The sequence below is a fragment of the Microbacterium sp. NPDC056569 genome (assembly GCF_042793475.1).
Taxonomy (GTDB): Bacteria; Actinomycetota; Actinomycetes; order Actinomycetales; family Microbacteriaceae; genus Microbacterium.
This window is the reverse complement of the sequence record NZ_JBHTUV010000002.1, coordinates 56,662-111,210: the sequence shown is the minus strand read 5'-3', so window position 1 is coordinate 111,210 and position 54,549 is coordinate 56,662. Positions and strand designations below refer to the sequence as shown.

General features: G+C 71.0%; 57 protein-coding genes and 1 tRNA gene (1 of these 58 only partly in view). 25 read left to right on the top strand and 33 right to left on the bottom strand.

From position 1 onward, the window contains the following. Window positions 1-510 carry the final stretch of a phosphoserine transaminase gene (gene serC, locus ACFQ7C_RS02910; protein ID WP_378897670.1) on the top strand. The gene continues 606 nt to the left of window position 1, outside the view, so the window shows 510 of its 1,116 coding nt (coding positions 607-1,116); the start codon falls outside the window, past its left edge; its stop codon occupies window positions 508-510. On the opposite strand, the gene ACFQ7C_RS02905 is transcribed toward serC, so the two are convergent. Further along, complete coding sequence (locus ACFQ7C_RS02905; RefSeq protein ID WP_378897667.1) at window positions 486-1,160, bottom strand: TetR/AcrR family transcriptional regulator; 675 nt, start codon at window positions 1,158-1,160, stop codon at window positions 486-488. The genes serC and ACFQ7C_RS02905 overlap by 25 nt on opposite strands. Before the next feature lie 201 nt (window positions 1,161-1,361). Between ACFQ7C_RS02905 and ACFQ7C_RS02900 the strand changes: the two genes are divergently transcribed. The 6 genes from ACFQ7C_RS02900 to ACFQ7C_RS02875 all read left to right on the top strand — a co-directional run bounded on the left by ACFQ7C_RS02900 (window position 1,362) and on the right by ACFQ7C_RS02875 (window position 9,268). Further along, window positions 1,362-3,011: an ABC transporter substrate-binding protein gene (locus tag ACFQ7C_RS02900; RefSeq protein ID WP_378897664.1), complete on the top strand. Its 1,650-nt coding sequence runs from the start codon at window positions 1,362-1,364 to the stop codon at window positions 3,009-3,011. Between the two features lie 159 nt (window positions 3,012-3,170). Further along, window positions 3,171-3,995 (top strand): ABC transporter ATP-binding protein, encoded by an 825-nt coding sequence (locus tag ACFQ7C_RS02895; protein ID WP_378897661.1) that lies wholly within the window; start codon window positions 3,171-3,173, stop codon window positions 3,993-3,995. Continuing rightward, window positions 3,992-4,801 carry an ABC transporter ATP-binding protein gene (locus ACFQ7C_RS02890; RefSeq protein WP_378897658.1) on the top strand — a complete coding sequence of 270 codons (810 nt, stop codon included), beginning with the start codon at window positions 3,992-3,994 and terminating at the stop codon, window positions 4,799-4,801. Before ACFQ7C_RS02895 ends, ACFQ7C_RS02890 begins: the two co-directional genes overlap by 4 nt. After that, window positions 4,798-5,877 carry an ABC transporter permease gene (locus ACFQ7C_RS02885; RefSeq protein WP_378897655.1) on the top strand — a complete coding sequence of 360 codons (1,080 nt, stop codon included), beginning with the start codon at window positions 4,798-4,800 and terminating at the stop codon, window positions 5,875-5,877. The genes ACFQ7C_RS02890 and ACFQ7C_RS02885 overlap by 4 nt, the downstream gene beginning before the upstream one ends. A 2-nt stretch (window positions 5,878-5,879) precedes the next feature. Then, window positions 5,880-6,932: an ABC transporter permease gene (locus ACFQ7C_RS02880; RefSeq protein WP_378897652.1), complete on the top strand. Its 1,053-nt coding sequence runs from the start codon at window positions 5,880-5,882 to the stop codon at window positions 6,930-6,932. Continuing rightward, on the top strand, window positions 6,929-9,268 hold the full coding sequence (locus ACFQ7C_RS02875) for a glycoside hydrolase family 3 N-terminal domain-containing protein (protein ID WP_378897649.1): 2,340 nt from the start codon (window positions 6,929-6,931) through the stop codon (window positions 9,266-9,268). Before ACFQ7C_RS02880 ends, ACFQ7C_RS02875 begins: the two co-directional genes overlap by 4 nt. Before the next feature lie 72 nt (window positions 9,269-9,340). On the opposite strand, the gene ACFQ7C_RS02870 is transcribed toward ACFQ7C_RS02875, so the two are convergent. Then, entirely contained in the window at window positions 9,341-10,231 is an 891-nt protein-coding gene (locus ACFQ7C_RS02870) for a DUF3027 domain-containing protein (RefSeq protein WP_378897646.1), read from the bottom strand. After that, window positions 10,215-10,598 carry a cold shock domain-containing protein gene (locus tag ACFQ7C_RS02865; RefSeq protein WP_308869876.1) on the bottom strand — a complete coding sequence of 128 codons (384 nt, stop codon included), beginning with the start codon at window positions 10,596-10,598 and terminating at the stop codon, window positions 10,215-10,217. Before ACFQ7C_RS02865 ends, ACFQ7C_RS02870 begins: the two co-directional genes overlap by 17 nt. Before the next feature lie 196 nt (window positions 10,599-10,794). Here ACFQ7C_RS02865 and ACFQ7C_RS02860 point away from each other — a divergent pair, with 196 nt between their 5' ends. The 3 genes from ACFQ7C_RS02860 to ACFQ7C_RS02850 are packed head-to-tail and all read left to right on the top strand — an operon-like array spanning window position 10,795 to window position 14,477. Beyond that, window positions 10,795-11,058 (top strand): multidrug ABC transporter ATPase, encoded by a 264-nt coding sequence (locus ACFQ7C_RS02860; protein ID WP_378897643.1) that lies wholly within the window; start codon window positions 10,795-10,797, stop codon window positions 11,056-11,058. 5 nt (window positions 11,059-11,063) lie between these two features. Beyond that, window positions 11,064-12,791, top strand: a complete 1,728-nt coding sequence (locus ACFQ7C_RS02855; protein WP_378897640.1) for a helicase-associated domain-containing protein — start codon at window positions 11,064-11,066, stop codon at window positions 12,789-12,791. Window positions 12,792-12,836: 45 nt separating this feature from the next. Further along, on the top strand, window positions 12,837-14,477 hold the full coding sequence (locus ACFQ7C_RS02850) for a DNA repair helicase XPB (RefSeq protein WP_378897637.1): 1,641 nt from the start codon (window positions 12,837-12,839) through the stop codon (window positions 14,475-14,477). Window positions 14,478-14,531: 54 nt separating this feature from the next. Here ACFQ7C_RS02850 and ACFQ7C_RS02845 read toward each other — a convergent pair whose 3' ends face one another. Further along, window positions 14,532-16,307 (bottom strand): bifunctional metallophosphatase/5'-nucleotidase, encoded by a 1,776-nt coding sequence (locus tag ACFQ7C_RS02845; protein WP_378897634.1) that lies wholly within the window; start codon window positions 16,305-16,307, stop codon window positions 14,532-14,534. A gap of 207 nt (window positions 16,308-16,514) precedes the next feature. Next, window positions 16,515-17,387 carry an alpha/beta fold hydrolase gene (locus tag ACFQ7C_RS02840; protein ID WP_378897631.1) on the bottom strand — a complete coding sequence of 291 codons (873 nt, stop codon included), beginning with the start codon at window positions 17,385-17,387 and terminating at the stop codon, window positions 16,515-16,517. Between the two features lie 72 nt (window positions 17,388-17,459). Here ACFQ7C_RS02840 and ACFQ7C_RS02835 point away from each other — a divergent pair, with 72 nt between their 5' ends. After that, window positions 17,460-18,011, top strand: coding sequence for a TetR/AcrR family transcriptional regulator (locus ACFQ7C_RS02835; RefSeq protein WP_378897628.1), 552 nt, complete (start codon window positions 17,460-17,462; stop codon window positions 18,009-18,011). Between the two features lie 24 nt (window positions 18,012-18,035). On the opposite strand, the gene ACFQ7C_RS02830 is transcribed toward ACFQ7C_RS02835, so the two are convergent. From ACFQ7C_RS02830 to folE, 4 genes are read right to left on the bottom strand one after another with little or no spacing between them, the layout of a single operon-like run. Beyond that, window positions 18,036-18,743, bottom strand: a complete 708-nt coding sequence (locus ACFQ7C_RS02830) for a pyrimidine reductase family protein (RefSeq protein ID WP_378897625.1) — start codon at window positions 18,741-18,743, stop codon at window positions 18,036-18,038. After that, window positions 18,743-19,651, bottom strand: coding sequence for a dihydropteroate synthase (gene folP, locus ACFQ7C_RS02825; protein WP_378897622.1), 909 nt, complete (start codon window positions 19,649-19,651; stop codon window positions 18,743-18,745). The genes ACFQ7C_RS02830 and folP overlap by 1 nt, the downstream gene beginning before the upstream one ends. Continuing rightward, window positions 19,648-20,868 (bottom strand): NAD(P)/FAD-dependent oxidoreductase, encoded by a 1,221-nt coding sequence (locus ACFQ7C_RS02820; RefSeq protein ID WP_378897620.1) that lies wholly within the window; start codon window positions 20,866-20,868, stop codon window positions 19,648-19,650. The genes folP and ACFQ7C_RS02820 overlap by 4 nt, the downstream gene beginning before the upstream one ends. A 28-nt stretch (window positions 20,869-20,896) precedes the next feature. After that, window positions 20,897-21,499, bottom strand: a complete 603-nt coding sequence (folE, locus tag ACFQ7C_RS02815; RefSeq protein ID WP_378897617.1) for a GTP cyclohydrolase I — start codon at window positions 21,497-21,499, stop codon at window positions 20,897-20,899. 100 nt (window positions 21,500-21,599) lie between these two features. On the opposite strand from folE, the gene ACFQ7C_RS02810 reads away from it, so the two are divergent. From ACFQ7C_RS02810 to ACFQ7C_RS02795, 4 genes are all read left to right on the top strand, one after another. Continuing rightward, the gene (locus tag ACFQ7C_RS02810; protein ID WP_378897614.1) at window positions 21,600-22,289 is read left to right on the top strand and encodes a helix-turn-helix transcriptional regulator; all 690 of its coding nucleotides are present in this window, start codon (window positions 21,600-21,602) and stop codon (window positions 22,287-22,289) included. 64 nt (window positions 22,290-22,353) lie between these two features. Further along, entirely contained in the window at window positions 22,354-23,046 is a 693-nt protein-coding gene (locus tag ACFQ7C_RS02805) for a response regulator transcription factor (RefSeq protein WP_045298162.1), read from the top strand. A gap of 166 nt (window positions 23,047-23,212) precedes the next feature. Beyond that, on the top strand, window positions 23,213-24,841 hold the full coding sequence (locus ACFQ7C_RS02800) for a sensor histidine kinase (RefSeq protein ID WP_378898268.1): 1,629 nt from the start codon (window positions 23,213-23,215) through the stop codon (window positions 24,839-24,841). Window positions 24,842-24,981: 140 nt separating this feature from the next. Next, a complete protein-coding gene (locus ACFQ7C_RS02795; protein ID WP_378897610.1) occupies window positions 24,982-25,269 on the top strand; it encodes a WXG100 family type VII secretion target in 288 nt (95 codons plus the stop codon). An 80-nt stretch (window positions 25,270-25,349) separates the two neighbouring features. Here ACFQ7C_RS02795 and groL read toward each other — a convergent pair whose 3' ends face one another. The 5 genes from groL to ACFQ7C_RS02770 form a co-directional block, all read right to left on the bottom strand. Further along, window positions 25,350-26,969 carry a chaperonin GroEL gene (groL, locus tag ACFQ7C_RS02790; RefSeq protein WP_378897607.1) on the bottom strand — a complete coding sequence of 540 codons (1,620 nt, stop codon included), beginning with the start codon at window positions 26,967-26,969 and terminating at the stop codon, window positions 25,350-25,352. A 190-nt stretch (window positions 26,970-27,159) separates the two neighbouring features. Beyond that, entirely contained in the window at window positions 27,160-27,360 is a 201-nt protein-coding gene (locus ACFQ7C_RS02785; protein ID WP_045298154.1) for a cold-shock protein, read from the bottom strand. 130 nt (window positions 27,361-27,490) lie between these two features. Then, on the bottom strand, window positions 27,491-28,060 hold the full coding sequence (locus tag ACFQ7C_RS02780; protein ID WP_378897604.1) for a LytR C-terminal domain-containing protein: 570 nt from the start codon (window positions 28,058-28,060) through the stop codon (window positions 27,491-27,493). Between the two features lie 66 nt (window positions 28,061-28,126). Then, a complete protein-coding gene (locus tag ACFQ7C_RS02775; protein ID WP_378897601.1) occupies window positions 28,127-28,375 on the bottom strand; it encodes a DUF3263 domain-containing protein in 249 nt (82 codons plus the stop codon). Window positions 28,376-28,384: 9 nt separating this feature from the next. Beyond that, entirely contained in the window at window positions 28,385-29,404 is a 1,020-nt protein-coding gene (locus tag ACFQ7C_RS02770) for a DUF2332 family protein (RefSeq protein ID WP_378897598.1), read from the bottom strand. 87 nt (window positions 29,405-29,491) lie between these two features. Here ACFQ7C_RS02770 and msrB point away from each other — a divergent pair, with 87 nt between their 5' ends. Then, a complete protein-coding gene (msrB, locus tag ACFQ7C_RS02765) occupies window positions 29,492-29,905 on the top strand; it encodes a peptide-methionine (R)-S-oxide reductase MsrB (protein ID WP_378897595.1) in 414 nt (137 codons plus the stop codon). Further along, complete coding sequence (locus tag ACFQ7C_RS02760; RefSeq protein ID WP_378897592.1) at window positions 29,905-30,447, top strand: nitroreductase family protein; 543 nt, start codon at window positions 29,905-29,907, stop codon at window positions 30,445-30,447. The genes msrB and ACFQ7C_RS02760 overlap by 1 nt, the downstream gene beginning before the upstream one ends. Window positions 30,448-30,507: 60 nt before the next feature. On the opposite strand, the gene pucL is transcribed toward ACFQ7C_RS02760, so the two are convergent. The 9 genes from pucL to ACFQ7C_RS02715 all read right to left on the bottom strand — a co-directional run bounded on the left by pucL (window position 30,508) and on the right by ACFQ7C_RS02715 (window position 38,285). Beyond that, window positions 30,508-31,407, bottom strand: coding sequence for a factor-independent urate hydroxylase (pucL, locus tag ACFQ7C_RS02755; RefSeq protein ID WP_378897589.1), 900 nt, complete (start codon window positions 31,405-31,407; stop codon window positions 30,508-30,510). A gap of 1 nt (window position 31,408) precedes the next feature. After that, window positions 31,409-31,735: a hydroxyisourate hydrolase gene (gene uraH, locus ACFQ7C_RS02750; protein WP_378897586.1), complete on the bottom strand. Its 327-nt coding sequence runs from the start codon at window positions 31,733-31,735 to the stop codon at window positions 31,409-31,411. Next, window positions 31,732-32,229 (bottom strand): 2-oxo-4-hydroxy-4-carboxy-5-ureidoimidazoline decarboxylase, encoded by a 498-nt coding sequence (uraD, locus tag ACFQ7C_RS02745; protein ID WP_378897583.1) that lies wholly within the window; start codon window positions 32,227-32,229, stop codon window positions 31,732-31,734. The genes uraH and uraD overlap by 4 nt, the downstream gene beginning before the upstream one ends. 30 nt (window positions 32,230-32,259) lie before the next feature. After that, window positions 32,260-32,733 (bottom strand): thioredoxin-dependent thiol peroxidase, encoded by a 474-nt coding sequence (gene bcp / locus ACFQ7C_RS02740; RefSeq protein ID WP_378897580.1) that lies wholly within the window; start codon window positions 32,731-32,733, stop codon window positions 32,260-32,262. A 40-nt stretch (window positions 32,734-32,773) separates the two neighbouring features. Further along, window positions 32,774-33,688 (bottom strand): HpcH/HpaI aldolase/citrate lyase family protein, encoded by a 915-nt coding sequence (locus ACFQ7C_RS02735; protein WP_378897577.1) that lies wholly within the window; start codon window positions 33,686-33,688, stop codon window positions 32,774-32,776. A gap of 58 nt (window positions 33,689-33,746) precedes the next feature. After that, on the bottom strand, window positions 33,747-35,096 hold the full coding sequence (gene allB, locus ACFQ7C_RS02730) for an allantoinase AllB (RefSeq protein WP_378897574.1): 1,350 nt from the start codon (window positions 35,094-35,096) through the stop codon (window positions 33,747-33,749). Between the two features lie 13 nt (window positions 35,097-35,109). Then, entirely contained in the window at window positions 35,110-35,922 is an 813-nt protein-coding gene (locus tag ACFQ7C_RS02725) for a bifunctional allantoicase/(S)-ureidoglycine aminohydrolase (RefSeq protein WP_378897571.1), read from the bottom strand. Beyond that, on the bottom strand, window positions 35,919-37,181 hold the full coding sequence (locus ACFQ7C_RS02720) for a DUF6986 family protein (protein ID WP_378898267.1): 1,263 nt from the start codon (window positions 37,179-37,181) through the stop codon (window positions 35,919-35,921). Before ACFQ7C_RS02720 ends, ACFQ7C_RS02725 begins: the two co-directional genes overlap by 4 nt. A gap of 147 nt (window positions 37,182-37,328) precedes the next feature. After that, window positions 37,329-38,285, bottom strand: a complete 957-nt coding sequence (locus ACFQ7C_RS02715; protein ID WP_378897569.1) for a DMT family transporter — start codon at window positions 38,283-38,285, stop codon at window positions 37,329-37,331. A gap of 82 nt (window positions 38,286-38,367) precedes the next feature. On the opposite strand from ACFQ7C_RS02715, the gene ACFQ7C_RS02710 reads away from it, so the two are divergent. Next, a complete protein-coding gene (locus ACFQ7C_RS02710) occupies window positions 38,368-38,784 on the top strand; it encodes a hypothetical protein (RefSeq protein WP_378897566.1) in 417 nt (138 codons plus the stop codon). Between the two features lie 21 nt (window positions 38,785-38,805). Here the strand turns inward: ACFQ7C_RS02710 and ACFQ7C_RS02705 are convergent. Together ACFQ7C_RS02705 and ACFQ7C_RS02700 are read right to left on the bottom strand one after the other, a co-directional pair. Further along, window positions 38,806-38,881, bottom strand: a tRNA-Thr gene (locus ACFQ7C_RS02705). 38 nt (window positions 38,882-38,919) lie between these two features. Beyond that, the gene (locus tag ACFQ7C_RS02700) at window positions 38,920-39,864 is read right to left on the bottom strand and encodes a DsbA family protein (protein ID WP_378897563.1); all 945 of its coding nucleotides are present in this window, start codon (window positions 39,862-39,864) and stop codon (window positions 38,920-38,922) included. A gap of 225 nt (window positions 39,865-40,089) precedes the next feature. Here ACFQ7C_RS02700 and ACFQ7C_RS02695 point away from each other — a divergent pair, with 225 nt between their 5' ends. Continuing rightward, entirely contained in the window at window positions 40,090-41,193 is a 1,104-nt protein-coding gene (locus ACFQ7C_RS02695) for an ABC transporter ATP-binding protein (RefSeq protein ID WP_056369505.1), read from the top strand. A gap of 72 nt (window positions 41,194-41,265) precedes the next feature. After that, on the top strand, window positions 41,266-42,573 hold the full coding sequence (locus tag ACFQ7C_RS02690; protein WP_378897561.1) for a DUF4032 domain-containing protein: 1,308 nt from the start codon (window positions 41,266-41,268) through the stop codon (window positions 42,571-42,573). Window positions 42,574-42,589: 16 nt separating this feature from the next. Here ACFQ7C_RS02690 and ACFQ7C_RS02685 read toward each other — a convergent pair whose 3' ends face one another. The 3 genes from ACFQ7C_RS02685 to cysS all read right to left on the bottom strand — a co-directional run bounded on the left by ACFQ7C_RS02685 (window position 42,590) and on the right by cysS (window position 45,797). Continuing rightward, window positions 42,590-43,231: an NAD(P)-dependent oxidoreductase gene (locus tag ACFQ7C_RS02685; RefSeq protein ID WP_378897558.1), complete on the bottom strand. Its 642-nt coding sequence runs from the start codon at window positions 43,229-43,231 to the stop codon at window positions 42,590-42,592. A 98-nt stretch (window positions 43,232-43,329) separates the two neighbouring features. Continuing rightward, the gene (rlmB, locus tag ACFQ7C_RS02680; RefSeq protein ID WP_378897555.1) at window positions 43,330-44,322 is read right to left on the bottom strand and encodes a 23S rRNA (guanosine(2251)-2'-O)-methyltransferase RlmB; all 993 of its coding nucleotides are present in this window, start codon (window positions 44,320-44,322) and stop codon (window positions 43,330-43,332) included. 29 nt (window positions 44,323-44,351) lie between these two features. Next, on the bottom strand, window positions 44,352-45,797 hold the full coding sequence (gene cysS, locus ACFQ7C_RS02675) for a cysteine--tRNA ligase (RefSeq protein ID WP_378897553.1): 1,446 nt from the start codon (window positions 45,795-45,797) through the stop codon (window positions 44,352-44,354). A 90-nt stretch (window positions 45,798-45,887) separates the two neighbouring features. Here cysS and ACFQ7C_RS02670 point away from each other — a divergent pair, with 90 nt between their 5' ends. Together ACFQ7C_RS02670 and ACFQ7C_RS02665 are read left to right on the top strand one after the other, a co-directional pair. Next, window positions 45,888-46,817 (top strand): DMT family transporter, encoded by a 930-nt coding sequence (locus ACFQ7C_RS02670; RefSeq protein WP_378897551.1) that lies wholly within the window; start codon window positions 45,888-45,890, stop codon window positions 46,815-46,817. 57 nt (window positions 46,818-46,874) lie between these two features. Then, window positions 46,875-47,342, top strand: a complete 468-nt coding sequence (locus ACFQ7C_RS02665; RefSeq protein WP_378897549.1) for a GNAT family N-acetyltransferase — start codon at window positions 46,875-46,877, stop codon at window positions 47,340-47,342. 21 nt (window positions 47,343-47,363) lie between these two features. Here the strand turns inward: ACFQ7C_RS02665 and ispD are convergent, their stop codons facing one another. Next, the gene (ispD, locus tag ACFQ7C_RS02660; RefSeq protein ID WP_378897546.1) at window positions 47,364-48,566 is read right to left on the bottom strand and encodes a 2-C-methyl-D-erythritol 4-phosphate cytidylyltransferase; all 1,203 of its coding nucleotides are present in this window, start codon (window positions 48,564-48,566) and stop codon (window positions 47,364-47,366) included. Between the two features lie 108 nt (window positions 48,567-48,674). Next, complete coding sequence (locus ACFQ7C_RS02655) at window positions 48,675-49,157, bottom strand: CarD family transcriptional regulator (RefSeq protein ID WP_045298114.1); 483 nt, start codon at window positions 49,155-49,157, stop codon at window positions 48,675-48,677. Between the two features lie 145 nt (window positions 49,158-49,302). Here ACFQ7C_RS02655 and ACFQ7C_RS02650 point away from each other — a divergent pair, with 145 nt between their 5' ends. Beyond that, the gene (locus ACFQ7C_RS02650; RefSeq protein WP_378897544.1) at window positions 49,303-49,770 is read left to right on the top strand and encodes a DNA modification methylase; all 468 of its coding nucleotides are present in this window, start codon (window positions 49,303-49,305) and stop codon (window positions 49,768-49,770) included. Between the two features lie 63 nt (window positions 49,771-49,833). On the opposite strand, the gene ACFQ7C_RS02645 is transcribed toward ACFQ7C_RS02650, so the two are convergent. Beyond that, window positions 49,834-50,517 (bottom strand): response regulator, encoded by a 684-nt coding sequence (locus ACFQ7C_RS02645; protein ID WP_378897541.1) that lies wholly within the window; start codon window positions 50,515-50,517, stop codon window positions 49,834-49,836. Further along, a complete protein-coding gene (locus ACFQ7C_RS02640) occupies window positions 50,514-51,926 on the bottom strand; it encodes a sensor histidine kinase (RefSeq protein WP_378897539.1) in 1,413 nt (470 codons plus the stop codon). Before ACFQ7C_RS02640 ends, ACFQ7C_RS02645 begins: the two co-directional genes overlap by 4 nt. A 165-nt stretch (window positions 51,927-52,091) precedes the next feature. On the opposite strand from ACFQ7C_RS02640, the gene phoU reads away from it, so the two are divergent. After that, window positions 52,092-52,772, top strand: coding sequence for a phosphate signaling complex protein PhoU (gene phoU / locus ACFQ7C_RS02635; protein WP_378897536.1), 681 nt, complete (start codon window positions 52,092-52,094; stop codon window positions 52,770-52,772). 104 nt (window positions 52,773-52,876) lie between these two features. On the opposite strand, the gene ACFQ7C_RS02630 is transcribed toward phoU, so the two are convergent. Next, complete coding sequence (locus ACFQ7C_RS02630) at window positions 52,877-53,626, bottom strand: phosphoglyceromutase (protein ID WP_378897534.1); 750 nt, start codon at window positions 53,624-53,626, stop codon at window positions 52,877-52,879. Window positions 53,627-53,722: 96 nt separating this feature from the next. On the opposite strand from ACFQ7C_RS02630, the gene ACFQ7C_RS02625 reads away from it, so the two are divergent. Further along, window positions 53,723-54,541: a class I SAM-dependent methyltransferase gene (locus ACFQ7C_RS02625; RefSeq protein ID WP_378897532.1), complete on the top strand. Its 819-nt coding sequence runs from the start codon at window positions 53,723-53,725 to the stop codon at window positions 54,539-54,541. Window positions 54,542-54,549 lie beyond the last annotated feature (8 nt).

The window sequence follows — 54,549 nt, the reverse complement described above, 5'->3', positions numbered from 1 at the left end:
TGGTTCGCCCTCGTGTCTCCCGCCGCGATCGAGCGCATCGAGCGCATCGCAGCGTCGGGTCGCTACATCCCCGAGTTCCTGAGCCTCAAGAACGCGCTCGACAACTCACGCCTCAACCAGACCCTCAACACGCCGGCGCTGGCGACGCTGTTCCTGCTCGACAAGCAGCTCGACTGGATCCTCTCCTCCGGCGGCCTGCAGTGGGCCGACGCGCGCACGCGCGAGTCGTCGCAGGCGCTGTACGACTGGGCCGAGGCGTCCGCGTTCGCGACCCCGTTCGTCGCCGACGCGGCCGACCGCTCCCCCGTGGTCGTCACGATCGACTTCGACGCGTCGGTGGATGCTGCGGCCGTGGCGAAGAGCCTCCGCTCCAACGGGATCGTCGACACCGAGCCGTACCGCAAGCTCGGACGCAACCAGCTGCGCGTCGCGACGTTCGTGTCGATCGACCCCGAAGACGTGCGTCAGCTGATCCGCTGCATCGACTACACGGTCGAGCGGCTGGGCTGAGCCTTCTCGTCGGCCCCGTCCGCGAGCGGTGACGGGGTCGGCGACAGCACGGCCGACACGATCGCCTCGATGGCGAACTCGGACGCGCGCGCGAGGTCGACCGCGGTGGGGTCGAGCAGCCACTGCACCTGCAGACCGTCCATGACGGCGAGGATGCTCGTGGACGCGTAGCCGACGGTCTCGGGCGCCGTGATGCCACGCTCCGCGCACACGACCTCGAAGGCGTGGGCGACCTCCGACCGCAGCGTCTGGTAGCGCTTCTCGAAGAAGTCCCGGCCCGGGTGGTCGTCTGTCACGGACTCGGCCGACAGCACGACGTACGCCTGGACGATGCCCGCGCGGTGCGCGTTGACGAACGCGGTCCGCACGAGGTGGCGGAAGAGCGGCATCCCGTCGGGGATGTGCTGCTCCTCGAGGTCGGCGACGTCGGTCTCGTCGCGGTGCTGCAGCACTTCGAGCAGCAGCTGATCCTTCGAGCCGAAGTGATGGAGGATCCCGGCGTGGGTCATGCCGACCTGGTCGGCGATCTCCTGGAGCGTGCCCCCGGCGAATCCCTTGCTGCCGAAGATCTCGACCGCGGCGTCGAGGATGTCGCGCCTGCGCGCGATCGTCTCGGGCCGCGAGCGCGGCTGCCGACGCTGTGCTGTCATCGGTCGGCGCCCCCTTCTTCAACGGCGTCTCGGATACGTCTTCACCGGCGCCTGTGAGTCTACGCACGGCCGGTACGTGCGCACCGAAACACCATACTTGCAAAAGTTACTTACTTGATTGTAAGTTGTTCCGGCAATCACCCTGACGCCGTCGTCATCCCCCCGGGAGACACGATGTCGTGCACACATCTAGGAGAAGCAATGAGGCTCAGAACATCCTTCGCCGCCGTCGGAGTCGCCGCGGCACTGGTACTCACCGGCTGCGCCGGCGGCAGCGGCGATGCCGACTCCGACGGAGCGGCGCTCACCATCGCCAAGCCCGACGGCGCGATCACCACCGAGTCGAACAACCCGTATCTGGGCGACTCGTCGGCCTCGAAGTACGCCTACGGCAAGGTCATCTTCGAGTCGCTCGCCCTCGTCAACCCGACCGGCGACCTCGGAACCACCCCCTGGCTCGCGGAGTCCGTGGACTGGAACGACGACTACACGCAGCTCACCGCCGTCGCGCGCAGCGGCGTGAAGTGGAGTGACGGCGAGGACTTCACCGCCGACGACATCGCGTTCTCGTTCGACCAGGTGCTCGACGGCAAGCTCAACGACACCAACGCGCTCGACCTCAAGAGCGTCGCCGTCGACGGCGACACCGTCACCATCGACTTCAACAGCTCGAAGTACACCCAGCAGGCGCGCGTGCTCCACTTCCAGATCGTGCCCGAGCACATCTGGAAGGACATCGAGGACCCGAACACCGACCCGCTCACCGGCGAGGGCCAGGCCGTCGGCACCGGTCCGTACGTGCTCGACTCGTGGACGACCGAGTCGGTCACCCTGGCCGCGAACCCCGACTACTGGGGCGGCGAGCTGGCCGTGCCCGAGCTGCACTACGTCTCGTACGGCGACAACGCCGCCCTCACGACCGCCCTCGCCACCGGCGAGGCCGACTGGGCGCAGGCGTTCATCCCGCAGATCGAGGACAGCTACCTGTCGGCCGACCCCGACAACGTCTTCCTCGCCTCGCCCACCGCGGGCGCCGGCACGCTGTTCATGAACCTGCAGACCAAGCCGTTCAACGACCCGGCCCTCCGTCAGGCGCTCGCCTGGACGATCGACCGTCAGGCCTACGTCGACATCGCCCGCGAGGGCGCGAGCGAGGCGATCTGGAGCGTCACCGGTCTCGGCGCGCTGCTCGAGGACGAGATCGTGCCCGAGTACGCCGGCCAGAACTACGAGGTCGACGTCGACAAGGCCCGTCAGATCCTCACCGACGCCGGCTACACCTGGAGCGGCGAGAGCCTCGTCGACCCCGACGGTGAGCCCGTGACGTTCTCGATCTCCGTCCCCGCGGGCTGGAGCGACTGGAACACCGAGCAGGCGCTCCTGGCCGAAGAGCTCAAGGAGGGCCTCGGCATCGAGGTCAAGGTCGACCAGCCGGACTGGGGCGGCTGGGACGCCGCACGCCAGGAGGGCACCTTCCAGGCGATCATCCACTGGCTCGAGGACACCGGCAACGCCTACGGCCTGTACACCTCCGCGATGGACCCGAAGTGGATCGTCGACGGCAAGGCGGCCTTCAACTTCGGACGCTTCGACGACCCCGCCGTCACCGAGGCGCTGAACACCTACGCGAACGCGTCGTCCGACGCCGACCGTGACGCCGCCCTCGCGGTGATCGAGAAGGCGTTCGTCGAGAACGTCCCCGTCATCCCGCTGGGTGCGCACCCGCTCCTGGGCGAGTTCAACACCCGCAACTACGTCGGATGGCCGTCGGAAGACGACCAGTACGCTTCGGCGGACCCGACGCAGCCGGCGGTCGTGCAGATCCTGACCAAGCTGCAGCCCGCCGAATGACACACCGCGGCGGGGGGGGGGGGGGCCCCCCCCCCCGCGGGGGGGGCTCCCTACCCCCACCACGCCCCCCCCCCCCCACCCCCCCCCGGGGGGGGGGGGGCGCCCCCCCCCCCCCCCCCGCCCGCACGTCACCCCTCACGAAAGCGAACCAGCACACCGATGAGAGATCCGCTGCTCTCCGTCCACGACTTCTCGGTCGTCTACGACGTCGATCCCCCTGTGAAAGCGGTCAAGAACGTCACCCTCGAACTCCAGCGCGGTGAGATCCTCGGGCTCGCCGGCGAGAGCGGATGCGGCAAGACGACGCTCGCCTACGGCGTCCAGCGCCTGCTCAAACCCCCGGCGGTCATCACGACCGGATCCGTCGTCTTCCACGACGTGAGCGGCCAGGACGTCGACATCAACAGCCTCGACGCCGAAGCGATGCGCCGCTTCCGCTGGGACAAGATCTCGATGGTGTTCCAGGGCGCGATGAACTCGCTGAACCCGGTCGCGACCATCGGGTCCCAGCTCGACGACGTCTTCGAGGTCCACCGCCCGAGTCTCACCCGCTCAGATCGCCGCGCCGAGGTCATCGAGCTCCTCGAGATCGTCAAGGTCGGCGCGCAGCGCTACCGCTCGTACCCGCACGAGCTGTCGGGCGGCATGCGCCAGCGCGTCATGATCGCCATGGCACTCGCGCTGCGCCCGCAGCTCATGGTGATGGATGAGCCGACGACCGCGCTCGACGTGCTCGTGCAGCGGGAGATCCTCCGTCAGATCTCGCACCTGCGCCACGAGTTCGGCTTCTCGGTCATCTTCATCACCCACGACCTTCCGCTCCTGCTCGAGATCAGCGACCGCATCGCGATCATGCGCGAGGGCGAGATCGTCGAGCTCGACACCGCCGAGCGCGTCTGGACGGATCCGCAGGACGAGTACACGCGTACCCTTCTGGCCTCGTTCCCCAGACTCACCGGAGAGAGAGGGGTGGTCCACCGATGACCGTCCTCGAATTCGACGCCGTCACCAAGGTGTACTCCGTGCGCGGCGCCGGCCAGATGAAGGCCCTCGACGACGTGAGCTTCACGCTCCGGTCGGGCCAGACGATCGGCCTGGTCGGCCAGTCCGGCAGCGGCAAGTCGACGATCGCCAAGATCCTCACACAGCTCGAGTCGCCCACGAGCGGCGAGGTGCGCCTCGACGGGGAGCCGATCCCCCGTCGCGGCAAGGGCCTGCGCAGGTACCGCCAGCAGCTGCGCATGGTCTTCCAGGATCCGTTCGCGTCGCTGAACCCGTACCACACCATCCGCTACGCCATCCAGCGGCCGCTCCAGCTCGACAAGGTCGTGCCGAAAGACCAGCTCGATGACGAGGTCCGCCGTCTCCTCGGCCGCGTCCGGCTCGATGCCGACGCCGTCATCGACCGCCGGCCGCACGAGCTCTCAGGCGGCCAGCGCCAGCGCGTCGCGATCGCCCGTGCCCTCGCGTCCCGCCCGAAGCTGCTCGTCGCCGACGAACCGGTCTCGATGCTCGACGTGTCGATACGTCTCGGAGTGCTCAACCTGCTCGCCGACCTCCAGCGCGAACACGGTCTGGGCGTGCTGTACATCACGCACGACCTGGCCACCGCCCGCCATTTCAGCGACGAGATCCTCGTGCTCAACCAGGGGCGCGTCGTCGAGCGGGGCCCCTCCGACGACGTGATCCTGAACCCCCAGAACCCCTATACCCAAGAGCTGCGCGCGGCGTCCCCCGACCCCGACGCCTACTTCGCACACGCAGCCGGCATCCTCGGAGGTGAGAAGTGAGCGCCGTCGCCCCCCAGCTGCCCGCCCCGGACTTCGACGCGATCGAGGCGGGCACGACCGCGACAGGCGCCGTCAAGGGCCGCGCGCGTATCCCGTGGCGGTTCCTCGGCAACCGCGCCCTGTTCTACCTGTTCACGCTGTGGGCGGCCATCACGATCAACTTCTTCCTGCCGCGCCTGATGAAGGGCGATGCGGTGACCGCCTACCTCGCCCGCAACCGCAACGTCACGCCAGAGGCGGCCGAGGCGCTGCGCGCTCTGCTCGGACTCGACACCGACGCCTCGCTCTGGCAGCAGTACGTCGACTACTGGGCGCACCTCCTGCGCGGCGACCTCGGCATCTCGCTCCTTCACGGCATGCGGCCGGTGACGGAGGTGGTCGGACAGTCCTTGATCTGGACCGTCGGCCTCGTCGGGTTCGCGACACTCATCGCGTTCGCGGTCGGCACCATCGGCGGCGCGATCGTCGGCTGGCGCCGGGGCAGCCGGCTCGACGTCCTCATCCCGATCACCACGTTCTTCAGCACCATCCCCTACTTCTGGCTGGGTCTTCTGGCGATCTCGGTGTTCTCCGTCGCCCTCGGGTGGTTCCCGATCGGCAAGGCCTACGGCGTCGGCGTGGCGCCGGAGTGGTCGTGGGAGTTCATCGGCGACGTGGTCCACCACGGCTTCCTCCCCGCGGCGACGATCGTCATCGCCTCGCTCGGCGGCTGGATGCTGGGCATGCGCAACATGATGCTCACGGTGCTCGACGAGGACTACGTCACCGTCGCGCAGGCCAAGGGCATGCCGAACGACCGGGTGCTCTGGCGCTACGCCGCGCGCAACGCCGTGCTCCCCCAGATCCAGAGCTTCGCGCTCGCGCTCGGCTTCATCGTCGGCGGCACGATCGTGATGGAGGTGGTGTTCAGCTACCCCGGCGTCGGCAAGCTCCTGCTCGACGCCACCAACGCGAAGGACTACGCCCTCATGCAGGGGGTGTTCCTCGTGATCACGATCTCGGTGCTCCTGGCGAACCTCCTCGCCGATGTCGCCTACGCATTCCTCGACCCGCGCACGCGCCAGACGGAGGCCTGAGCATGAACACGATCGTCAACGACTCGACGGCGCAGCGTCCGGCGAACACGCCGGCGACCGCCACCGTCCGCAGCGCCGCGTCCGCGGGCACGGCGCCCAAGAAGCCGACCTTCTGGTCGAAGCTGGGCACCGCGTTCGCGATGTTCCGCAACAGGAAGTCGATCGCGGGCCTGTCGATCCTCGGGTTCTTCGTGCTCGTCGCGATCTTCGCGGACGTGCTGGCCCCGTACTCCCCCACGAAGGTCGACAACACGGCGCGCTTCCAGCCGCCGTCGGCGGAGCACTGGCTGGGCACGACGCACATCGGCGAGGACGTGCTGAGCCAGGTCATCCACGGCACACGCGGCGTCATCGTGGTGGGCTTCCTGGCGGCGATCATCGCCACGGTCATCGCGATCGTCGTCGGGGTGCTGTCGGGCTACCTGCGCGGCTGGCGCAGCGAGGGCCTGTCGGCGCTCACGAACGTCTTCCTCGTGATTCCGGGCATCCCGCTGATCATCATCGTGGCGTCGATGTTCGAGGATCCGCCTCTCATCCTCATCGCGGCGGTGCTGGGCCTCATCGGCTGGGCGTGGGGCGCGCGCGTGCTGCGCGCCCAGACGATGTCGCTGCGCAGCCGGGACTTCGTGCAGGCCGCGCGGGCGAACGGCGAACCCCTGCGGCGGATCATCGCCGTCGAGATGCTTCCGAACCTCATGGCGCTGATCGCCGCGAGCTTCGTGGGCACGGTGACGGCCGCGATCATCGGCCTCACGACCCTGTCGTACATCGGCATCATCCCGGTGACGACCTACAACTGGGGCACGATCCTCAATTGGGCGAGCGCGCAGGGCGCGTTCCGCCAGGGCCAGTGGTGGTGGTTCCTGCCCCCGGGCCTGTGCATCGCCGCGATCGGCGTGGCTCTCTCGCTGATCAACTTCGGCATCGACGAGTACGTCAACCCGCGCCTGCGGTCCGCCGGTGAGCGCGCCCGTGCCATGAAGAAGAAGGGCATGAACGTGAACGACACCGTCACCGTCGTGCGCACCGACATGAAGACCGAGGAGAACGCGTGACCACCGCGACCATTCCGGACTACCTCGACGTCTCGCTCCCGGTCGCGGACCGCATCGCCGACCTCCTCGGTCGCATGACGGTCGAGGAGAAGATCGGCCAGATGCTGCAGCTCGACGCGCGTGACGACCTCGACGACCAGGTCACGCGCATGCACGCCGGCTCGATCCTGCACGCGTCGCCCGAGAAGGTGCTCCGTGCTCGCGAGCTGACGCTGCGCACCCGGCTGCAGATCCCGCTGCTCGTCGGCGAGGACTGCATCCACGGCCACTCCTTCTGGGAGGGTGCCACGATCTACCCGACGCAGCTCGGCGTGGCCGCGACGTGGGATGCCGGTCTCGCCGAGCGCGTCGCGCGCGCGACGGCCGTCGAGGTCTCGGCCACCGGCATCCACTGGACCTTCTCGCCGGTGCTCTGCATCACACGGGACCTCCGCTGGGGCCGCGTCGACGAGACCTTCGGCGAAGACCCCTTCCTCATCGGCGAGCTCGCCTCGGCGATGGTGCGCGGCTATCAGGGCGGCGGCCTCGACGACCCCACCGCGATCCTGGCGACCGCGAAGCACTTCGCCGGGTACTCCGAGACGCAGGGCGGGCGCGACGCCAGCGAGGCCGACATCTCGCGCCGCAAGCTCCGCTCGTGGTTCCTGCCCCCGTTCGAGCGGGTGGCGAAGGAAGGATGCCGCACCTTCATGCTCGGCTACCAGACCACCGACGGCGTGCCGATCACGGTCAACGACTGGCTGCTGAACGACGTGCTGCGTGGGGAGTGGGGCTACACCGGCACCCTCATCACCGATTGGGACAACGTCGGACGCATGGTCTGGGAGCAGAAGGTGCAGCCCGACTATGCCCACGCCGCGGCGGCTGCCGTGCTCGCGGGCAACGACATGATCATGACGACGCCCGGGTTCTTCCAGGGCGCCCAGGACGCTCTCGCGCAGGGGCTCATGACCGAGGAGGCACTCGATCGCGCCGTGGCGCGCATCCTGCTGCTGAAGTTCGAGTTCGGCCTCTTCGAGGATCCCCGCCTCCCCGACCGCGAGCGCATCGCCACGGCCGTCGGCTCCGCAGACCACACGGCGCTCAACCTCGAGGTCGCGCGCCGCTCGCTGGTGCTGCTGCGCAACGACGGCACGCTCCCGCTCGCCGGGGGGCTCACCGCCGACGCCTCCGGACGGGCGGTGGCCGCAGCATCCGGTTCCCGTCGCATCGCGGTGGTCGGTCCGCTTGCGGACGACGCGCAGACGCAGCTCGGCGACTGGGCGGGCTCGTCCGGTCAGGTCGACTGGATCCCCGACGGGCACCCGCGCGAGATGATCACGACCGTGCTCGACGGCGTGCGCGCTCACGCGCCTGCCGATTGGGAGATCACGCACGCCCGCGGCGCCGACATCCTCACCCTCGAAGAGGACCCCGAGGGCGCGTTCTTCCCCGACGGGCAGCCCCGGCCGCAGGTGGTCGTGCCGAGCGCACCCGACGCGGACCTCATCGCGGAGGCGGTGAGCGTGGCCGAAAAGGCGGACTACGTCGTCGCCGTCGTCGGCGACCGCATCGAACTCGTCGGCGAGGGCCGCTCGACGGCGACCCTCGAGCTCGTCGGCGGGCAGCTCGCGCTGCTCGAGGCGCTGGCGGCGACCGACACACCGCTCGTGGTGGTGCTGCTGGCCTCGAAGCCGCACGTGCTCCCCAAGACGGTGACGGATGCTGCGGCCCTGGTGTGGGCGGCGAACCCCGGCATGCGCGGGGGCCAGGCCGTCGCCGAGCTGCTGCTCGGGCTGGTCGAGCCGAGCGGTCGTCTGCCGCTCTCGTTCGCCCGGCACGCCGGCCAGCTGCCGATCTACTACAACCAGATCCGCGGCCAGCATGGCGACCGCTACGCCGACCTCACGCAGAGCCCCGCGTTCGCGTTCGGCGAGGGCCTGTCGTACACGACGGTCGAGTACTCGGGTCTGCGCATCGTCGAGGCGGACCTGGGTCGCGCCGACACCGTCCGGGCGCTCGTGGACCTGCGCAACACGGGCGACCGGCCTGCGCACGAGATCGTGCAGGTCTACGTCCGTGACAGCGTGACGTCGGTCAGCTGGGCCGACAAGGAGCTCAAGGCCTACCGACATGTCGACCTGCAGCCGGGCGAGACGGCGACGGTCGAGCTGTCGCTTCCCGTCGCGGAGTGCACGATCGTGGATGCTGCGGGCCGCCGCCTCGTCGAAGCCGGCGAGTTCGAGCTGCTCGTCGGCCCGTCATCGCGCGACGAGGTGCTGCTCGGCGCGCGGTTCCACGTCGCCGATGCGACGCGGTCGACGTCCCCCGCCGGCGACGCGCCCGAGCGGCGCTGACGGGAACGCGAAAGGGTGGGTTCCCGCCGCGCTGCGGGCGGCGGGAACCCACCCTTTCGTCATACCGGGATGTCAGGACCGCTCGGAGTCCTCGTCGTCGTCGTCGGACCATTCGCCGTCGGACTCGTCGTCGTCGAGGTCCTGGTCGAAGCCCTCGTCGTCGTCCTCCGAGTCGTCATCCTCCGAGTCGAAGTCGTCCTCATCCGAGTCGTCTTCGTCCGACTCGTCATCGAAGTCGTCGTCGTCCTCGTCGTCCTCGTCGGAGTCCTCGTCGTCGGCGTCATCGCCCTCGGAGTCGTCGTCCTCGGAGTCATCGTCCGAGTCGTCTTCGTCGTCGTGCGCCGCGTCGGCGAGCTCGTCGATGTCGACACCGTCGACGTCGCCGGCGTGGAGGATCGGCGAGCCGTCCTCATCGAAGTCGGAGGCGTCGAGGTCGTCGACGTCCTCGAGATCCTCGTGCTCGTCGTCCTCGGGGTCGTCCGCGTGAGCCGCCTCCGCCAGCGCGGCCTGCGCGGCGTGATAGTCGGCGAGGCGCACGGCCCACGGCACCCAGTCCGGGGCGAGCAGCGCGCCGTCGCCGGGCAGCAGCTCGACCTCGAGCACGGTGGGTTCGGCGTCCTCCACGCGCGCGAGGCTCACGGTCCAGAACCAGCCCGGGTAGCCCGCGAGTCGGTTCGCGAACCGCAGCGAGACGACGCCGTCGGCCTCGACGCGGTAGCCCGCGGGCTCACCGATCGTCGCCTCCGGCGTGATCTCGCGGAGCGCTGCGAGCGCCAGGTCGTGCGCGACCAGCAGCTGCGGGTCGGGGTCGACGGGCACGACCTCGACGGCATCGACGGCACCGACGACCTCGACGACCTCGACGATCTCGGCGGTCTCCGCGGCGTCCGAGCTCTCCGAATCGGCGTCGGCATCGAGCACGACGTCGATCACGGGGTCGGTCTGATCAGGCGTCGAGCTCATCAGCGACCTTGCGCAAGACCGCGGCGACCTTCTTGCCGTGCGCGCCGCTCGGGTAGCGGCCGTGACGGAGGTCTCCGCCGATGCCGTCCAGGAGCTTCACGAGGTCCTCGATGATGATCGCCATGTCGTCGGCGGGCTTGCGAGAGCGCTTGGCCAGGCTCACGGGGGCCTCGAGCACACGCACCGACAGCGCCTGCGGGCCTCGCTTGCCGTCGGCGATGCCGTACTCCAGGCGCGTGCCCGCCTTCGGCGCGGGCGTGCCGGGCGGAAGGGCAGTGGCGTGCAGGAAGACGTCCTGGCCGTCTTCGGAGGTGATGAAGCCGAACCCCTTCTCCTCGTCGTAGAACCTGACCTTGCCGGTGGGCATCGAAACCTCGCTGGATCGGCGCCCGCGACGCGTCGCGGGCGAAACAGAGCATGACAAAAGCGGGGTCTTCCAACCCCGCCTCCCAGCCTAATGGCTCGGCATCCGTCGCGACCCCTCTGCGAGGCATCCGTCATCCGCGATCCCGGTCGCCCGCCGTCGGACCGCGGCGCGGACGCCAGCGAGTAGGCTGGTGCGGATGAGCACGAACCCTTCCGGCGACGTCCCTGTCCGCCGCATCGACCGCATCCTGGCTTTCATGTCGCTGGGCCTGCTCGTGCTCTCGATCGTGAGCTTCTTCGCGATCATGATCGCGTCGGCCGCCGGCGCCGACATGAGCACCGGCATCTGGCCCATCGTCGGCGTGCTGGTGTACATCGCCCCCATCATCGCGTTCGGGCTCCTGCTCGCGGTCCTCATCATGAGCTTCGTGCGGAGGGCCCGGGCGAATCGAGGGGGCTGACCCGGTTGGTCTCCGACGCGCGCGCCCTCGCGACGCGGCTCGCCGAACTCGGTGACGCCGCGCTCGCCCGGACGCTCGCGGCTCGCGGGGTCTCGCCGCAGGCCCCGTGGCACGACTTCTTCGACGCCGCCGAAGGCCTGCTCGATCCGGCGTCGATCGACCGGGCTCTGACACGCCTCGACCGGCACGACCTCCGCGCTCTGGCGGCGGGTGACGGCGCCGCAGGCGGCGAGCCCGCACGGCTGGCCCTCGTCGCGGCGGACGGCACGTCATACGGCCCCGTGGCCGAGCGGGTCGCGGCCGCCGCCGCTGCCGCGCCGGACGCCTTCGCGGCGCCGCCGCCGCCCGTCGAACCCGCTCCCGCCGAGCCCCGCAACGCGGCGGCCGCGGCCGAGCGCGCGTTCACGACCGCGGGGTCCCTCGCCGACGTCCTCGTGCTGTGCTCGCACACGCCGCTCGCCCGCACGGGCGCGGGGCCGGTGAGCGCCGTGGACCGACGCCGGCTGATGGATGCCGGAGCCATCGAGTTCGCCGACGACCTCGAGGACCTGCTGGCCTCGGCGGCGGGCGCCGGGCTCGCGACCCCGCACGAGCGGGAGTGGGCGGTGACCGAAGCGGGCGAGCGCTGGCTCGAGACGCCGACGCCCGAGCGCTGGGAGGCCATCGCCGCGGGCTTCCGGGCGAGTCTTCCCGACGGCCTCCGCACTCCGTCCGGCGGCTTCGTGCCCCCGGCTTCGTGGCCGGGGATGTATCCGCTCGAGCCCGAGTGGCCCGCTCGAGCCGAGCGACTGCACCGCATCGGCGTGCGCTGGGGGCTGCTCGCACCCGACCACTCTCCTGCCGAGTTCCCGTGGACGGCCGCCCTGCGGGCGGGCGGACGAGCGGATGCCGCGACCATGGCGCCGTACCTCCCCGCCGAGATCGACAAGGTCTATCTGCAGGCCGACCTCACCGCCATCGCGCCGGGCCCGCTCGCGCCCGCCCTCGACCTGCGCCTGCGCTCCATCGCCGTGCGGGAGTCGCGCGCGCAGGCATCGACATACCGCTTCACCGCCGAGTCGATCGGCGCCGGCATGACCGAGGGCGAGACGGCCGAGTCGATGCGCGAGTTCCTCGCCGGTCTGTCTCTCACGGGTATTCCTCAGCCCCTCGCGTACCTCATCGAGAGCACGGCCACCCGGCACGGACTGGTGCGCGTTCGTGCCGACGAGACCACGGGCCGCACGCGCGTGGAGAGTCCCGACGACGCGCTCCTCCAGGCCATCACGGTCGACCAGGCGCTGCGCCCGCTGGGACTGCTGGTGCTCGAGGGCGACGACGCCCTCTCGTCGCGCGTGGCTCGCGACGCCGTGTACTGGACCCTCGCGGACGCGCGCTACCCGGTCGTCGCCCTCGATTCCCGCGGCGCCCCCGAGTCGATCCATCGCCGCACCGCGGCGACGGCGTCCGCACCGGCGGGGACCCCGCACGAGGCCTACGCCCGCCTCATCGGCACCCTCCGCGGCGGGCACGGCACCGACGGCGAGTCCGGCTGGCTCGAGCGGGAGCTCGAGCAGGCGGTGCGCGCCCGCGCCGAGATCGTCGTGGTCGTGCGCATGCCCGACGGCGCGGAGCGCTCGTTCACCCTCGAGGCCGCCGGTCTCGGCGGCGGACGCCTGCGCGGGCGCGACCGCGCCGCCGACATCGAGCGCACCCTGCCGGTGTCGAGCATCGTGAGCGTCCGCGCGGCGTGAGTGCGCAGCATCCGCCCGCCCTCCGCGCCGGTAGACTGGTCCGTTATGGCTGACGGCCCCCTCATCGTCCAGAGCGACCGCACCGTTCTCCTCGAGGTCGCGCACCCCGAGGCCGAGAGCGCGCGGCACGAGCTCGCGATCTTCGCCGAGCTCGAGCGCGCGCCCGAGCACATCCACACGTACCGCATCACGCGGCTCGGACTTTGGAACGCGCGCGCCGCCGGCCACGACGCCGAGGACATGCTGGCGACCCTCGATCGCTGGTCCCGCTTCCCCGTGCCGCCGTCCGTGTCGATCGACATCGCCGAGACCGTGGGCCGCTACGGCCGCCTCGTCATCGAGCGGAATGACGACGGCGAGCTGATCCTGCGATCGACGGATGCTGCGGTCCTCGCCGAGGTGTCGAAGAACAAGCGCATCCAGCCGCTGCTGATCGGGCATCCCTCCCCCGACTCGTACGTCATCGACGCGTGGGCACGCGGCCAGATCAAGCAGGAGCTGCTCAAGATCGGCTGGCCCGCCGAGGATCTCGCCGGCTACACGCCGGGCACTCCCCACCCGATCGATCTCGCGGAGGACGGCTGGCACCTGCGCCCGTATCAGCGGCAGGCCGTCGACATCTTCACGCAGGGCGGGTCGGGTGTGGTGGTGCTCCCCTGTGGTGCGGGAAAGACGCTCGTCGGCGCGGCGGCGATGGCCGACACCAAGACGACGACGCTGATCCTGGTGACCAACACCGTCAGCGCCCGCCAGTGGCGCGACGAGCTCCTCAAGCGCACGTCGCTCACGGCCGAGGAGATCGGTGAGTACTCCGGGCAGACCAAGGAGATCAAGCCGGTCACCATCGCGACCTACCAGATCCTCACCGCGAAGCGGAAGGGGCAGTACGCGCACCTGGCGCTGCTGGACGCGCTCGACTGGGGCCTCATCGTGTACGACGAGGTGCACCTGCTGCCGGCGCCCGTCTTCAAGCTGACCGCCGATCTGCAGGCCCGGCGCCGGCTCGGCCTGACCGCGACGCTCGTCCGCGAAGACGGTCGCGAGGGCGACGTGTTCAGCCTCATCGGCCCCAAGCGGTTCGACGCACCGTGGAAGGAGATCGAGGCCCAGGGCTTCATCTCGCCCGCCGTCTGCTACGAGGTGCGCGTCGACCTTCCGGCCGGCGACCGCCTCGAGTACGCCGCGGCCGCGGACGACGAGCGCTACCGCCTCGCGGCTACCGCGCCGGCCAAGATCGGCGTGGTGCGCCAGCTCGTGGAGCGGCACGAGGGCGAGCGCATCCTGATCATCGGTCAGTACCTCGATCAGATCGACGTGCTCGCCGAGGCTCTCGACGCGCCCAAGATCACCGGTCAGACGCCGATCGACGAGCGCGAGGAGCTGTATCAGGCGTTCCGCGTCGGTGAGATCTCGGTGCTCGTCGTGTCGAAGGTCGCGAACTTCTCGATCGACCTGCCCGAGGCATCCGTCGCCATCCAGGTGTCGGGATCGTTCGGCTCGCGCCAGGAGGAGGCGCAGCGGCTCGGACGCCTGCTGCGACCCAAGCAGTCGAACCACACCGCGAGCTTCTACACGCTCATCGCGCGCGACACCGTCGACCAGGACTTCGCGCAGAACCGCCAGCGGTTCCTCGCCGAGCAGGGCTACGCGTACACGATCCTCGACGCGCACTCACTCGCGGCCTGACGCGCACGCGAGAAGGCCCGGCGCCGAAGCGCCGGGCCTTCCGCGTGTGCGCGGTTACGGCACCAGGGTGATGCGGTCCAACGGCCCCGGCGTGTAGGGGCTGTTGGCGCCGAGGTACGCGGCGAACGCGTCGATGTCGAGCCCGCCGTAGTACACGTTCTGCGCGTTCCTGAACGTGCCGAACCCGTCCCCGCCGCCGGCGAGGAAGTTGTTCGTCACGACGCGGTACACCGTCGTGTCGTCCAGCGGGACACCGTTGAGCGTGACCGTCCCGAGCGCGGTACCCGTGTGCGTGTAGGCGAACCCGTCGCTCACCTGGAGGATCTTCTTCGCGACGGCGTTCGCACCGCTCCACTGCTCGTTCAGCAGCGCCTTGATCTGCAGGCCTGTGAGATCCAGCGAGACCAGGTAGTTGTTGAACGGCTGCACGGAGAACGCCGCACCGAAGGTGACCTCGCCTGCCGCGTTCGGAACGAGGTCTGCGCGGATGCCGCCCGGATTCATCAGTGCCAGCTGCGGTGTGGCGAACGGCCCCACCACACTCGGGTCGGCCAGCTGCGCATCGGCGATCAGATCTCCGAGCGCCGATTCTCCGCCGGGGTTCTGCGTGCGCGTGATCGTGCCGGACACCGAGCCGATGACCTGGTTGGCGATCGGAGCGACGAGGGTCGTGTACTTCTCGATGAGCGCGGTCTCCGCCGGGTCCTTCGGCACATCGCGCGTCACGACCATGTTGGCGCTCGTGACGGACGTGCGCACGATGTCGGAGGTGCGCCGGTCGTACGTGAGGTTCGTCTCGGTGTAGAGACGGCCGAACGACGACGCGGAGGTCACCATGCGCGGCTGACCATTCGGGTCGGGGATGTTGCACACATACGGCGCGTGCGTGTGCCCCGAGACGATCATGTCGATCGCGGGGTCGAGCTGCTGCGCGATCGGGATGATCGGGCTTCCCGCATCGAGCTGCGCGCCATTGCCGCAGGCCGCGTTGTACACCCCCGAGCCGACGGGCGTGCCCCCCTCGTGGAGCAGCACGACGATCGCGTTGACGCCCTGGGCCTTCAGCACCGGCACGAGCGCGTTGGCGGTCTCCACCTCGTCCTTGAACTCCAGGCCCTCGACGCCGGCCGCGGTGACGATGTCGGGAGTCCCTTCGAGCGTCATGCCGATGAAGCCGATCTTGGCGCCCTTGATGTTCTTGATCGCGTAGGCGGGGAGGATCGTCTCGCTCGTGCCCTCGTACACGACGTTCGCCGCGAGGTAGTCGAAGTTCGCGCCGGGGAACACCTGACCGTCCGGGCAGGAGTTCTGGTTGAGCGCACCGTCGCCGTCGTCGATGCAGCCGCCGTTCGCCATGCGCTGCAGCTCCAGGTAACCCTCGTCGAACTCATGGTTGCCGACGGCGGAGACATCGAGCTTGAGGGCATTCATCGCGAGGATCGACGGCTCGTCGTGGAACGCGCCCGACAGCAGCGGAGTCGCACCGATAAGGTCGCCTGCCGCGACCGTGAGCGAATACGGATGCCCCTCACGTGCCTGGGCGAGGTGGGTCGCGAGGTACTCGACCCCGCCCGCGACGGTCGCCGTCGGGCCGGGCAGGGTGATGGCGCCGCTCGACCCCGTCGGGGGCATGAGGTTGCCGTGGAAGTCGTTGAACGACAGCAGCTGGATGTCGATCGTCGGGCCGTTGGGCGTGTTGCCGCCACCGTTCGGCCCCTTCGGCGGTGCCGCCGAAGCGGCTCCCGGTGCGACCAGGGCCAGCGCGACAGCGGCAGCTGCGATGACCGCGCCTCCCGCAAGCCGGACCGTCGATGTCTTGCGCGTGTGCACAGAACCCTCCCGTTTCTTCTGGCGGGCGGCTCTGCCCACCGAGATGCACGCGTCCTCGTGGGCGCGATCACGAGAAACCTAATACAGCCCGCCCGGGCGCGACAGGGGCGGTTCGCGAACTTAATCAAGCCGGAACAGATGATGAGCGGCATCGCACGACTCGACGGCGCGGCAACAGGCGCGGATGCCGCAGACCGGCTGCGGCGCTCAGGCCAGCACGAAGTCGGCCACCCGCCGCGCGACCTCCTGCGGGTTGTCGTCGACGAGGAAATGCGCCCCTCCGGGGACGAACTCGACTCGCGTGTGCGGCGCGTCTTCGGGCCTCACCGCCATCGCGTCCTTGGGCAGCAGCGCATCGTCCGCGCCGAACAGCACCAGCGTCGGGGTGTGCAGGATCCGCCCGCGATAGGCGCCCCGCATGATCTTCATGAATGCGGGGAGGATCAGACCGCGGTAGAGCTTGGATGCTGCCCGGGCCCGGGCGGGATCTCGCAGCGCCGCGACGTACGCTTCGACATCCGCCGCATCCATCGGCCGCCGCTCGAAACCGCGGAGCAGCCAGCGCGCGAGCCGCTGCCTTCCGCGCGACAGCAGTCGTGGCCCGAGCACCGGAGTCGCGATCGCCCACTGGAACCACAGATGCGGCATCGCCTTCGCCATGCCCGCCAGCAGTGCGGGGGTCATGTCGAAATACGGGGCCGGCACGGCGATGGCCACGTATCTGCGCACCCGGTCCGGGTGGTCGAGGCACACGTCGAAGCCCACGAGTGCTCCCCAGTCGTGGCCTACGAGGTTCACGCGTTCGATCTCCAGCTCGTCGAGCAGCGCGACCACGTCGCGGACGACCGTTCGCGCGTCGTACCCCGAAGACGGCGCCTCGGTGCTCCCCGCGCCGCGAAGGTCCGGCGCGATCAGACGCGCCCGATCAGCCAGGCTCGCCATCACCGGCGCCCACTCCCGCGAACTCTGCGGGAAGCCGTGCAGGAACAGCACCGGTTCACCGGCGCCGACCTCGGTCACATGCATCCGCAATCCGTTCGCGGTGACCGTCCGCGAACGGAGACCCGTGACATCGGTCATGAGGGAAGATTACTACGTTCATAGTAGATTGTCACCGCTCTTGCAGTTGACTGACGGCATAGGCTCAACTCGATGGCCACCACCCGTGAACGCGCTCTGGACGCCGCCGTCGAACTCGTCGGCACTCAGGGGCTCCGCGCGCTCACCCACGCCCGCGTCGACGCTCGCGCGGAGCTGCCCCGCGGCTCGACGTCGAACTACTTCCGGACGCGCGCCGCCCTGCTGTCGGGCGTCGCCGAATGGATCGCGCAGCGCGAGGCCGGCGATCTCACCGCCGTGCTGGCCCAGCCGTTCGACGACCTCGAGGGCTTCATCGACATCTTCAGCGAGGGCATCGAGCTTCTCACCGGGCCGTACGCGGTGCGCACGCGGGCACGCTACGCGCTCTTCCTCGAAGCGGCGTCGGACCCGCTCCTCTTCGCACCGCTCCGTGCACAGCGCGAGGGCATCGCCGCGTGGACACGCGGGCTCCTCGTCGCACTGGGAGCACCCCACCCGGATGCCGCACTGCACGCTTTCATGGCCTTCGGCGACGGCATCATCCTGCACCGGCTCAGCGTCGACCCGAGCGCCCCCGTACGTCCGAGCGTCGCCGTCGCCGTTCGCGGCTGCCTCGCAGCATGATCCAGAGCCCGTGACCGCCCGACGTCACGGCGCGACGTAGCGGAGGAACGCGAACCCCTCGTCGTCGGTGACGACCGAGTCGAGCGAGAATCGTCGGTCGGACTCGGCGACCCCCTGCACGATGCGCCCCGTCTCTCCCCCCACGAACCGCGGCGCGAGCGTGAGGCACACCTCGTCGACGAGGTCCGCCTCCAGCAGCGCCCCGAAGAGGTGCGGACCGCCTTCGCACAGCACCTGCGTCCAGCCGCGGCGCGCGAAAGCGTCCAGCATGGCGGCGAGATCGACGTCGTCCTCGCCGCACGCCATCACCGTGGCCACCGAGTCGAAACGCCCGGCGTCGGCGGCGGCCGCAGCATCCGTCGTCACGATCACCGGCGTGCGCACCGCGTCGATGATGAACGCGGCGGTCGGATCGAGGTGCAGCCCTCCGCTCACGACGGCGATGCCGGGCTGGTCGTCGAGACCGCGCGCACGGCGCCACTCCACATCGTCGGGATCCACTCTCAGTCCGCCGTACCCCTCGGCGCGCACGGTTCCCGCACCGACGACAATCACGTCGGCCATGGTCCTCAGCACCTGCATGAGCGTGCGGTCGGTGTCGCCGCCGAGCGCGCCGCTGCGGCCGTCGAGCGTGACGGCGCCATCCGCGCTCGAGACGAAGTTCATGCGCACGCGCAGGCCGTCGCGGCCGTGCAGCGCGTAGACGTCGAAGAGCTCGGCGCGGGTGGGCATCAGTCGTTCCCTTCGGGCCGGGTGTTGTGCAGCTCGTAGGCGGGTTCACGCCAGCCGAGGATGGCCTCCACCATGCGCATCGCGTCGACCGTCTCGCGGACGTTGTGGGCGCGCACGATGCGGGCACCGTGCAGCGCGCAGAACACGGCCGCGGCCAGCGAGCCCGGAAGCCGGTCGCTCTTCTCGCGATCGAGCGTCTCGCCGACGAAGTCCTTGTTCGAGAGGGCCACCAGCAGCGGCGCGCCGAGACCGGCGAGCTCGCCGAGCCGGCGCGTCAGCTCGAGGGTCTGCCGCGTGTTCTTGTTCAGGTCGTGGCCGGGGTCGAGCACGATGCGCGATTCGGGGATGCCCCGCCGCGTCGCCAGCTCGCGCCGGGCGACGAGGAACGCCGCGATGTCACCGATCACGTCGTCGTAGTACGGGAGCGGATGCTGCGTGCGCGGCGCCGCGAGACTGTGGGCGATCACCACCCCGGCGCCGCCCTGCGCGACGACATCGGCCATCGCCGGATCGTGCAGGCCCGTCGTGTCGTTGATGATCGCGGCGCCGGCCTCGATCGCCGCCCGCGCGACCTCGGGATGGAACGTGTCGACGCTCACGCGGGCGACCGGCGCGAGCTCGCGCACGACCGGCACGACGCGCGCGATCTCCTCCGCGACCGGCACCGACGGCCCGGGGGCGAACTTCACGCCGCCCACATCGACGATCTCGGCTCCGGCCTCGACCGCGGCGAAGCCCGCCGCGACCGCCGCGTCGAGCGCGAACGTCGCGCCGCGATCGTAGAAGGAGTCGGGGGTGCGGTTCACGATCGCCATGACGGCGATGTGCCGCGACAGATCGAGTGCACCACCCGGCAGATCGAGCACGGGCGCCGGCAGGGCCGAGGTCGTGTCGGGCGCGAGCGTCACGGCAGCAGGTCCTCCAGCGGCACCTCGGAGTCGCGGAGCCGGTCGGGATCGATCCGCGCCCCCGACCGGATGAGGTCCTGCACCTTGTCGTTGACGTCCCAGACGTTGACGTTCATGCCCGCGACGATACGGCGGTCGTCGGTCCAGAAGGCGATGAACTCGCGCGCGTCGAGATCACCGCGCACGACGATCTCGGCATCCGTCATCAACGGCGCGTAGCCCGACAGCTCCATGCCGAGGTCGTACTGGTCGGTGTAGAAGTACGGGATGTCATCGAAGGATGCCGGCTTCCCGAGCATCGACCGCGCCACGACCTTGCCGGCGTTCAGGGCATTCGCCCAGTGCTCGCTGCGCATGTGCCGCTGCAGCACCGGGTGGAAGGCGTTCGCGACGTCGCCGGCCGCGAACACATCGGGGGCGCTCGTACGCAGAGCCGCGTCGGTGAGGACGCCGTTCAGGATGTCGAGCCCGGCTTCCTCGGCCAGCGCGGTGCTCGGGGTGGCCCCGACGCCCACGAGCACGAGGTCGGCGGGAAGCGTCTCCCCATCGACGACGACGCCCTCGGCGCGCTCGTCGCCGACGATGCTGTCGACGCCGACCGACGTGCGGAGGTCGACGCCGTGCTCGAGATGGAGCTTTCGGAAGACCTCGCCCATCTCGGTGCCGAGCGCCATCGCCAGCGGCACGGTGTCGCGCTCGAGGATCACGACCTCGTTTCCGAATCCTCGCGCCGTGGCGGCGACCTCCATGCCGATCCAGCCCGCGCCGATCACCGCGAGCCGCCGTCCGCCGTCACGGAGCTCGGCCGCGAGCGCGTCGGAGTCGTCGAGGCGCCGGAGCGTCACGACCCCGGGCAGGTCGTGGCCGGGAAGCGGGATCATGCGCGGGGTCGCCCCGGTCGCGAGCAGGACGGCGTCGTACGTCAGTCGCGCGCCGTCCTCGAGCTCGACGGCGTGCGCATCCGGTTCGAGCGAGGTCGCCGCGAGGCCCGTGATGAGACGGATGCCCCGCTCGGCGTACCACTCGGCGGGGTGGAGGATGACGGCGTCCAGGCCCTCGCCGCCCGCGAGATATCCCTTCGACAGCGGGGGTCGCTGGTAGGGCGGGTGGGCCTCCGCGGCCACGACGGTGATGTCGCCGTCGAACCCTTCGTCGCGCAGCGCCTCGGCCGCGGTTCCGCCCGCGAGGCCTCCCCCGATGATCAGCGTGTGGCTCATGACGTCTCCTCTCCTCTTCGTCGGGGCGTCAGACCGCGCGCGCCCCCAGGAATCGCGCCCGGAGCGCGAGGTCGGCCGCGAGCGTCCCGCGGAACGCCGTGGTCGTGGTGACGGCGGTCTCGCTGCGCACCCCGCGCGCCGACATGCACAGGTGCTCCGCCTCGACGACGACGCCGACGCCGCGCGGCTCCAGCGCCGTCTCGAGCGTGCGCGCGATCTGCACCGTCAGGGATTCCTGCACCTGCAGCCCGCGAGCGTGGTGCGCGACGACCCGGGCGAGCTTCGAGAGTCCGACGAGCCGCTCGCCGGGCACGTAGGCCACGACGGCGGTGCCGCGGAAAGGGAGCAGGTGGTGCCGGCAGAGCGATACGAAGGGGATGCCGCGCACCACGACCGGCTCGTCGTAGCCGTCGTCGTTCGCGAACGTCGTCATCTCGAACGGCTCCGGCGTGGTCATCTCGATGAACGCGTCGGCGACGCGCCGGGGCGTGTCGACCAGGTCGCCCTCGTCGGGATCGAACCCGAGCGCCGCGAGCAGGTCGGCGACGGCCATCATCGCCGCATCGCGGTCGATCGGGGGCTCGTCGGGCAGAGCGTGCAGCGCGGTCGCATGCGCCGGGGTCGACATCATGGCCACTCCTTCGCTGAGCACGATCGGCTCGCCTGGTCCCGACGCTAGGACCCTCGAATTCTTTTGTCAAGGTTCCTGGTTTTAGAGGTAGACTCGCGGTGTGAGCGCCCTCACCCCGAACCGCGCCGACGCGGTCGCCGCTCTCGCCGATCCGCACCGGCGAGAGCTGTACCGCCTCGCGACCGAGCGGCCCATCAGCCGCGACGACGCCGCGTCGGCGCTCGGGATGCCGCGCAGCACCGCGGCCGTGAACCTCGACAGACTGGCGGATGCCGGCCTCCTCACGATCTCGCACCAGCGGCGTTCGGGTCGTACCGGGCCGGGCGCCGGGCGCCCCGCGAAGCTCTACCGCGCGGCGGACGCCGAACTCGCCGCCACCTTCCCCGAGCGTCACTACGAGCTGGCGGGCGAACTGCTCGCGGCCGCGGCGCAGAAGGCGGACGAGCACGGTGTGCCGGTGCGCGAAGCCCTCGACATCGAGGCGTTCGCCGCCGGCGCCGCGATCGGCGCGGGAAGCGCCGACCTCGAGGAGGCGCTCACGGTGTGCGGCTACGCGCCTCGCGCGAAGGAGGTCGTCGCTGCGGACGCCGCCGAGGACGCAGCATCCGGTGATCTCGTGCTCGAGAACTGCCCGTTCCATGCCCTCGCCACCCGTCACACCGCCCTCATCTGCGGTGCGAATCTCGAGCTGGTGAAGGGTCTCGCGACGGCGACCGACGACGCGCGCACCCCCGTTCTCGCGCCCGTGGCGGGTCGCTGCTGCGTAGAGATCCGGCGCGGCGAGGGGTGACCGAATCTCGGCGGAGTCGCCCGATATCCAGGCGCGGCATCGGTTCCGCCGACATAATGAGGGCATGACCGCACCGCGCATCCTCGTCGTGGACGACGAACCGAACATCCGCGACCTGCTGATCACGAGCCTGCGATTCGCCGGATTCCAGGTACGGGCCGTCTCGAACGGCGCCCAGACGATCTCGGCGGTCCTCGAGGAGGAGCCGGACCTCATCATCCTCGACGTGATGCTGCCCGACATGAACGGGTTCAGCGTCACCAAGCGCCTCCGCGGCGCCGGGTACACCGCGCCGATCCTCTTCCTCACCGCGAAGGACGAGACCGAGGACAAGATCACCGGCCTCAATGCGGGCGGCGACGACTACGTCACGAAGCCCTTCAGCCTCGACGAGATCGTCGCGCGCATCCAGGCGATCCTGCGCCGCACGATGCAGGCCGATGAGGAGTCGGTGATCCGCGCGGGCGAGATCACGATGGACCAGGACACGCACGACGTCCAGGTCGGCGACGCCTCGATCGACCTCAGCCCCACCGAGTTCAAGCTGCTGCGCTACCTCATGCTCAACCCGAACCGCGTGCTGTCGAAGGCGCAGATCCTCGACCACGTGTGGGAGTACGACTTCAACGGCGACGCCGGCATCGTCGAGAGCTACATCTCGTACCTGCGCCGAAAGATCGACCCGCACTCGTCCGAGCCGCTCATCCAGACCAAGCGCGGCTTCGGCTACATGCTGAAGGCCGGCAAGACCGCGTAGCGCGGCCGCGCCGCGCAACGCGGGAGCGAGCGAGGGGGACGATCTGGCGCACAAGCCCGACGCGATCACCCGGTGGTGGCGCGGCACGAGTCTGCGGGCCAAGGTCACCGGGGTCACTGTCGCGCTCCTCGGCATCGGGCTCATCGCCGCCGGCGTCGGCACGGCGCTGTTCCTGCGCAACTCGCTGATCGACGGCGTGGAGGCCCAGCTGCTCACACTGGGTGGCAGCGAGGCTGCGGCGCCGCTTCTCGAGTTCTCCACGGTCGACGGCCTGCTCGACGTGGAGCCGAAGGACAACACGGGCTCCGACTACTTCGTCGCCGTCTACGAGCCGACGAAGCCGGAGGACAACCTGCTCGCCCTCGTCGGAGGGCGCGGCGGCCCGTCTCCAGAAGTGCCCACGACGCTGACGCCGGAGACCGCGGTCACAGACGACGGCAGGATCGAACCGCTGACGTCGGACGACGGGGAGGTCGAATTCCTGTCGACCGTGTCGATCCAGCAGTCCGAAGACACCGGGATCCTCTACCCGCAGCTGGTCGCACTGCCGCTCGGCCCCGTCAACCGCACCATCGCGCAGTACATCGGCATCTACTCGATCCTCGCGCTCGTCGTCCTCATCGCCGGCGCGGTGGCGACCCGCTTCCTCGTCACGCTCACGTTCCGGAGCCTGGGACAGGTCGAGTCCACCGCCGACGCCATCGCGGGCGGCGACTTCAGCCTGCGCATGACCGACATCGAGCCGACGACGACCGAGGTCGGCCGGCTCAAGACCGCGATCAACGCGATGCTCGACCGCGTCGACGCCGCACTCTCGCAGCGCGACTCGACGGTCCGTCAGATGCGGCGGTTCGTCGGCGACGCGAGCCACGAGCTGCGCACCCCCCTGGTGACGGTGCGCGGCTACGCCGAGCTGTACCGCATGGGAGCGATCCGCGGCGACGAAGACGTGGCGCAGTCGATGGAGCGCATCGAGAAGGAGGCCATCCGCATGGGCGTCCTCGTCGAGGACCTGCTGGCGCTCGCGCGCCTCGACGAGCGGCGCGACGTCGTGATCGGGCCGGTCGACCTGCGCCCCATCGCCCGCGACGCCGCCCTCGATGTGCGCGCCGCCTCGCCGATGCGCCCGGTCACCGTGATCGACACGACGATCGGCGAGCCCGCACCGCCGCCCGAGGAGGAGGCGACCACCTCACCCGAGGTGAAACGCCGCACCGGCGGACCGTCGGCGATCTCACGGGCCGGCGCGACCCTCTCACTGCTGCGTCGGCGGCCGAAGCCGGTCCCCGCGACGGGCGCGGCCGGTGCCGAGCTCCCGCCCATCCTCCCCGACGCGGAGCCGCTGCCGTCGGCGGACGGCCTGCCGCCCATCGTGCTCGGCGATGAGAACCGCATCCGCCAGGTGGTGACGAACCTCCTCGGCAACGCCAGGCGCTACTCGTCGGAGGACTCCCCCATCGAACTGCGCGTCGGCGTGGACACCCGGGCGCGCATGGGCTGGGTCGAGGTCATCGACCACGGCGAGGGCGTGCCGGACCAGATCAAGGACAAGATCTTCCAGCGCTTCTGGCGTGCCGACACCTCGCGCACCCGGGAGACCGGAGGATCCGGACTGGGCCTGTCTATCGTGGCCTCGATCGTCGAGGCGCTGCACGGGTCGGTCAGCGTCGTCGACACGCCGGGCGGAGGCGCGACCTTCCACGTGGAGTTCCCGCTGGCCGACGCCCGCGACGCGGCCGAGCACCTCGACCTGGCGACCCAGCCGATGGCGCGGCTCACCGACCTGTCCGAGTAGCGCCTCCTCCCCAGCGCGCGTCCGCCGCGGAGCGCTCACAGCCGGCGACGGATGCTGCCGCCCGCCGCCGTCGGCCGCCTAGCGTGGGGCTCCACCGCGGGTTCGGCATCCGGCCGCCGCACATCGATCAGGAGCCCCGAATGGCCGTCTTCACCGTCGACAGCGACACCATCCTCACCTCGACCGCCACGGTGCGCGGCACGATCGACCGGCTGCAGGCCGAGTCGAACGCGATGCTCGCACAGCTCACCCAGCTGCAGTCCTCCTGGACCGGGTCGGCGTCGGCCGCGTTCGCGGGCGTCGTCGAGCAGTGGCGCGCCACGCAGCGTCAGGTCGAGGAGTCCCTCGCGAACATCAACGCGTCGCTCGCGGCGGCAGGGCGCCAGTACGCAGACACCGAGCTGGCGACGACGAGCCTGTTCCGCTGACCTCGCCCCGGAACGCAGAACGGCCCCTCCTGGCGGAGGGGCCGTTCTGTGAACGCGTTACGCGGTCGTGGAGTCCTGGATCAGAAGTCCATGCCACCGGTCGGGTCGCCGACAGGAGCGGCGGCCTTCTCGGGCTTGTCGGCGACGACGGCCTCGGTCGTGAGGAACAGGCCGGCGATCGACGCGGCGTTCTGCAGCGCCGAGCGGGTCACCTTGGCGGGGTCGATGATGCCCTGCTGGAACAGGTCGCCGTACTCGCCCGTGGCGGCGTTGAGGCCGTGGCCCAGCGGGAGCTCCGAGACCTTGTTCGCCACGACGCCCGGCTCGAGACCGGCGTTGAGGGCGATCTGCTTCAGCGGAGCCTCGATCGCGACGCGCACGATGTTGGCACCGGTCGCCTCGTCACCCGAGAGCTCGAGCGAGTCGAGAGCCTTGCGACCCGACTGGATGAGCGCGACGCCACCACCGGCGACGATGCCCTCCTCGACGGCCGCCTTCGCGTTGCGGACGGCGTCCTCGATGCGGTGCTTGCGCTCCTTGAGCTCGACCTCGGTGGCCGCGCCCGCCTTGATGACGGCGACGCCGCCGGCGAGCTTGGCGAGGCGCTCCTGCAGCTTCTCGCGGTCGTAGTCGCTGTCGGTGTTGTCGATCTCGCGGCGGATCTGGGTCACGCGACCCTCGATCTGGTCCGCCTCACCGGCACCCTCGACGATCGTGGTCTCGTCCTTGGTGACGATGACCTTGCGCGCACGGCCGAGCAGGTCGAGGGTGGCGTTCTCGAGCTTGAGACCGACCTCCTCGGTGATGACCTGGCCGCCGGTGAGGATCGCGATGTCCTGCAGCTGCGCCTTGCGACGGTCGCCGAAGCCGGGGGCCTTGACGGCGACCGACTTGAAGATGCCGCGGATCTTGTTGAGCACCAGCGTGGCCAGCGCCTCACCCTCGACGTCCTCGGCGATGATGACGAGCTCCTTGCCGTCCTGGATCACCTTGTCGACGACGGGCAGAAGGTCCTTGATGTTCGAGATCTTCTGGTTCGCGATGAGGATGTACGGGTCCTCGAAGACGGCCTCCTGGCGCTCCGGGTCCGTGACGAAGTAAGGGTTGATGTAACCCTTGTCGAAGCGCATGCCCTCGGTGAGCTCGAGCTCGGTGCCGAACGTCTGCGACTCCTCGACGGTGACGACGCCCTCCTTGCCCACCTTGTCGATGGCCTCGGCGATGAGCTGGCCGATCTCGGCGTCTGCGGCCGAGATCGACGCGGTCGCGGCGATCTGGTCCTTGGACTCGACCTCCTTGGCCGACTCGAGCAGCTCGGCGGTGATCGCCGCGACGGCCTTCTCGATGCCCTTCTTGAGCGAGATGGGGTCGGCGCCGGCCGCGACGTTGCGCAGGCCCTCGCGCACGAGCGCCTGGGCGAGGACGGTCGCGGTGGTGGTGCCGTCACCGGCGACATCGTCGGTCTTCTTGGCGACCTCCTTGACGAGCTCCGCGCCGATCTTCTCGTACGGGTCGTCCAGCTCGATCTCCTTGGCGATCGAGACACCGTCGTTCGTGATCGTGGGGGCGCCCCACTTCTTCTCGAGCACGACGTTGCGACCGCGCGGGCCGAGCGTCACCTTGACGGCGTCGGCGAGGGTGTTCAGGCCGCGCTCGAGGCCGCGACGGGCCTCCTCGTCGAAAGCGATGATCTTTGCCATGTGTGTGTCGTCCCTCCGGAACGTTGGCTGTGGGGTATTAGCACTCAACAAACGCGAGTGCTAAATCATTCTGGCACTCGACCCCATCGAGTGCAAGCCGCGATGACGGATGCTGAAACACGAAGAGACGGGATGCCTTTCGGCATCCCGTCTCCGGTGTCGGATCAGCGGCGGCCGCTGAGCCGGCGCTTCAGACGACGCGCACGGACTCGGCCTGCGGCCCCTTCTGGCCGGAGCCGACCGTGAACTCCACGGTCTGCCCCTCCTCCAGCACGCGGAAGCCCGACATGTCGATGTTCGAGTAGTGGACGAAGACGTCCTGGCCGTCGGCGACGGTGATGAAGCCGAATCCCTTCTCGGCGTTGAACCATTTGACGGTGCCCTGGGTCATGCGTATCTCCTGTTGCCGGCGGTGCAGGGCTTCATCGTATGCAGGCGAAATCGCGGCATCCGTGCGTTTCGTCACTTGTTGACACGCAGGCACACAAGTGTTTACCCGCGCGAAACACGCGATCGCCGGGTCAGGGCGTAGGAGCCGGCGACTGCCCCGCGGCCGTGCGGTCGAGGCCGATCACGACCGTGAGCTGGGGCACGCCCTCCGTGGTCGCGGGGTAGGCCTCGCTCTGCTCGATCTCCGCACCGCCGATGACGCCCGCGAGACCCGCGGCCGCGGCTTCGTCGGCGAGATCGACGTAGAAGACGGTGGTCGTCGGGAAGTCCTGCGAACCCGCCTCGCCGGCGGTGACCTTGTCGTCCGCCCAGCCGGCCGCGACGACGACGTCCTTCATCTGCGTGGCGAGGCCCTGCTCGGGCGTCGCGTTGAGGATCATCACGTCGTAGTTCACGTCGACGACGGGCGTCACCTCCTGGACCGGCTCGACCGTGGGCGTCGGTGTGGGGACCAGTTCGATGCGCCCGGACGCGAGCAGCGTGCCGAAGATGCCGACGACGATGAGCACGACGGTGGCCAGCGCCGCCCACAGCAGCACGACCCACCCGCGCATGCGGGGGTTCTCGGCCCGGTGGGCGCCGACGCGGTCCGTCTCCGGGACATCGTCGAAGCGATCCCGGGGGTAGGTGGTGGTCGGCACCCGTCGATGTTACCCGTCCCACCCCGGGCGTCCCGTCCGCGCCGGCCCGCGTGGCGCGGAGACGGGTCAGCGGGCGTCGGCGGCGCGCCCGGCGCGCTCCTGCAGACGCGCGTCACGGAGGCGGCGGAGCCGCTTCACGAGCATGGGGTCGTGCTGCTGCGCCTCGGTCGTGTCGATGAGGCGACCGAGCAGCTGGTAGTACCGTGCCGGCGACAGTGCCAGGTCGGAGCGAATCGCCTCCTCCTTGGCACCCGCGTGCCGGCGCCACTCGGCCTCGAAGTCGAGGATGGCGCGGTCGCGGTCGGTCAGGGGCACGCGTCCACGCTAGCCCGCGGCATCCGTTCCTCCCGCGCGCCACGCGCGCCAGTTCACGAACGAGCCCAGCGGATCCACCGCGGCGAGCGCCTCACCGTCGCGCCCGAGCACGAAGCCGTGCCACGAGCCGGCGTCGACGGGAGGACGCCACCGGTCGTGGAGGGCCGGCGGGTCGATGGTGATCCACGTCGCGTCGAGGGCGCGCAGGGCGTCGAGCAGGCGTTCGCGGCCCGCGCGCGGGATGTGCGGCAGCACCCCCGGCGTCGTGACGACGAGGGTCGCGTCGCCGGGCGCGAGCGCGGCTGCAGCGCGCAGCACCTCCGGATCGGACGCGTCGCCCGCGATGAGACGCGGCGGATCGGCGGCGGCGATGTCGAGGGCGGCGGCGATCCGGTCGGCGCGGCCGCTCTCCCCCGGCCAGACCAGGCTCGTGAGGAAGCGACGGTCGCCGTCGTCGGCGGCGTCGAGCGGCTCGAGGTCGATCCCCGCGCGCCACGCGACCTGCGGCAGGCGCAGCGGCGGCTCGCCGGTCACGTCGCACTCCAGCACCACCGTCGACAGGCCCTCGTGGGGGTCGAGCTCCACCACGTCGCCGCTGCGCCGGTAGCGGTACGAGTAGCGGTCGGGGTACAGGCACAGCCCGCCGCTCGCCCCGAGCTCGAGCAGCGCGATCGGCCCCTCGACCGTCGCGAGGGCCGGGAGAAGGGCGGCGCACCGCTGCGGCTCGTTGGTCTGCAGACGGCGGACGGATGCCTCGGCCACGACCTCGTCGGCATGCCGGCGCAGCCACGCGGCCCACGCCGGGAACGCGTCCTCGGGCGCGCCGAGCATGCGGGTCACCGCGAAGACCAGAGGCGGCTGCCGGCGCGTCGCGGGGATGCGCGCGAGGATCCCGGCCACCCCCGGATCGGCGGCGACGCCGTGCGCCCACTCGGCGTACAGCGTGGATCGCCCCGGCGCCTCGTCCCGCGCGAAGCGGGCGTACCGCTCGACGACCGCGGCCGCCTCGTCGCCCTCGGTCTGGTCCACGCCCCTCATCCTCCCCCACCCCGCCCCACCGCACGGGCGGCTGGGGTTGAATGGAGGGTGGCCGTCGTTCGCGGCCGAGGAGGAACCATGACGTACGCCGTAGACAAGAGCGACGCCCAGTGGCGCGAAGACCTGACGCCCGACCAGTACGCCGTCCTGCGCCAGGCGGGCACCGAGCGCCCCTGGACCGGGGAGCTGCTCGACGAGAGCCGCGCCGGCCTCTACACGTGCGCGGCGTGCGGCGCCGAGCTGTTCCGCAGCGGCACGAAGTTCGACTCGCACTGCGGGTGGCCGAGCTTCTACGAGTCGATCCGTCCCGAGGCGGTCGAGCTCATCGAGGACAACAGCCACGGCATGGTGCGCACCGAGGTCCGATGCGCGAACTGCGGCTCGCACCTGGGCCACGTGTTCCCCGACGGATTCGGCACGCCGACCGGCGACCGCTACTGCATGAACTCGATCTCGCTGCAGTTCACGCCCGGCGACGAGTCGGGGGCGTGATGTCGGGCGCGCTCGACGCCGCGCTCGCACGGCGGTCCTGGTCGAAGGTCACCGATGATGCGCCGACCCATGAAGAGCTCCTCGACTTCGTCGCCGCCGCCGGCCGCGTCGCCGACCACAAGTCGCTGCACCCGTGGCGGCTCATCGAGCTGCGCGGCGCCGACCGGCAGCGGCTGGGCAGGGCGATCAACAAGGCCGAGGGCGACAAGGGCTCGTCGTCGAAGCCGATGCGCGCGCCTCTGCTCATCGCGGTCGTGGCGAGCTACGGCAAGACGCACAAGGTGCCGCGGTGGGAGCAGGAGGCCGTCGCCTCCGGCGTCGCGCACCTGCTGAGCCTGGTGCTCGACGAGGCAGGGTGGGGCGTCTTCTGGCGCACCGGCGACTACACGCGGTCCAAGGCCGTCGCGAAGGCCCACGGTCTCAAGAAGAACGAGGAGCTGCTCGGCTGGCTCTATGTCGGCGGCAAGCCGAAGCGGTCGCGTCCGACCCGTCGCAAGGGCGTCGACGCCACCCGCTTCGTCAGCCGCATGCCGCAGGGCTGACACGGATGCCGGATCCCGCCCCGCGCAGGAATGCCGGCGTGGGATCGGGCCGGCGCCGGGTCAGCAGAAGCCGGCGATCCCGTTCCACGCCGGGTGGTCAGCGGTGACGCCCTCGCGGAGCACGGTCGCCTCGATCAGACCGTAGGGGCGGTCGGCGGCGTAGAAGACCTCGTTCGGGTTGTCGAGGCCGAAGGGCGTCAGATCGACGGCGAAGTGGTGCAGGTTCGGCATCGAGAACCGGATCTCTTCGATCTCGGCGCGCGCCTCGAGCACCCGCCGGCCCATCTCGTACAGGGTCTGCTGCAGGGCGAGCGAGTGGGTCTCGGCGAACCCCTCGAGCAGCAGCCGACGCACCTCGGCGAACGCCTCGTCGAAGTCCAGGTCGAGGCTGCTGTACCGCCATCGCGCCGTCACCGAGGTCGCCAGGATGCGGTCGTCGGTCTCGGCGAGTGTCGTGTACCGGTCGCGCACGAACCCGTGGAACTCCGACCCGGTGGACTTCAGCACCGCGAGGTCGCGCAGCCCCGAGATGACCGTCGCCTCGGCTCCGGCGAACACGACGACGACCGTGCGGATCTCGGTGCCGCCCCGCACGAAGGAGTGGTCATGCCCTTCGCCGTCGACGGGGATGCGGCTCCAGGTGTACTGCTCCGCTTCCCAGCGCCCGCCGGTGACCCCGTCGAACTCCCCGGTGAAGTGGCGCCCCAATCGCAGCAGGAACTCCTCGGGCGCGCCGACACCGTCGCGGGCGAAGGCGAACACGGTGTTCTTCTGCGTGTCGGTGGCGACGATGCGCGCGTTGTCGCCCTGGATGTGGGCCGCCGTGAAGTCACCGCGCAGCTGCGAGGTCACGTCGAGGTCGGTGATCGAGTGGCGCGGTCCGTCGCGGTCGACCCGGACGAGGCGGACCTCGGCCTTGCCGTACTGGTTCGCGCCGAGGACGATCGCGGGCTCGGCCATGTCAATTCCCCCGGTAGGTGGAGTACGCGTACGGGCTGAGCAGCAGGGGCACGTGGTAGTGCTGGTCGGGGTCGGCGACCGCGAAGTCGATCGACACGACGGGGTAGAACGTGGCGCGCCCTGTCTCGGCGAAGTACTCCCCCGTCGCGAACGTGAGCCCGTACGTCCCGGCCTCGAGTCGATCCGGGCCCAGATCGGAGATCCGGCCTGCCTCGTCGGTGACACCGGACGCGATCTCGGCGCCGTCGGCCGCGGTGAGCACCACGCCGATGCCACGCGCAGGGCTTCCGAGCGCAGCATCCAGCACGTGCGTCGTGATCTGGCTCATGAGTCGATGATCCCTTCCAGTCGGAGGACGGCGATCTGCCGCAGCTGCTCCGCCACGACAGGGATCTCCTCCTCCTCAGTGTGGGCCAGTCGCTCACCCAGCGCATCGAGGATCTCGTCGGCGGTGCGCCCGGCCGCCCGGATGAGGAAGACCCGCGAGAACTTCTCCTCGTAGGCGCGGTTGCCGGCGGCCAGCGCGGCCGCGACGTCGGCGGACGGGATCCCGATCCCCGCCTGCTCGGAGCGGGAGAGGGATGCTTCGGCACCGCCTCCGCCCGCTCGCTCGCCGATGCGGGGATGATGGGCGAGTGCGCCGTCGATCTCGGCCGGCGTCCACGGCGCGGCGCTCGTGCGCGCCGTCTCGAGGAGCTCCTCCGACGTCGTGTACGGACGCCCCGCGACGACGGCGTCCACCCACCGATCGATGTCGACGCAGGGACGCACGGCCGCCCGTGCGGCTTCGGCGTCGAGGCGGTTGAACGCGTCCAGCTTCATCGCTGCAGCGTGTCTGCGGTGCCGGCGGACTCAGGCGGCGAGCTGGGCGCGGAGGCGGTCCACGTGGCCGCGCGGGTCGACCCGGTACTCGGCGGACTGCACGGTGCCGTCGGCCTCCAGCACGAAGGTCGAGCGGATGAGACCGACGCGCTCCTCGCCGTTCACGACCTTGGCGCCCCACGCGCCCCACGCCTCGGCGACGGCGTGGTCCTCGTCCGAGAGGAGCGGGAACTGCAGCTGCTCGGCCTCGGCCCACCCCGCGAGCCGCTCGACCGAGTCGGGCGAGATGCCGACGACGGCGACGCCCGCCGCCTGCAGCGACGCGAGGTTGTCGCGGAAGTCGCACGCCTCGGTGGTGCAGCCCGGCGTGAACGCCGCGGGATAGAAGTAGACGATGAGGCGACGGCCGGCGAAGTCCTCGGGCCGCACCACCGTGCCGGTGGAGTCGGGGAGCGCGAAACCGGGATTCGCGTCGCCCTCGCTCAGCTGCGTGTCGTCTGCCATGTCGTGCGTCCCTTCGATGGTTCGTCCGCGGCGCCGGCGGTCACGAGGTGGGGTGAACCCCGAACGCGAGCGCCAGCTTCTCGATCTTCTGCGCCCGGCCGAGCCGGGGCAAGTCGCTGCCGTCGCGCACCACGCGACCGCGGCGCTCGAAGTCGGAGAGGAAGTCCAGTGCCCACAGCACCTCGCTCGGCGTGGGGCAGATCACCTCGTTGATGACGGGCGCCTGCTCGGCCGCCAGGCAGAGCTTGCCGGTCATGCCCATCGAGACGGTGATCGCGGAGTGCTCGCGCAGCGTCGGCATGCTGTTGCCGACGGTCGGGCCGTCGATCGGACCCGGCAGGTTCCCCACGCGGCTGGCGACCACCAGCCGCGCCCGCGGGTACGCCATGGCCTCGGCATCCGCGCTCATGCCGGTGTCGCGACGGAAGTCGCCGCTGCCGAACGCCAGGCGGAACGCGCCACGGGCGCGTGCGATGTGGGCGGCGTCCTCCATGCCGAGCGCCGATTCCACGAGCGCGACCACTGGGACCTGTCCGCCGAGGCGGTCGAAGGAGCTCGTCACCTGGTCGGGCGACTCGGTCTTGGCGAGCATGATGCCCTCGAGCGACGGGATGCCGGCGAGCGCTGCGAGGTCGTCGGCCCAGAACGGGCTCAGTGCGTCGTTGACCCGCACCCACGCGCGGCCGCCGCCGCGGAGCCACTCGGCGACGTCCTGCCGGGCCTGCGGCTTGTTGCTCGGGTCGACGGCGTCCTCGATGTCGAGCACGACCGCGTCGGCGCGCGAGGCCGCCATGTCGTCGAACGACTCCGGGCGGGTCCCCGGCACGAGCAGCCAGGAGCGCGCGATCGACGGGTCGACGTCGCGGTGGCGCCCCGGGCGCGTGGTGATCAGGGAACGCAGCTCGTCCTCCGCCTCGAGGACCTCTGCACCGCTGCCGTAGGGATCTGCCGACATCTCACTCTTCTTCCGTATCGTCACGTCTCACCCGGCCGAGGGTGGCCGGTGTCGGCGCTCAGGCCGCGTCGCGACGCAGCAGGCGACCGCGGGGCTCGGCGAAGTCGACCCGCTCGCCCCGCAGGAACGTCTCCCGGACGACGCCCGTCAGGGCGCGGCCGTCGTACGGCGAGAGCGGGTTCTTGTGGTGCAGACGGGCGACGTCGACGACGAACCCGGCGTCGGGTGCGAACACCGACAGGTCGGCGTCGAAGCCGAGCGCGATCCTGCCCTTGCGGGCGAGGCCCGCGAGGGCCGCCGGACGCGCCGACATCCATTCCACCACCTTCTCGAGCGGGATGCCTCGTCGACGGGCCTCCGTCCACACCACCGGCAGCCCCAGCTGCAGCGATGCGATCCCGCCCCACGCCACCGCGAAGTCGCCGTGGTCGAGGTCTTTGAGATCGAGGGTGGCGGGCGAGTGGTCGCTCACGATGCTGTCGATCGTGCCGTCGAGGAGCCCTTCCCAGAGCCGGTCGCGATTCGCCGACTCGCGGATCGGCGGACAGCACTTGAACGCGGTCGCGCCGTCGGGGACGTCTTCGGCCGCCAGGGTCAGATAGTGCGGACACGTCTCGACGCTCAGGCGGACGCCGTCGTGCTGGGCGGCCGCGATCCGCGGCAGCGCGTCGGACGATGACAGGTGCAGGATGTGCGCACGCGCCCCGGTGCGGCGGGCGCGGTCGACGACGGCGGCGATCGCGGCGTCCTCTGCCACGTGCGGGCGCGAGGCGAGGAACCGGTCATAGCGGGCGCCCCCCGGGTCCGGCGCATGCTCGATCGTGGCGGCGTCCTCGGCGTGCACGATGAGCAGGCCGTCGAAGGCGGCCAGCTCGGCCATGTCGCGCTCCACCTCGGCGAGGTCGAGCGGAGGGAACTCGTCCACCCCCGAGGGCAGCAGGAAGCACTTGAACCCGAACACCCCGGCGTCGTGCAGCGGGCGGAGGTCGCTCGTGTTGCCGGGGATCGCGCCGCCCCAGAACCCGACGTCGACGAACGACTGGCCGCAGGCCGCGCGCCGCTTGACCTCCAGCGCCTCGACCGACACCGTCGGCGGGATGCTGTTGAGCGGCATGTCGACGATCGTGGTGACCCCGCCCGCCGCCGCGGCCTTCGTGGCGGAGGCGAACCCCTCCCACTCGGTGCGTCCGGGCTCGTCGACGTGCACGTGGGTGTCGACGAGGCCGGGCAGCAGCGTCTCGTCATCGTCGAGGGTGACGATCTCGCGTCCGTCCAAAGCCGCGCCGAGCCGCTCGACCGCGACCACGACCCCGCCTGCGACGCCGACCTCGCAGGGCCGGAAGCCGCTCTCCGTGAGCACGCGCCGGCCGCGCAGGACGAGGTCGAGCGGCGGCATCCCCTCGCTCATGAGTCCGCCTGCATCAGGTGAGCCGGACCTGGCGGTTGACGTCCTTGTACAGGAGGTAGCGGAACGGCTCGGGACCCCCGGCGTAGCAGGCCTGCGGACAGAACGCCCTGAGCAGCATGTAGTCGCCCGCCTCGCACTCGACCCAGTCGTCGTTGAGCCGGTAGACCGCCTTGCCCTGCAGCACGTACAGTCCGTGCTCCATGACGTGGGTCTCCGCGAAGGGGATGGACCCGCCGGGCTGGAACGTCACGATGTTGACGTGCATGTCGTGCGCGAGGTCGTCGGGATCGACGAAGCGGGTCGTCGCCCACGCGCCGTCGGTGTCGGGCATGGGACGCGGCTCGACGTCCTGGTCGCGCGTGACGAACGATGCCGGTGCGGCCACGCCCTCGACCCGCTCATAGGCCTTGCGGATCCAGTGGAAGCTCGTCGGCTCGCCGCCCTCGTTCACCAGTGACCAGCGGGCGCCCGGGGCGAGGAACGCGTACCCGCCCGGCTCGAGCACATGCCGCTCCCCCTCGAGCGTGAGCGTCAGCGCGCCTGCGGTGACGAAGACGACGCCCTCGACACCGCCCTCGAGCTCGGGCTTCTGCGCTCCGCCGCCCGGGCCGACCTCGACGATCAGCTGCGCGAACGTCGTCGCCGACCCCGCGATCGGGCGCGCCAGGATCCACGCCCGCGTGCCCGTGAAGCCCGGCAGGCTGCTCGTGACGATGTCGCGCAGCACGCCCCTGGGGATGAACGTGTACGCCGGCTTCACCACGGCGCGATCGGTGAGGAGGGCGGTCTGCGGCGGCAGGCCGCCGGGCGGGGTGTGGTAGCTCATGCGGGCTCCTCGGTCGTGATGTGCGCCGGCTCCGCGAGCGCGGCGAGTGCCGCCGGGGTGAGGCCCGCGGCATCCGTCGCCTCGCTCTCGGTGACGGCCCCGCACGCGATGCCGCGCGCGATGAACGATGCGAGCGCGCGCGCGGTGGCGGGCTCGTCGAGGATCGCGCCCTCCACCCCGCCGGCGAAGGCGCGCAGCCGCGCGGCGGCCGGCGCGAGGCCCTCGCGGTAGAACTGCACGTTGGCGACGAAGCGCGGCACGAGCTGCGCGGGATGCAGGTCCCAGCCCTGGGGGAACCCGCGCTCCAACGACCGCCGCGTGAGCCGCGCGCTCAGCCGCCAGGCCGCACGCACGGCATCGGCGTCCCCGACGGGGAGGATGTTGGTCGACCCGTCCGAGAGCCGCACCCCGGTCTGCGCCGCGGCCACCTGCATCACGTTCTTGGCGTGATCGGCGGCCGGGTGGTCCAGCGACTGATACGCCGGGGCGATCCCCAGCGCCGCGCTGTAGTCGTACGTGCCGTAGTGCAGCCCGCTCACCCGGCCCCCGGCCGCGTGGATCGCCCGCGCCAGCGGAGCGGTGCCGTCGGCGCCCAGGACGATCTGAGGCGTCTCGACCTGCAGCTCGAACCGCAGCCGCCCTCGCTCGAGGCCGTGGTGCTCCTCGATGCGCCCGCAGAGCCGGGCCATCGCCTCGACCTGCGCGACCGTGGTCACCTTGGGCAGGGTGAGCACGAAGCCCACGGGCAGGTCGCCGGCGTCGAGCAGCGTCGCCAGGAAGAGATCGAGAGAACGGATGCTGCGCCCCCGCGTCGCCCGCTCGAGGCCCTTGACGCGGATCCCGAAGAACGGCGGCGTCTGGCCGCTCGCGAGAGCCTCGAGGAGCAGCCCGGCCGCCCGGCGGACGTCGGCGTCCTCCGTCTCGTCACCGCGGTCGCCGTAGCCGTCCTCGAGGTCGAGCCGCAGGTCCTCGATCGGCTCCGACGCGAGCTTCGCCTCGACGAGCGCTGCGACCTCGTCGGCCGAGTCCTCGGGCACGCCCAGGTCGCGGACGACGGCGTCCAAGCCGCCCTGCGCCGCGACGGCGTCCAGGGCGGCCGCACCCCACGCGCGCGGAAGCGCCGCGGAGTAGCGGTCGGCGGGGACGTAGACGGTGTGCACAGGCTGCCGCGTGCCGTCATCGCCCGGGTAGCCGTCGTGCAGGAGCCGGTCCGTGGGGGCGAGCAGCCGATCGATGTCGGCGAGGTCGTCCGGTGTCAGCGCCGGGCCGTCCGTCGCGCGCCGGGGCGGTCGTGCACCGGCGTCGGCGCGCGACGGGAGGGCGCGGTGCGACTCGGACCCCTGCGGCACGGTCTCAGCATGCCACCCCGCGGCACGGCTCGGGGTGCGGTGTCCGCAGGGCCCGGCTCAGTGGCCGCGGCGCGGCATCCGTCGCCACGGCACCGCCGCGACGACCACCGACAGGATCGCGAGCGTCGACATCAGCAGCGAGGCGCCCAGCGTCGGCGCAGCGGCCGTCGGCCAGACGGCGTCGATCATCACCGAAGTGACGACCTGACCGACGACGGTGCCGAGGCCGAGCAGCAGCACGCCCGTGTAGGGCACGAGCGCCGCCGCGAGGAAGATGTACGTCACGCCGATCACGCCGCCGACGTACAGCCACGGGTCCGACGGGAAGGACGCCGGCGGGCCCGCGACCGCGGTGTGGATGAGCTCGGCCGCGCCCAGCACGGCCGTGCCGCCGATGAAGTTCACCAGAGTCGCCGTCAGCGGCGTGCCGACGCGCTGGCGCAGCCGCCCGTTGACCGCCGACTGCCACGCGATCCCGGCGCCGACGAGGAAGGGCAGGACGAGCAGCACCGGCGGCGCGTGCACACCACCCGCCAGCGACACGGCCGCGGCGAGCACCGCGAGCGCGCCGCCGACGAGCCGCGCGGGCGTCACCGCGACCACGCCCGCCGGCCCGATCCCGGCGCGGTCGAGCAGCAGGCCGCTGACGGTCTGCCCCGCGACGACCCCGACGGTGAACAGCGCGACGCCGATGATGCCGACCGCGAGCGACTGCGTGGCGACCGACAGCGCGCCGGCGACGCCGCCGCACAGCATCCAGATCGGGATGCTCCGCCCGCGCAGCCCCGCGACCAGCGCGCCGAACCCGCGCCGTCCCTGCGGCAGTGCGGCCGACAGCACGACGAGGACGATCAGACCGGACCCGAACGAGATGACCGCGGCGGCGAACCCGTCGCCGATGCGGACGCCGAGCTGGCCGTTGATGCGCGCCTGCACGGCGGTGAGGATGCCGATGACGGCGGCGCCGCCGAGGCCGATCCAGACGGGCAGGCGGCGTACGGTCACCCGATCCATCATCGGGCATGGCCGCGCGCGCACCGAACCGATACCGTGAATCATGGACGGTGGGCGTCGGCCGGCGAGCTTGCCATTGCGCGTGGGGGTTCTCTTCCTCGCCGGCTTCGGAATGCTCGGCCTGACCGGCGCCTCGGCGGAGCCCGCGCCGACGCCCGGATGCGTGTTCACGGGCGGGGCATTCACCTGCGGCGGGGCGGTCCCCCCTGAGATTGATCCGGCGCCGCATGCGCCCGACGTCGAACACACCAGCCCCGCGCCCCCCGAGCAGCCGCTGCCCTCCGAGCCGTCCACTCCCGCGCCGTCGCCGCTCGCGCCGGCTTCGACGAGGTCGCCGGAGCCGGTCGAGACGACCGATGCTCCCGCCGCGCCCAGTGCCGACGACTCCGCGCCGTGGATCCCGGCGACGATGGGGGTCGTGACGGCGACGCTCGTCGCCGTGGTCGCACTGTTCGTCACGTCACGACGGCGAAGCCACCGGGACGACGGCTCGGTGTGACTCCGCGGCGTCCCGGACAACTGGAGCCGACTACGGGACTTGAACCCGTAACCCCCGTATTACAAGTACGGTGCGCTACCAATTGCGCCAAGTCGGCAGAGCGTCCAGTCTAGCGGCGCTCGCGCGGGGCGTCCGTCAGGGAGTCGGCGTCGACGTCGGGGTGGGCGTCGGCGTGCCCTTGTAGTACGCGTCGCTCGCAACGGTCAGCACGAACTGCGCGAACTCCTTGGGGTCGTCGAGCTTGCCCACGTACTGCGTGCCGTTGACCAGCACCATCGGGGTGCCGGTGAGCGCCACGCCGTCCGTGCCGGGCAGTTCCTTCAGCGCCTGCTCGGTCGCCGTCTTCGCCCACGACGCATAGGCCTGGTCCTCGATGCAGGCGCGGACGACCTTGGGGCCGTCGAGCCCCGTCGCCTGTGCGACCGTCGCGAGCTCGGCGTCGCTCAGGCCGTCGGAGTCGACCTCCGGCTGCTGGCGCAGCAGCGCGTCGTTGAACGCGAAGAAGTAGTCGGGCGAGTGCTGGGCGACGCAGGCGGCGGCACCCGCGGCGCGCAGCGAGTACTTCGTGCCGTTGGACTTCGCGGTCAGCATGGCGACCGGGTAGTACGTGAGCGTCGCGGCGCCGTCGTCGACCCACTCGGACAGCTGCCTCATGTTCGCGAGCTGGAACTCGCGCGAGCCGGTCGACAGGTAGTCGACGTACACGCGGATGTCGACCGCCGGCGCCTCGGTGGGCGTCGCGGTGGGAGTCGGCTCGGTCTCGGGAGTCGTGCTCGCCTCTCCCTCGACGAGGCCGCCCGCAGCGGCGTCGGGAGCGACACCGGCTCCGGTCACGTCGGTCACGACGAAGCCGCCGTCGACGCCCTTCGCCGGACTCATGGTCGGCTTCGACGCGCTCGACGAGACGGTCCAGGTCACCACGACGGCGATGACCGCCACGAACGCGACGGCGACGGCCACGAGCGACGTCCTTCGGATCAGACGGGCTCGCGACTGGCGCGCCTTCACCTGCTGCGCCTTCTCGCGCACGGCGTCGCGGCGCTCGCTGGGCGCGGCGTTCTGTGACTCGTCGCTCGACATGGAACCTCTCGGGGCGGAAAAGCGGGCCGGTGTTCCGGCGGGGCCAGGCGGGAAAGCGGCCGTCCACGATGCTAGTCAGCCACCCTGGGAAATGCCCAGACGCAACCTCCGCGCGCGCCGTGTCATACTGTTCCTTGCGCCCGATGGCGGGCGTGCGGGTAAGCCCCCGCTCATTCCTCACTACGGATCGTCCGGCACGTACCTGCCGGTGAAGGAGAAGAGAACATGGCGTCCGTCACGTTTGACAACGCAACCCGTCTGTACCCCGGGGGCACTCGCCCCGCTGTGGACAAGCTCAACCTCGAGGTCGCCGATGGCGAGTTCCTGGTTCTCGTCGGCCCGTCGGGCTGCGGAAAGTCCACGTCGCTGCGCATGCTGGCCGGCCTCGAAGAGGTCAACTCGGGCCGCATCCTGATCGGCGACCGTGACGTCACCGACGTCCCCCCGAAGGATCGCGACATCGCGATGGTCTTCCAGAACTACGCGCTGTACCCGCACATGACGGTCGCCGAGAACATGGGCTTCGCGCTCAAGATCGCCGGCGTCGGCAAGGAGGAGCGCGCCGCTCGCGTGCTCGAGGCCGCGAAGCTCCTCGACCTCGAGGAGTACCTCACCCGCAAGCCGAAGGCCCTCTCGGGTGGTCAGCGTCAGCGCGTCGCCATGGGCCGCGCGATCGTCCGCCAGCCCCAGGTGTTCCTCATGGACGAGCCGCTGTCGAACCTCGACGCGAAGCTCCGTGTCCAGACGCGTACGCAGATCGCGTCGCTGCAGCGCCGCCTCGGCGTCACCACGGTCTACGTCACGCACGACCAGACCGAGGCCCTCACCATGGGCGACCGCATCGCGGTCCTCAAGGACGGGCTCCTGCAGCAGGTCGGCACCCCGCGCGACCTCTACGAGAAGCCGAACAACGTGTTCGTCGCCGGATTCATCGGCTCGCCGGCCATGAACCTGTTCCCGGCGCACATCGCCGAGGGCGGCGTGCAGTTCGGCGACAAGGTCGTGGGCGTCGAGGCCGACACGCTCGGCAAGGCGCACGGCACCGAGGTCACCATCGGCGTCCGCCCGGAGGACATCCAGGTCGCGCCCGAGGACGGCAAGGGCCTCACAGTCACGGTCGACCTCGTCGAGGAGCTCGGCGCCGACGGCTACCTCTACGGTCACGCCGACGTCGCGGGCAAGCGCACCGACATCGTCGCGCGCGTCGACGGCCGCCGTCACCCGATCGCGGGCGACAAGGTCACGCTGGCGCCCGTCCCCGGGCACGTCCACGTGTTCGACATCGAGTCGGGCGAGCGCCTGACCGACAAGGCGATCGCCGCGGCGTAACCCTGATCAGTTCGCGACGGCGCGGGTGGGAGCATCTCCCCCCGCGCCGTCGCTCGTTCTCCAGGAGGGGACGTGCCTGACGCCCTGAGCATCACCGCCTCGAGCGTCGACCCGGGACTGCTGACGCTGCCGTGGGCGACGCCGCTCGGCGAGTGGCCGTCGAGCCACATCGTCTTCCTGCCGAAGGGCATCTCGCGCCACCTGGTGCGGTTCGCCAACCTGTCGGGCCGCGTGGTCGCCATCAAGGAGACCACGCAGGCCATGGCGCAGCGCGAGTACGACATGCTCGGCAATCTCGCCCGCCTGGATGTGCCGTGCGTCGAGCGCGTCGCCGTGATCGCCGGGAGGACGGATGCTGCCGGCGAGCCGCTTCCCGCGGCTCTGGTGACCGCGCACCTGAAGTTCTCGCTCCCCTATCGAGCCCTCTTCACGCAGGTCCTGCGGCCCGACACCGCCACACGCCTCGTGGACGCGCTGGCGCTGCTGCTCGTGCGTCTGCACAACGTCGGGTTCTTCTGGGGCGACGTGTCGCTGTCGAACACGCTGTTCCGGCGCGACGCCGGCGCCTTCGCGGCCTACCTGGTCGACGCCGAGACGGGCGAACTGCACGAGAGCGGCCTGACCCCCGGTCAGCGTGCGCACGACCTCGACGTCGCCCGCACCAACATCGCGGGCGAGATCATGGACCTCGAGGCCGGCGGTCGCCTGGAGGGCGGCGTCGATGCGATCGCGATCGCCGACGGCATCGTCTCGTCGTACCACTCCCTGTGGGCGGCACTCACCGACGAGGAGACCTTCCGCGCCGACGAGGCGTGGCGCATCACCGAGCGCGTGCAGCGGCTCAACGATCTCGGCTTCGACATCGGCGAGATGTCGATCCAGGCCACCGCCGACGGCACCCGGGTCTCCATCCAGCCGAAGGTCGTGGACTCCGGTCATCATCAGCGGCGCCTGCTGCGGCTCACCGGCCTCGACGTCGAGGAGAACCAGGCCCGGCGCCTGCTCAACGACCTGGACGAGTTCCGCGCGCGCATCTCGCGCCTCGGCGACGACGAGGAGATGGTCGCGCACGAGTGGCTCACCCGCGTGTTCGAGCCCGTGGTCAAGGCGATCCCCTGGGATCTGCGCTCGAAGCTCGAACCTGCGGAGGTGTTCCACCAGCTGCTCGAGCACCGCTGGTACCTGTCGCAGGCGAAGGGCAAGTCGGTGCCGCTGGCCGAGGCGCTGACGAGCTACGTCGACAACGTGCTGCGCCATCGCCGCGACGAGGCGACCCTGATGGGTCCGCCGACCGAGACGGTGTCGCTCTCGGTCATCACCTCCTCGAACCCCGTCATCGACGACGACGAGGACGACATCGACTGGCGCGACCTCGTCTGACCCGTCACCGGGGGTGTCAGTACCCGACGGTGAAGCGCTTGCGGGGGTGCTGCGGGTTCTCGATCTCGTCGACGATCGCGACGGCGAGGTCTTCGCCCGAGATGTAGGACTCACCCTCGGCGTCTGTGACGATGACGTCGCCGCCGGTGCGGTACTCGCCCGTGCGCTCGCCCGGGTTGTAGGCCCCGAAGCCTCCGGCCGGGTGGATGTAGAACCAGTCCAGCGACTCCGGCGCCTCCTTGAGGTCTTCGAGGATGCCGATCGCCTCGAGGGCCTCCGCCTTGTACTCCTCGGAGAACGACGGGAGGTCGACGACGCGCTCGCCGCCCTCGGTGACGAGGCTGCCGCCGGCACCGCCGATGACGCCGAGACGCACGCCGTCCGGGAGGACGCCGGCCAGCGCTGCGATGTTCGGACGCACCAGACCCTGCATCTCCCCGCGCGGCGCGACCGCCGAGACGACGACGTCGACGCCCTCGATCTGCGCGAGCAGGTCGGGGACGTCGGTCAGCGAGCCCTCGATGTACATCGCCCCTGCGTGGCGCTCGGCCGGGATGCGGCGGGCGATCGAGAGCACGCTGTGCCCCCGGCTCGCCGCCTCCGCGACGATGTGACGGCCGGCGTACCCCGAGCCTCCGATGACGGCGATGCGTGCCATGTGCTGCCTTTCGACGTGTGGTGTCGCCGGCACGAGCCGGCTCTGCAGAAGGAACGTGCGATGCGCGGGTGTCCATCCCGCGCGCGTCGCGCGCGGACTCAGGCGGGCGGGGCGTTGCGGAGCGTCGAGACCTGATACAGGGCGACGGATGCCGCGATCCCGGCGTTCAGCGACTCCGTGGCGGACGAGATCGGGATGGACACGATCTGATCGCACGTCTCGGTCACGAGGCGCGACAGGCCCTTGCCCTCGGAGCCGACGACGATCACGACGGGACGGTCGGCGAGCTCCAGCTCGGGGAGCGAGACGTCTCCGCCGCCGTCGAGGCCGAGCACGAACACGCCCTGCTTCTTGAAGTCCTTGAGCATCGCCGTGAGGTTGGACGCGAGGGCGACCGGCACACGCGCGGCCGCGCCGGCGCTGGTCTTCCAGGCGGCCGAGTTGACGCTGGCCGAGCGGCGCTGCGGCACGATGACCGCCTGCCCGCCGAAGGCCGCCGTCGACCGGAGGATCGCGCCGAGGTTGCGCGGGTCGGTGATGCCGTCGAGCGCGACGAACAGCGGCGTCTGACCCGACTCGATCACCTGCTCGAGCAGGTCCTGCGGGTGGCCGTACTCGTACGGCGGCACCTTGAGCGCGACGCCCTGGTGCACGCCGTCGAAGCCGGCCATGCGGTCGAGCTCGGGGCGCGTCACCTCGAGAACCGGGATGTCTCGGTGCGTGGCGATGGCGAGCATCTCCTTGACGCGGTCGTCCATCTCGACGCGCTGCGCGATGTAGAAGGCCGTCGCGGGGATCTTGGCGCGCAGGGCCTCGAGCACCGAGTTGCGGCCGGTGACCGTCTCGGTGTCATCGTCCTTCTTCGCGGGGCGAGATGAGCGGGGAGCGGGCTGGCCGGGTTTGCCCTTGCCGCCGGCAGCCGCATACCGCTCAGCGGCGGCCTTGCGCTTGCCCGCCGGGTGCCACGCGCGGTCCTCCGCCTTCGGCGTCGGTCCGCGGCCCTCGAGGGACCGCTTGTTCTTGCCGCCGGTGCCCTTGGTGGGACCCTTCTTGCTGCTCTTGCTGGCGCCGGGGCGTCCTGGCTTGGCCATCAGTTCTCCTTCGTGCGGGCCGCGGCCCGTCAGTTGCTCTCCGTCGGGCGAGGAGCGTCGGCGACACTCCAGTGCGTCCCGTCGGGACTGTCTTCGAGGGCGATGCCGGCCGCCGCGATCGCGTCGCGGATGCGGTCGGCGGCCGCCCAGTCCTTTGCTGCGCGCGCGGCAGCGCGCTGGGCGATCATCGCCTCGACCAGCTTGTCGAGAGCGGATGCCTCGGCCGAGGCATCCGTCGACCGCCATTGCGGATCGAGGGGGTCGATGCCGAGGACGCCCGCCATCACGGCGACGTCGGCGAAGGCGCGGAGCGCGCCATCGCGATCCCCCGCGTCGAGTGCCGTGTTGCCGTCGCGCACGGTCTCGTGCAGCACCGCGAGCGCCTGGGGCACGCCGAGGTCGTCGTCCAGAGCTGCGGCGAACGCGGCCGGGACGGCGGCATCCACTCTCACGTCCTCCGCTCCGCGCAACGTGCGGATGGCGCGCTCGAGGAAGGTGCGGATCCGCTCGAGCGCCGCTTCGGCCTCGTCGAACGTCGACGTGGTGATGTCGAGGCTGGACCGGTAGTGCGCCGCGGCGAGCGCGTAGCGCACCACGAGGGGGTCGCGCTCGCGGAGCAGATCCTCGGCGAGCACGAAGTTGAACAGCGACTTCGACATCTTCTGCGCGCCGACCGTCACCAGGCCGTTGTGCACCCAGTACCGAGCGAAGCCGTCGCCGGCCGCAGTCGACTGGGCGAGCTCGTTCTCGTGGTGGGGGAAGCGCAGGTCGAGCCCGCCGCCGTGGATGTCGAACTCGGCGCCGAGGTACCGACGGGCCATGGCGGAGCACTCGATGTGCCAGCCGGGCCGCCCGGCACCCCAGGGCGAAGCCCAGGTCGCCGATGCCGGCTCGTCGGCCTTCGCACCCTTCCAGAGGGCGAAGTCGCGGGGGTCGCGCTTGCCGCGCGGATCGGCGTCGGCGGCCGGCTCCATCGCGTCGATCGACTGGTTCGTGAGCGAGCCGTAGTCGGCCCACGACCGGACGTCGAAGTAGACGTCGCCGGCAGCATCCGTCCCCGCCGCCGCGGCGTAGGCGTGACCCGCCTCGATGAGGCGCTCGATGAGCTCCTGCATCTGCGGGATCGACGCCGTCGCGCGCGGCTCGTACGTCGGCGGGAGGATGCCGATCGCGGTGTAGGCACGGGTGAACTCGAGCTCCATGCGGTACGCCAGCGCCCACCAGGGCTCGCCGTCGGTGCCGTTCGCGAGCACCTTGTCGTCGATGTCGGTGACGTTGCGCACGAACGTGACGCGGCCGTACCGGTGGGTGAGCCAGCGGCGCAGGATGTCGAAGCTCAGCGCGCCGCGCAGGTGCCCGATGTGGGGACCGGACTGCACCGTCGGCCCGCAGACGTAGATCGTGACGTTTCCGGGGTCGAGGGGCACGAAGTCGCGCAGGGTCTGCGCCTTGGTGTCGTACAGCTGAACCGTCACCGCACCAGCCTACCGGCGGGCACCGCGCCGACCCTGAGTGAGCCTGTGGGGCATTCCGGCGGAGGGCGCCGTATCGGATATAAACAGGGGGTGCATGTGCTCGCCGTCCTCGCCGCCGCGCTGCTGTTCGGCACCACGGGCACCTCGCAGGCCCTCGGTCCTGACGGCACGACGCCGCTCTCGATCGGCGTGATGCGCATGGTGATCGGCGGCACAGGGCTCGCGATCATCGCGTTCTCCCTCGCCGCGCGGCATGTGCGCCGGCTTCCGGCGGGGACGACGCACCCGCGATGGGGCCTTCGCCCGGTCCTGCTCATGGTCCTGACCGGTGCGTGCCTCGCCCTCTACCAGCCGCTGTTCTTCCTCGGCACGGCCCGCAATGGCGTCGCGGTCGGCACCGTCGTCGCGCTGGGGTCCGCCCCGATCCTCGCGGGCCTGCTGGAGTGGGCGCTGACGCGACGGATGCCGACGCTCACGTGGATGGGGGCGACCGCGCTCGCGACGATCGGCGTCGTGCTCCTCGGCTTCGGCGGGGAGGCGGGCACCGGTGGCGGCACCGATCCGCTGGGACTCGCCGGATCGGTGGGCGCCGGCGCGTCGTTCGCCGTGATCGCGAACGCGCAGCGCCGGCTGCTGGACGACGGCTGGGATCCGTTCACGGTCGTCGGGGCCATGGGGGCGAGCTCGGCGGTCATCTGCGCGTTCGGACTCCCTTTCGTCGACCTCGCATGGCTCGGCACGACGTCGGGCGTCGTCATGGCGCTGTGGCTGGGCATCGCGACGATCTCGATCGCCTACGTGCTTTTCACCTGGGGGCTCAGCGGACTCACCGCGGCGACGGCTGCGACGCTCACGCTCGGCGAGCCGCTGACGGCGAGTGTGCTCGGCATCGTCGTGCTGGGCGAACGGCTGTCGGCGCTCGCGATCATCGGGCTCGTGGTGCTCGCCGCCGGCCTCGCTCTTCTGGCGTGGGGCTCCCGCTCGCCACGCGACCCAGCGCCGTATGCCGTGGAGGCGTGAGGGCGAGCGGGGACCGGAAACACGGCCGAAACCGGCTCGTGGCACACTGGGCGCGACATGCAGCGCACCATCGAGATCCGCACCGACGACCTGACCGGCGACGCCACCCGGCGCCTCATCGCCCTCCACCTCGCGGGCATGCACGACACCTCTCCGCCGGAGAGCGTCCATGCGCTCGACATCGCTGCGCTGCAGCATCCGTCCCTCACCGTCTGGACGGCATGGATCGACGGCGAGCTCGCCGGCGTCGGCGCCCTCAAGGCGCTCGACGCCGACCGTGGCGAGATCAAGTCGATGCGGGTGGACGACAGGTTCCGCGGCGCCGGCGCGGGCCGGGCGCTGCTGCGCCACATCGTGGCCGATGCACGACGGCGGGGGATGTCGAGCCTCTGGCTCGAGACGGGCACCACCGAGGACTTCGATCCCGCGCAGCGGCTGTACGAGAGCGAGGGGTTCGTCGCGTGCGGCCCGTTCGAGGGCTACTCGCTCGACCCGTTCTCGGTCTTCATGACCCGCGCGCTCTGACCCGCACGGGACCCCGCGAGATCACGCGGGGACGACGAGAGCGACCGCGAAGGCCGAGACGCCCTCGCCCTGCCCGGTGAACCCGAGGCCGTCGGTGGTCGTCGCCGACACCGACACCGGCGCGCCGCCGAGGGCGGCCGACAGCACGCGCTCGGCCTCCGTGCGACGCGTGGAGAAGCGCGGGCGGTTCGCCTGCACCTGCACCGACACGTTGCCGACGCGCCAACCCGCCTCCCCGAGGAGCGAGACCGTGCGCGTGAGGAACGCGTCGGCGTGGGCGCCGACGTACTCGGGATGATCGGTGCCGAAATGCGTGCCGATGTCGCCGAGGCCCGCCGCGGCCAGCAGCGCGTCGACGATCGCGTGGGCGACGGCATCCCCGTCGGAGTGTCCCGACAGCGGCGCCTCGCCCGGCCATTCGAGCCCCGCCAGCCACAGCGTGCCCTCGCCGCCGAACGCGTGCACATCGGTGCCGACGCCGACGCGCGGGAGAGCCGGCGCGCCGCCGTGGTGCCCCGCGGCGTGCGGTGCGGGTGCGGAGATCAGGTGGCGCGCGCGATCGAGGTCTGCGGGAGTGGTGATCTTGAAGGCGAGCGGATGCCCCGGCACGGCCGCCACCGCGTGTCCGGCGTCGGCGACCAGCGCCGCGTCATCGGTGAAGTCGGCGGCCGCGGCGGCATATGCCTCGTCGAGCACATCTCTGCGGAAGCCCTGCGGCGTCTGCGCCGCCGCCAGTTCCGCACGATCGACGGCGGCGACGATCTCCTCGCCCTCGACCCGCTTGAGGGTGTCGATGACCGGCAGCACAGGGATCGCACCCGCCGCGCCGGCCTCGATCGCGGCGATCACACGCTCGAACACCTCGGCGGGTGCGAGCGCCCGCGCCGCATCGTGGACCAGCACGATCTCGACGTCGGCCCAGAGCGCGGCAAGACCCGCGGCCACGGAGGCCTGGCGCGTGTCACCGCCGACGACCACCGACACCAGGTCACGACGGTCGCCCGCGGTCGTGAGTGCCTCGCTCATCGCGTCGCCCTCGCGCCCGGCGGGGACGACGATGACGACCTGCGCGAGCGGGGCGGAGAACACCCCCTCAAGGGCGTGATGAAGGATGCTGCTCCCGTCGATCCCGACGAACGCCTTCGGCGCACCGGCGCCCAAGCGGGTGCCGGATCCGGCTGCCACGACGATGACGCCGACGTGCGGCACGGGAGGGATGCTCACGCGTTCACGCTATCGCGAACGGGGGGGCGGCGCCGTGCGGGCGGCGCTCGATGGCATCCGATGCGCACAGCGGAACGGCGCCCCATCCGGGGCGCCGTTCCGGGAGTCTCAGCTCGCGAGGACCTCGTCGAGGAGGACGCTCGCCTTCTCCTCGTCGGTCTTCTCGGCCAGTGCGAGCTCGGAGATCAGGATCTGCTTCGCCTTGGCGAGCATGCGCTTCTCCCCGGCCGACAGACCGCGGTCCTGATCGCGGCGCCACAGATCGCGCACGACCTCGCTGACCTTGATGACGTCACCGGAGGCGAGCTTCTCGAGGTTCGCCTTGTAGCGGCGCGACCAGTTGGTCGGCTCCTCGGTGAAGGGAGCGCGCAGCACCTCGAAGACCTTGTCGAGGCCCTCCTTGCCGATGACGTCTCGGACGCCGACCAGGTCGACGTTCTCTGCGGGGACTTCGATGATGAGATCACCCTGCGTGACGTTGAGCTTCAGGTACTTCTTCGTCTCGCCCTTGATGATCCGGTCTTTGACCTCGATGATCGTTGCCGCCCCGTGGTGGGGGTAGACGACCGTCTCGCCAACCTCAAAAAGCATGGAGTTATGTCCTTTCGGCAACCTCCAGGATACCACAGGCGAAATACGCTAAGGTTCTCCGCCCTCCGGTCGGGGCGGTGCTCAGCGGCGCCCATCGCGAGCCCCTAGAATGCTGGAGAACCGTCATCCGTCTTATGGAGGATCCGTGAACCGCCGCCTCATCGCGTCGCTGGCCATCGGGGGCGCACTCGTCCTCACGACGACCGGGTGCAGCATGATCTCGCCGCAGGCGACCACGATCGGGTACTCGGCGGCCGAGGGCACGAACGTCCACGAAGCGGGCCCCGTCGAGGTGCGCAACGCCCAGATCGTCGCGAACGAGGACGGCTCCGAGGGCAACTTCGTTGCCGCGCTGATCAACCAGACGGAGGACTCGCAGACCCTCAACATCGAGTTCGGCGAGGGCGGGCCCACGCTCACCGTGCGGGTGCCGGCGAACACGACGGTGAGCCTCGGCTCCGAGGAGGACGAGCCCCTGCTCGTCGAGAACCTCGACGCCCTGCCGGGCACCGACGTCACCACCTTCTTCCAGTCCGGCGACTCGGACGGGGCGCTCGCCTCCGTCCCCGTGCTGGACGGGACTCTCGACTACCTCGCGCCGCTCGCTCCCTGAGCCAGGCTCGCACGCACAGAAGAGGGCGCCCCGCGCGGCGCCCTCTTCTGTGCGTGCGGAGTGTCAGCCCTCGAAGCGGTAGCCCAGCCCACGGACGGTGACGAGCATCTCCGGCGCTCCCGGATTCTTCTCGATGCGCGAGCGGATGCGCTTGATGTGGACATCGAGCGTCTTGGTGTCGCCGAAGTAGTCGCTCCCCCAGACGCGGTCGATCAGCTGGCCGCGCGTGAGCACGCGACCGGCGTTGCGCATGAGCACCTCGAGCAGCTCGAATTCCTTCAGCGGCATGTTGATCTCGCCGCCCTCGACGGCGACGGTGTGACGATCGATGTCGAGCACGACGCGGCCGCCCTCGAGCACGCGGTCCTCCAGGTCGGCGTCGATCTGCGAGAAGCGGCGCAGCACGGCGCGCATGCGGGCCAGCAGCTCGCGGGCCGAGTACGGCTTGGTGACGTAGTCGTCCGCGCCGAGCTCGAGGCCCACCACGATGTCGACCTCGGAGTCCTTCGCGGTCAGCATGATGATCGGCACCGCGGAGTTGATGCGGATCTGACGGCACACCTCGGTGCCCGGCATCCCGGGCAGCATCAGGTCGAGGAGCACGATGTCGGCGCCGCGCTCGCGGAATGCGGTAAGCGCGGTCGGGCCGTCTTCGGCGATCTCGACGTCGTAGCCCTCCCGGCGGAGGAGGTAGGCGAGCGGGTCGGCGAGGTCCGGCTCGTCCTCGACGATCAGGACGCGGGTCATGCGGGGTCTCCATTCGCGACGGAAGCGGGGTCCTCGCCGCCGGCATGGCCGGCGGGAGTCTTGGCGGCGCGCTTGGGTGCGCGGGCGGCGGCAGCGGGAGTGCTCGTCGCGGCCGGCGCGGCCTCGGGCGCGGCAGGCGCGGGCGCCGCGGGCACCTCTGCGGCAGCGGGCACGGCCGTGGCGGGCGTCGCCGAGGCGGCGCGCGGTGCGGCCAGCGCGTCCGCGGCAGGCCGCTTCTTCTTGCGACCGCGCTTGGGAGCCGGCTCGAGGGCGGGTGCGTCGATCTGGGGCAGACGGATCGTGAACGTCGATCCGCGGCCTGGCCGCGACCACAGACGCACCTCGCCACCGTGCCGCTGCACCGCGTGCTTGACGATGGAGAGCCCGAGGCCGCTCCCGCCGGTGCGACGGGCGCGCGCCGGGTCGGACCGGTAGAAGCGCTCGAAGACGCGGTCCTGCTCGCCCTCGGCGATGCCGATGCCGCGGTCGGTCACCGCGATCTCGACGACGCGGTCGGTGGCCTTGATGCCCACGCCGACGCTCGATCCGCGCGGTGAGTAGGCGATCGCGTTGGCGATGAGGTTGCCGACGGCTTCACTGAGGACCTGGGCGTCGCCGTGCACATACAGGCCTCGAGATCCGCCGCGCATCACCTCGACGCCGGCGGAGTCGGCCTGGATCGCGTGGGCGTCGAGCGCGGAGGCGACCACCTCGTCGATCGAGACGTCCTGCTGCGGAAGCTGGTCGGACGCCTGCAGGCGCGACAGGTTCATGATGCGCGAGGTGAGCAGTGCCAGCCGGTTCGCCTCCGCCTGCAGGCGCGTCGCGAAGATCCGCACCTGGGGCGGGTCGTCGGCAGCCGACTCGATCGCCTCGGCGAGCAGGCTCACCGCGCCGACGGGGGTCTTCAGCTCGTGGCTCGTGTTGGCCACGAAGTCGCGGCGCATCTCCTCCACCCGCTCGCGCTCGGTGATGTCGCGCAGCACGAGCAGCGTCAGCCGCGGCGAGATGCGCGAGGCGCGCACGGCGACGAGGCGCGGTTCCGCGGGCGGTGCACCGCGCCGCAGACGCATCGTCTCGGTCGAGCTCGACGCCGCGAGCTCGACATCGCTCGTCCGCACGCGCCGGGCGAGGGTCCGCAGCCCGTCGGCGGGCAGCGTGCCGCCTTCGATCAGCTCGAAAGCCGCGGCGGCCGACGACGCGGCCTGCACCGTGAAGGACGCGTCCACGACGACAGCCGCGTCGTCCATGCCGTGGAGCACGCCGCGGACGCCGTCCGGGACCTCGACCGACATCTCCGCACGCGCACGATCACGCGCCCGTATCGACGCGACGACGACGGCGGAGATCGAACCGCCGATGATGATCCCCGCGAGGAGGGCGAGCAGCGCGAGCTGCGTCGTGTCCATGCCTCAAGCGTAGGGGCACGCCGGACGCGATAACGGACGGTGACCGGGACCGCGGCGCACCTGCCGGGTACTGTTCACCACGGGAGCACCATCCGTTAACCTTCGCTGGCGACAATCGGCGGGGCGCGGGCGCAAGCTCCCCCGAACCAGGAAAGGTGCGTCGGAATGCGCGAAGTCTTCCACCAGTCCCTCGAGGACGTGCAGGGGCGTCTCGTCGAGATCGCCGAACTCGTCACGGTCGCCATCGACAAGGCGACGCGGGCGTTCGGCACGAGCGACGTCGCACTCGCGGAGGAGGTCATCGAGGCCGACGCGGTCATCGACGAGAAGGCGATCGAGCTCGACGAGCTCGCGATCGAGATCCTCGCCCGTCAGCAGCCGGTGGCGCGCGACCTCCGCATCGTCGTGAGCGCACTGCGCATGAGCGCGTCGCTCGAGCGCATGGGCGACATCGCCGAGCACATCGCCCAGCTCACGCGCATGCGCTTCCCCGAGCGGGCGATCCCCAAGGGCCTCAAGTCCACGTTCCTCAAGATGGGCGAGCTCGACGTCGAGACGGCCCGTCAGCTCACCGAGCTGCTGCGCACGCAGGACGGCGAGCTCATCGACGAGATCCGCAACGCCGACGACAAGCTCGACGAGCTGCACGTCTCGGTGTTCGAGAAGGTGCTCAGCGACAGCTGGCAGGGCGAGGCGGCCGCCACGGTGGACGCGACCCTCGCGAGTCGCTACCTCGAGCGCTTCGGCGACCACGCGGTGTCGGTGGCGAAGAAGGTCGCGTACCTGTCCACGGGCGACTGGGTGGCCGCGACAGACAGCATCGACGTCATCACGCCGTCGGTGTGAGGCCCGTCACGCGGCCGCAGCTGGGGGGCTGCCGCTGCGAAGGCGAAGAAAAGGAAGAGCGGATGCCTCGTGGGGAGGCATCCGCTCTTCCGTCGTCTCCGTGATCAGGCCTTGCCCTGGTTCGCGACCGCAGCGGCGCCGGCGGCGGCGGCCTCGGGGTCGAGGTACTCACCCGGGCCGATCGGCTCCAGGTTCTCGTCGAGGCGGTAGACCAGCGGGATGCCGGTGGGGATGTTGAGCTCGGAGATGTCGGCGTCGCTGATGCCGTCGAGGTGCTTCACGAGTCCGCGCAGCGAGTTGCCGTGCGCGGTGACGAGCACCGTCTTGCCGGCCTTCAGGTCGGGGACGATGTCGCTGTGCCAGTACGGCAGCATGCGGTCGATGACGATCTTGAGCGACTCGGTGTCGGGCACATCGCCGTCGATGCCGTCGTAGCGCGGGTCGTCGACCTGGCTGTACTGGTCGTCGGCCGGGAGCGGGGGCGGCGGCACGTCGAACGAGCGGCGCCACAGCATGAACTGCTCGTCGCCGAACTCTTCGAGGGTCTGCGCCTTGTCCTTGCCCTGCAGGGCGCCGTAGTGGCGCTCGTTGAGACGCCACGAGCGCTTCACGGGGATCCACAGGCGATCGGCCGCGTCGAGCGCGATGTCGGCGGTCTGGATGGCGCGGCTCAGCACCGAGGTGTGCAGCACGTCGGGGAGGATGCCCGACTCGGCGAGCAGTTCGCCGCCGCGCTGGGCTTCGGCCTTGCCCTGGTCGGTGAGGCGGACGTCGACCCAGCCCGTGAACTGGTTGGTCTTGTTCCACTCGCTCTGGCCGTGTCGGAGGAGGATCAGCGTATAGGGCGCGGTCATGCGCCCCATGATATCCGCGCCGGTGTCGCGCCCGGCTGCTGTGACGGGTGCGACTGCACCCCCGGCGCCGGCCCGCCCGGCTGGCATCATGGAGGAATGGCGCGGGGACCGGTCGGGCAGATCACGCGCGGCACCACGGGCACCAATCGCCTGCGGCGCGTGGACCGCTGGATCGCGCGGCACCCCGCCCTGCGCCGGGCCGCCGATCCGCTGGTGGTCGACCTGGGTTATGGCGCGAGCGGCGTCACGGCGCTGGAGCTCTACTCGCGACTCGTCCGGGCCCGCCCCGACCTCGAGGTGCTCGGACTCGAGATCGACCCGGCGCGCGTCGCGCGGGCGCGTGCCCAGCTCGAGCACGTGCGCGCCGGCGGCACCTCGTTCGCGGCCGACGCGCGCGTCTCGTTCGCGCGCGGCGGCTTCGAGGTGCCCGTCGCCGGCGGACGCCGGCCCGCCGTCGTGCGGGCCTTCAACGTGCTGCGGCAGTACGACGAGTCCGAGGTCGCCGCCGCATGGGCGACGATGTGCGCGCGCCTCGCCCCGGACGGGCTCCTCGTCGAGGGGACGTGCGACGAGATCGGGCGCATCGCGACCTGGGCCGCGGTCGGCGCCGACGCCGTGCCGCGCACGCTCACGGTGTCGCTGCGGCTGGCAGGGCTGCAGCATCCGTCCATCGCCGCGGAGCGGCTCCCCAAGGCGCTCATCCACCGCAACGTGCCCGGGGAGCGCGTGCACGCGTTCCTCGCCGCGCTCGACACGGAGTGGGAGCGCGCCGCGAGCGTGTCGCCGTTCGGTCCGGTGCACCGCTGGCGCACGGCGCTGTCCGCCCTGGCCGATGGCGCGTGGCCGATCCTCGAGCGGTCGCGCTGGCGGCTCGGGGAGGTCACCGTGCCGTGGGATGCTGTGGCCCCGGGCTGAACCCCGCC

Coding starts and splice junctions, on each gene's coding strand:
- ACFQ7C_RS02880 (WP_378897652.1), top strand. CDS start 5,880: ATGAACACGATCGTCAACGACTCGACGGCGCAGCGTCCGGCGAACACG.
- ACFQ7C_RS02630 (WP_378897534.1), bottom strand. CDS start 53,626: ATGACCGCGCCCTATACGCTGATCCTCCTCCGACACGGCCAGAGCGAG.
- ACFQ7C_RS02795 (WP_378897610.1), top strand. CDS start 24,982: ATGGCCGTCTTCACCGTCGACAGCGACACCATCCTCACCTCGACCGCC.
- ACFQ7C_RS02700 (WP_378897563.1), bottom strand. CDS start 39,864: ATGTCGAGCGACGAGTCACAGAACGCCGCGCCCAGCGAGCGCCGCGAC.
- msrB (WP_378897595.1), top strand. CDS start 29,492: ATGACGTACGCCGTAGACAAGAGCGACGCCCAGTGGCGCGAAGACCTG.
- ACFQ7C_RS02905 (WP_378897667.1), bottom strand. CDS start 1,160: ATGACAGCACAGCGTCGGCAGCCGCGCTCGCGGCCCGAGACGATCGCG.
- folE (WP_378897617.1), bottom strand. CDS start 21,499: ATGATGTCGACCCCGGCGCATGCGACCGCGCTGCACGCTCTGCCCGAC.
- ACFQ7C_RS02820 (WP_378897620.1), bottom strand. CDS start 20,868: ATGAGCCACACGCTGATCATCGGGGGAGGCCTCGCGGGCGGAACCGCG.
- ACFQ7C_RS02760 (WP_378897592.1), top strand. CDS start 29,905: ATGTCGGGCGCGCTCGACGCCGCGCTCGCACGGCGGTCCTGGTCGAAG.
- ACFQ7C_RS02725 (WP_378897571.1), bottom strand. CDS start 35,922: ATGAGCTACCACACCCCGCCCGGCGGCCTGCCGCCGCAGACCGCCCTC.
- ACFQ7C_RS02840 (WP_378897631.1), bottom strand. CDS start 17,387: ATGACCGATGTCACGGGTCTCCGTTCGCGGACGGTCACCGCGAACGGA.
- phoU (WP_378897536.1), top strand. CDS start 52,092: ATGCGCGAAGTCTTCCACCAGTCCCTCGAGGACGTGCAGGGGCGTCTC.
- ACFQ7C_RS02645 (WP_378897541.1), bottom strand. CDS start 50,517: ATGACCCGCGTCCTGATCGTCGAGGACGAGCCGGACCTCGCCGACCCG.
- ACFQ7C_RS02625 (WP_378897532.1), top strand. CDS start 53,723: ATGGCGCGGGGACCGGTCGGGCAGATCACGCGCGGCACCACGGGCACC.
- ACFQ7C_RS02735 (WP_378897577.1), bottom strand. CDS start 33,688: ATGTCGGCAGATCCCTACGGCAGCGGTGCAGAGGTCCTCGAGGCGGAG.
- ACFQ7C_RS02870 (WP_378897646.1), bottom strand. CDS start 10,231: ATGAGCTCGACGCCTGATCAGACCGACCCCGTGATCGACGTCGTGCTC.
- bcp (WP_378897580.1), bottom strand. CDS start 32,733: ATGGCAGACGACACGCAGCTGAGCGAGGGCGACGCGAATCCCGGTTTC.
- uraH (WP_378897586.1), bottom strand. CDS start 31,735: ATGAGCCAGATCACGACGCACGTGCTGGATGCTGCGCTCGGAAGCCCT.
- ACFQ7C_RS02655 (WP_045298114.1), bottom strand. CDS start 49,157: ATGCTTTTTGAGGTTGGCGAGACGGTCGTCTACCCCCACCACGGGGCG.
- allB (WP_378897574.1), bottom strand. CDS start 35,096: ATGAGCGAGGGGATGCCGCCGCTCGACCTCGTCCTGCGCGGCCGGCGC.
- ACFQ7C_RS02860 (WP_378897643.1), top strand. CDS start 10,795: ATGAGCACGAACCCTTCCGGCGACGTCCCTGTCCGCCGCATCGACCGC.
- ACFQ7C_RS02685 (WP_378897558.1), bottom strand. CDS start 43,231: ATGGCACGCATCGCCGTCATCGGAGGCTCGGGGTACGCCGGCCGTCAC.
- ACFQ7C_RS02805 (WP_045298162.1), top strand. CDS start 22,354: ATGACCGCACCGCGCATCCTCGTCGTGGACGACGAACCGAACATCCGC.
- ACFQ7C_RS02715 (WP_378897569.1), bottom strand. CDS start 38,285: ATGGATCGGGTGACCGTACGCCGCCTGCCCGTCTGGATCGGCCTCGGC.
- pucL (WP_378897589.1), bottom strand. CDS start 31,407: ATGGCCGAGCCCGCGATCGTCCTCGGCGCGAACCAGTACGGCAAGGCC.
- ACFQ7C_RS02830 (WP_378897625.1), bottom strand. CDS start 18,743: ATGCCCACCCGCGCCGAGCTCTTCGACGTCTACGCGCTGCACGGCCGC.
- ACFQ7C_RS02865 (WP_308869876.1), bottom strand. CDS start 10,598: ATGCCCACCGGCAAGGTCAGGTTCTACGACGAGGAGAAGGGGTTCGGC.
- ACFQ7C_RS02850 (WP_378897637.1), top strand. CDS start 12,837: ATGGCTGACGGCCCCCTCATCGTCCAGAGCGACCGCACCGTTCTCCTC.
- ACFQ7C_RS02900 (WP_378897664.1), top strand. CDS start 1,362: ATGAGGCTCAGAACATCCTTCGCCGCCGTCGGAGTCGCCGCGGCACTG.
- ACFQ7C_RS02785 (WP_045298154.1), bottom strand. CDS start 27,360: ATGACCCAGGGCACCGTCAAATGGTTCAACGCCGAGAAGGGATTCGGC.
- groL (WP_378897607.1), bottom strand. CDS start 26,969: ATGGCAAAGATCATCGCTTTCGACGAGGAGGCCCGTCGCGGCCTCGAG.
- ACFQ7C_RS02890 (WP_378897658.1), top strand. CDS start 3,992: ATGACCGTCCTCGAATTCGACGCCGTCACCAAGGTGTACTCCGTGCGC.
- ACFQ7C_RS02695 (WP_056369505.1), top strand. CDS start 40,090: ATGGCGTCCGTCACGTTTGACAACGCAACCCGTCTGTACCCCGGGGGC.
- uraD (WP_378897583.1), bottom strand. CDS start 32,229: ATGAAGCTGGACGCGTTCAACCGCCTCGACGCCGAAGCCGCACGGGCG.
- ACFQ7C_RS02640 (WP_378897539.1), bottom strand. CDS start 51,926: ATGGACACGACGCAGCTCGCGCTGCTCGCCCTCCTCGCGGGGATCATC.
- ACFQ7C_RS02895 (WP_378897661.1), top strand. CDS start 3,171: ATGAGAGATCCGCTGCTCTCCGTCCACGACTTCTCGGTCGTCTACGAC.
- rlmB (WP_378897555.1), bottom strand. CDS start 44,322: ATGGCCAAGCCAGGACGCCCCGGCGCCAGCAAGAGCAGCAAGAAGGGT.
- ACFQ7C_RS02665 (WP_378897549.1), top strand. CDS start 46,875: ATGCAGCGCACCATCGAGATCCGCACCGACGACCTGACCGGCGACGCC.
- ACFQ7C_RS02835 (WP_378897628.1), top strand. CDS start 17,460: ATGGCCACCACCCGTGAACGCGCTCTGGACGCCGCCGTCGAACTCGTC.